Below are 56,661 nucleotides of genomic sequence, written 5' to 3' on the forward strand. Positions count from 1 at the left end.
GTGCAGGCGCCGAGGGTGGGGAGGGTCAGCAGGCCGTCGTGGACCGGGACGTCGGCGGTGAAGCGCAGGCCCGCGCGGGCTGCCGCCGCCGCCGCGAGGGCGCCGAGGTAGGCCAGGGCGGCGGCGGGCCGCCGCGGCGGGCCGGGCGCGCCCAGCGCGCGCAGGGCGCGTTCGGCCCAGGCGCCGGTCATCGGGTAGTGGACGACGCGGCGGGCGGCGGCCGGGTCGGCGCGCTCCGCCGCGGCCAGCAGCCGCCAGTCCGCCAGCACCCGGGCCGCCGCGGCGGGCGGCAGCGCGCCGGGCGGCGCCTCGGCGACGGCGTCGAGCAGCGCGCGCAGCGTGAGCAGCCGGCGGCGGCGCTGCTGAGCGACCAGCAGGTCCAGGGCGTCGGCGTCGCCGCCGCTGCCGCCGAGGGCGCGGAGCACGTCGTCGGGCACGGTCACCGGACCACCTCCCGGGGCGGGTGGCCGCCGGCGCCGGCCGCCGACGCGAGCCGGGACCCGATGTGCCGGATCAGGAACGCCAGGTCGGCGCAGTACACCGAGCGGTTGCGGAAGCCGCTGCCGGCCAGATAGCGGTGGGCGTAGTGGCCGCCGCCGCAGACGGTGACCAGCGGGCAGGCACGGCATGCGGCGCCGAGCGCGGCCAGGCCCGCCTGGCGGGCGGCGACCCCGGGGTGGGCGAGCACGTCGTCGAAGCTGTTGCGGAAGACGTCCATGCCGGTGGCGGCGGCGCCCTCGTACGCGGATTTCAGCGAGTCGACCTGCTCGATGCTGCCGTCGGTCTCGACGACGGCCGCGGTGAACGGCTGGAGGCCGAGACGTTCGGTGGCCGCGGGCACACCGAGCAGCAGCGCGACGCACTCCTCGAACAGCCGCACCCTGGTCTCCCGGCGGTCCGCCCGCCACCAGCGGTCGAAGACGGCGGTCAGCCAGCGGCCGTACGGCGCCGGGTCCGCGGCCGGCGCGGGCAGCCCCGGCGGCGGCGTCGTCCAGTTGCCGTGCGGCAGCAGCAGGTCGATCGCGGGCGGCGCGAAGGCCAGCAGCGAGTCGTAGACCTCGACCGGGTCGTGCCGCAGGTCCACCACGCACAGCACTCCCGCGTACGCCTCGGGCGCGGTCGCCGCGAGCAGCCGCAGCCCGGCCGCGGCGGCGGGCCACCCGGGGCGGCCCGCAAGGTCAACCCGGGCCGCGTTGTGCGCGGGACGGCCGCCGTCGAGGCTGACGCCGACGCGTATACGCGCGTCACGCAGACGGGCGACGCGGTCCGGGGTGAGCAGGGTGGCGTTGGTCTGCACGCTCGCGTGGACCCTGGCCGGCACGGTGCGCCGCAGCCGCTCGACGTCGGCGGCGAGCCGGTCGGCTCCGGCCAGCAGCGGTTCGCCGCCGTGCAGGACGACGGCGACGTCGCGCAGCCGGTGGGTGGCGGCGTGCTCGGCGATGCGGTGCGCCGTGCGCTCGGCGACGCGGGGGGCCACCGCCCGGGGGCGGTGGCGCCAGCCCTGGTCCTGGGCGGCGTAGAGGTAGCAGTACGTGCAGGCGAGGTTGCACCGGCTGTGCGCCTTGATGATGAACTGGCGGATCGGTTCTGCGGGTCGCGCCGCGGGTTGGTGGTGGGTCACGTCGCCTCCCCGTGCTCAGGGCCGCCCCGGTGGCCCCCGCGGTTGTTCCCGCCGGGTAACCCACCGCAAACGCCCGGCCGGCGTTTTGGCCGTAACCCATCTCCCCGCCCGGCCGCGGCCCGGTGGTGGCTGGTCGCGCGGTCGCCCGCTGCGGCAGAGCACGTCCCTGCAGGGGCTCGGGGGACTGCGCGCCCAGCCGCGGTGCAGCCGCAGGCGAATCGCCACCGCAAGTGGCACCCCCCTCAGGGGCGCGGGGAACTGCGCGACCAGCCCCCGCCGGGGAAAGGAGCGACGCCACCGCAAGTGGCACACCCCGGAGCCGCGGGCAAGCGCGCAGCACAAGCGGCACTCGCCCCGGGGCCGGGGCCGGGACTACATCGAGTTGTCGAAGCCCCAGAGCGCTTCGCCGCCCGGCGCGGCAACGCGGTCGCGAAGGTCGCTGACCAACGCGGCCAGCACCGGATGCTCAACCGTCCGCAGCGCTTCAAGGTCGAGTCCGAGGATGTCGGGTGCGGACGCCCCGTCCGCACCCTCCACCCCGCCCCGCGCGGGCTCTTCTTCCATCACGGACCTCCGTGTTCCATACGCGCCGTATTCAGACGTCCCGGTTGAGCGCGGCCAGGCGCTCAACGGTCTGGCGGCCGAAGTCGCCGCCCTCGTCCGGGAGTTGCCGCCAGCCGGCCAGCGCGGCGCGGTACGCGTCGGCCGCGGCCCTGGTGCGGCGGGCGAATTCGTACACCACGCCACGCCAATGATGCGCCTGTGCGGCGAGCCACACCATGGGGCGCGACTGCGAGGGGCGGGCCGCGGCTGCCGCGCCGGCGGCCTCGGCCGCGCGCCGGTAGGCGTCGGCCGCGAGGTCGAGGCGTTCCGCGCGCCGCGTGTGCACGTATCCGAGCCGGTGCACCTCGCCCAGCTCGAAGTTGATCCTGGCCCGCTGGCTCGGGTCGATCGCGGGCTGCACGGCCCGGCTCAGTACGTGCTCGGCCTCGCGCAGGTCGACCAGGTCCCCTTCCGCGGTGTAGCGCAGCACGAGTGCCCGGCCGAGCATCAGCAGCCGCGCGGGCAGCCGCAGGTCGTCCGCGGCGGTCTCCATGCGGCAGTCGCGCAGGACCAGAACGGCCCGGTTGACGAAGAGTTCGCCGCCGGGGAGCGCGGCCCGGTCGAGCAGGGCGGCGCCCCACTCGGCGACGAGGTCGCTGTATTCAGGGCGGTCGCGCGGGGTGAGCCGGCAGGCTTCCGCGAACCGCCCGGCGGCTGCCTCGAGTTCGCCCGGCGGGCCGCCCTCGGTGTGCCGGGCGACCCTGATCCGGCCGGCCCTGGCGAGGATCGCGGCCCGCAGCAGGCGGTCCCGGGTCTCGCCGAGCGCGCGGTCGACCAGCTGCTGTGCGGCGGGCAGCCGGCCGCCGGCCGTCACCAGGGCGTCGACGAGGGCGAGGATGGCGGCGACGAGTTCTTCGGGCGCGGCGTCCTCGCGTTGCAGTGCGTCGAGGCCGGCCTCGAAGGACGCGGCGGCGTGCTCCGCGCAGACCTGTTCGCGTTCCCGGTCGAGGGCGGCGCCGGCCAGCCGGAGCAGGGCGCGGCCGTGGGCGAGGGCGAGTTCGCTGGGGCGGTCGTCCGAGGGCGGCCAGGAGTCCGCGAAGGCTTCGAGCATGCCGACGGTCTCTTCGAGGAGTACGGCGTCACCGCTGATCAGCCACTGGTCCTCCAGCACCTGGACGCGCTCCAGGGTGGCGGCGAGCACTTCGCGGCGGCCGAGCCCGGGGGACGCGCAGACGGCGGTCAGTTCGCGGTCGGCGCGGCGCAGCAGTTCGAGCGCGGCCCGGGTGTCGCCGACGGCGGCCCGGTCGTCGGCGGAGGCACGCAGCACCGCGGCCCTGACCGCGCGGGCCTTGATCGAGCCGGGGTGGGCGGCGGCGGTCTCCGCGGCGTCCTGGGCCTCGCGCAGCAGTCCCGGGCCGCCGCGCAGCCGCCACAACCGGATCAGCTGTTCGGCCAGTTCGCTCCACAGCTCCGGGTCGGTGCCGAGCCGGAACTCCTCGGCGGCGGCCCTGCGCAGCATCTGCACGGCTTCCATCAGGTTCTGCACCATGCCCTCGTCGCGGAATTTCGCGACGAGCTCCCTGGCCCGCAGGACGACACCGGAGGTGCCGCTCGTCCCGGCGACCGGCAGGGCACCCAGGCTGCGGCTGCCGGCCAGCGGCACGAAGCGTTCCAGGACGCGGGCGGCGACCTCGGCGAAGGGCTGCTGGGAGTCGACGCCGACGGCGGCGCCTTCGGCGCGGGCGGTGTCCCGGGCGGCGGAGGCGACCGCGGCGTCGGAGACGGCGTCGCTCGGCCCGTCGGTGAGCTGGGTGATGGCCAGGGCGGGGAAGTTGGGGCCGCTGCGGCCGAAGCGCTGCTCGACGTATTCGGAGCAGTGCTTGAGCACCAGGCGGGCCTCGTCCAGGCCGAGCGGCCCGAGCAGTACGTCGCGGATGCCGGGGGCGAACTCGTACCACCGGTGGTCGTCGTCCTCGGCGCGTACGACGAGTCCGCTGAGCAGCACTTCGGCCAGCTCAGCGGGTCCTGAGTCGGGCAGCATGGTGCGCTGGACGAGCTGCATGACGGGCAGGAAGAGCGGGGCCGCGGACAGGTAGACGGCGAGCTGGGCGGCGGCCGGGGAGGCGGCGGAGCGGAAGCGGCCGACCAGGATGGCGGGCGGCAGGCTCGCGCCGCGCGGCCTGGCCGGGCTCACGGGCTGGTCGGAGCGCACCCAGCCGACGGCAGCCGCCACCTCGCCGGCGCCGGTGCCGGCCAGCAGCCGCGCCCACGCGCCCAGCGCCTGGGCGGTGGGCGGGAGTACGGGCACCGGCAGCGCGTCGCCCGCGGGCGGTGAGGTGAAGCCGCCGGCGCCGGCCGAGAAGCGCAGCGGCGCGGCGGGCAGCGGGCCTTCGGCCCGGTGCAGCACCCCGTAGGAGACCGGCAGCCGGGTGCGCGACCACAGGCGGGCGGGCAGCGGCTGGAGCACGGCCACCGGGCCGTGTCCGGCGAGCCGGTGCAGCAGCCGGTGCGCCTGGCCCGAGCGCCACAGCGGCCCGGCGCAGTCGCTGACCAGCAGGGTGATCCGGCGTCCTGTGGGGTCGCCGAGCTGGTCGGCGGAGCGCAGCGCGGACGGCTCGGGGTCGAAGCGGCCGCTGACGGCGGGGGCGCCCTCCGGGGTGGCGTGCAGATGCCGGACCAGCACCTCGCGGAAGGCGCCGAGGCGTTCGAAGACACCGCCGAGTTCGCGCAGCATCCGCTCCCAGACGTACATCGAGGAGGAGGCGTCCATCAGCAGCTGCATGGAGGCGTTGCCGCGCCTGACCGGGCGGAAGACCGGCAGCAGCAGTCCGCCGGCCCGGGCGGTGCGGTCGGCGGTGGCGGATTCGTCCAGGGTCACCCGCAGCGGCCGGGCGGGGCTGCGGTAGCGCTGCAACGGCCGCAGCGCCGACTGGAGTTCCAGCAGCCGGGGCAGCGCGGTGGCCTCCGGGACGGCCACCGTGGGGCCGCCGGGTCCCGCGTGGCTGCGGCCGGGTTCGGCCACGCCGGGGTAGAGGTCGACCATGCCGGCGTCGTCCCGCTCGGGCGGGACCAGCCGCCTGCCGCCCCCGTCGGTGCCGTCGGCCGGGACCTGCGGCAGGTCGCCGGGCGCGCCGCCCGAGCCGCCCGCGCCGTCGTGGGCGGGGTCCCGCGGCCGGCCGGCCGGGACCGGGGCCGGCTCGGTCGGCGCCGACCAGCGGGCCAGCCAGAGCGCGTCGGCCAGTTCGCCGGTGCCGGGTTCGAGGCCGGCCCGGGTCAGCCTGCCGACGAGTTCGGCCAGCGGGTCGGGCGGGGGCGGTTCGCCGGTGGCGTCCCGCGCGAGTGGTTGCGGCTGCTGGGCTCTCGGGTTCGGCTCGGCGTCCACTGCTGCCTCACCTGGGCCGGTCGAGCCGCTGGATGAGCATGTCCGCGAGCCGGGAGCGGGTGGGCGGCGCCGCGTGGTGGGTGAGGTAGATCGCGTTCAGCAGCTGGTCGGTGGCCAGCAGTTCGCTGCGGGAGCGGTCCAGGAATCGGGTCACCAGGTCCTCGCCCACGGTGGCCGCCTCCTCGCCGAGGTGGGCGCGTACGACGGTGGACAGCCGCTGGTGGTCGGGGCGGTCCAGCTCCAGGTGGATACAGCGGCGCAGCAGCGGCGCGGGGAAGTCCCGCTCGCCGTTGCTGGTGAGGATCACGAAGGGGAAGGCGCGGCAGCGGACCCGGCCCTCGCTGATGGTGACCTTGGCGCCGTCGTCGGTGAGGACGTCGACCTGCGGCTCGCGTTCGGAGAGGCGTTCGAGTTCGGGGATGCCGTACTCGCCCTCCTCCATCACGTTCAGCAGGTCGTTGGGCAGGTCGATATCGCTCTTGTCCAGTTCGTCGATCAGCAGCACCCGCGGTTTGGCGGTGGGCAGCAGCGCGGTGCCGAGCGGGCCGAGCCGGATGTAGCTGCCGATGCCGCCGGGCGGGGCGGTGCCCGTGTTGGCGGCGATCTGGGTGTCCTGCAACCGGGCGATGGCGTCGTAGCGGTAGAGGCCGTCCTGCAAGGCGCTGCGGCTGACGATCGGCCAGTGCAGCACGCGGCCCAGGCCCAGTTCGTACGCGACGGCGTGCGCGAGGGTGCTCTTGCCCGTGCCGGGGCTGCCGGTGACCAGCAGCGGGCGGCGCAGGTACAGCGCCGCGTTGACCATCTCCAGCTCCTCGGGGCTGGGCCGGTGCATCTCGGCCATGTGCCGGTACGCGCCGAGTCTGCGGGCCGACGAGCTGTCGGGGCCCGGACCGGCCGCGACCAGCGGGCCGCCGTCGAAGTCCCGCCAGGGCGGGGGCTCGGGGAGTCCGTCTATCCGGGTGTGGGGCTCGCCCGTACCGCGGTAGATGAGCCAGTCGCCCGACGGGCCGGTCTCGGTCGTCTCACTCACCTCGATACCTCGCAATCCCTCGTCACGGTGTCTCCAACGGCTCGTCGGTCCCGGGCAGCGGCCGGGTCGGATCGTGGTAGAAGATCATCAGATCGGCGGACCAGAACTTCTCCGGCACCCCGTCGTCGGCCCCGGCCCGCAGCTCCGCCAGTACCCGCGGCAGCCGGCCCGCCGACCTCGCGGACCGCACCTCGCGGACCATGCCGCGGTGGAAGTCCCCGCACATGGACTCCTGGGCGAGCGGCTGCCGCCGCCACAGGGCGACGCTGTAGCCGCTGCGGACGATCCGGTGCAGCGACTCGGGCACGGTGGCGGCGCTGCGGCAGAGCACCGGAAGCGTGTCGCGGGGGCGGGCGCGCAGGTCGCTCTCGTCGGGCAGCGGGCTGGGGACGCCCTCATCGCAGTCGAGGATGTCGGGGCGGAGCGGCTGCTCGTGCAGGGCGCGCCAGCGGGCGGCGCGCTCGTCGGCCTCCGGCCGCTCCTCCGCGGGCATGTCGGTGCGGCGGATCACCACCGGGCGGTCGGCGCCGATGCCGAGCAGCCGGATGTCGGCGAAGCGGCCCACCAGGGCGCCGGGGACGGCCAGCTGGATGACAGCGGGGACGCCGGAGGCGTCGCAGCGGCGGAAGGCCTCGCGCAGCGGTTCACGCAGCCGGCCGGCCAGCGCCTCAAGGTCCGTACCGCCGAACTCCTCCTCGACGCAGTCCACCTCGCCGCTCTCCGGCACCGCGCTGACCCGCCAGTCGTAGTGGCCGGGCTCCCAGCCGCGCGGGAAGATCTCCACCAGGGCCTCGGGGCCGTGCCGCAGCGCGGGCAGCAGGTCCAGGACGGCCATGCCCCTGACCCGCAGCCGGCTCTTGCGCTCGTCCACCAGGGTGCGGCGGAACAGCCGGCTGAGCGTGTCGGCGGCGCCCGCGGTCTGCTGGGCCCAGCCCCACAGGGCGCGTTCCGCCGACTCGTCGGTGGCGCCGACCCGGTCGGCGGTGGCGGCGTGCACGGCGTACCGCAGCACCGCCTCCAGTTCCGTGGTGCCGCGCCGCAGGTCGTAGAGCAGTCCGAGGCCGTCGCGCCAGGCGCGGGGGGCGACCGGCAGGCCCTGGACGGGGCCGCCGCGGACCGCGCCGACGATGTCCTGGAGGCTGCGCGCGTCGGCCGGCGGCGGCAGCTGGGCCAGCAGCCCGAGCAGCCAGGTGCGCTGGCCCGGGGTGAGGGCGCGGCCCGCGCAGGCGCCGATCTCGATGTGCGCGTCGGTCCAGGTGCCGCCGTCGTTGCGGACGAAGGCGTGCCGATCGGCGTGGTGCAGGTCGTGCGCGGCCATCACCCGGTGGTAGAGGTCGGACGCCGGGTCGCCCTGGTCGGCGGGCAGCCTGCGTAATTGCTGGATGCCGACCGCGAGGCCGCCGTCCTTGCCCTGCCTGCGGGCCTTGAGCACCCCGATGACCTCGCCGCGCACCAGGTCCACCACGGGCCCGCCGGACACGCCGTGCGGCATCTCGTCCTCATTGCCGAGCTTGAGCACGCCGGTGGTGCCGACCTGGCCGCTGATGGTGCACCTGCCGTTGTACGACTCCACCTCGTCGGTGCCGGGGGTGTAGCCGAAGAAGGCCACCTGGTTGGTGGTGTACGCCTTGGTGGTGCGCTCGGTCAGCCATACGCACGGGTGGTCCACCGGGTCGAGCAGCCGGATCAGCGCGAGGTCGGGTGCTGGCCAGCTGCCGCCGTCGTGGCCGGCGGGCTCGGCCCACTCGACGACGCCGTTGAGCATGCGACCGCCCCAGCCGACCGTGACCTCGCGCGCCGCCGGCTGCCCCACGCCCGCCGCCTCCTCCGCCTGGTCCGCGCTCCGGCATGCCACATGGGCGCAGGTCAGCACCCAGTTCGGCGCGACGAAGAAGCCGCTGCCGAAGAGCGGGTGGCCGGGCTTCGCACCATGGATACGGACGGTCGCCTCACGGACCAGCGGGACGAGGGTCTCGGCCGGGTCGATGGGGTCGAGCTCATCGCTCCGCGGTGTCACCCCGCTCCCCCCATGCCGTTCCTCGCACGTGTCGCACCCGTAGCAGCGGTCAGCGCGTCCATGCCACCCCCCACTGGCCGATCACTCCCGAAAGGCTAGTGCCTGGCGGTGCCCGCGCGAGGCCCTTCGGGCAACTCCTATCCTTGTCCGGTCCGTCCCCGTCCTTCGCTGTTCTTCCCCGTCCGGCGACTGTCCCACCCCTGTTTCAGGAGCAGATCTTGTACTTCACCGACCGCGGCATCGAGGAGCTGGCAGACCGGCGCGGAGAGGAGGAGGTCACGGTCGAGTGGCTCGCGGACCGGCTCCGCGAGTTCGTCGACCTCAATCCCGAGTTCGAGATTCCCGTCGAGCGGTTCGCCACGTGGCTCGCCCGCCTGGACGAGGACGAATAGGTCCCCGGATGCCCCACCCGCCCCGCCGGGCGCGCCGTATCCCGCGCGACCACGACGGCGGCGCGGGCGACTGCGACACCCTCACCCCGGCAGGGGGGATTGCTTGACTTCCCGCGGACGCGATATATCGTGTTGCGGAGGGACGCGATATGTTGCGTCAAGCCCGGCGGTCAAGGAGGGGCACGATGGACCGGACTGTCACAGAACCCGGGAAGTTCGAGTTCGAGGACACCGTAGACACGCTCTGTGTCCGCATCGTCGGCGGCGCCGTCAATGTGGTCGGCGTGGACGAGGGGCCTGCCCGGCTGGAGGTCACCGAGATCGACGGCCCGCCGCTCAAGATCGAGCGGCGCGGCGCGACGCTGACCGTCGCGTACGACGACCTGAGCTGGAAGGGCCTGCTCAAGTGGCACGACCGGCACGGCTGGCGCCGCCGCGCGGTGATCTCCCTCGCCGTGCCGCAAGGCACCTCCGTGGAGGTCGGCGTGATCGGCGCGGGCGCGGTGATCTCCGGGATCAGCGGCTCCACCGTCGTCCAGGGCGTGAACGGCGACACCACGCTCGTCGGCCTGACCGGGCCGGTGAAGGCCAACACGGTCGGGGGCAATGTCGAGGCGCAGTCCGTGTCCGGCGACCTGCGGGTCAACACCGTGTCCGGTGACCTCACCGTCGTGGAGGGCAGCGGCTCCGAGGTCAGGGCGGACTCGGTCAGCGGCAGCATGGTGCTGGACCTGGACCCGTCGGCCGGCGCGCAGATCCAGCTGACCACCGTGTCGGGCGAAATCGCCATCCGCATCCCGGAGCAGGGCGACGCCGACGTCGACGCGAACACCACCAGCGGCCATGTGTCCTGCGCCTTCGAGGAGTTGCGGGTGACCGGCCTGTGGGGGGTCAAGCGCATCAGCGGCCGGTTGGGCTCGGGGGGCGCCAAGCTCAAGGCCACCACCGTCTCGGGCGCGATCGCCCTGCTGCGCAGGCCTCCGCTGGAGGACGCGCCGTCCTTCCGGAAGGACATCTGACATGGCGCCCGTCTTCGCGCACGGCCGGCTGCGGCTGTATCTGCTCAAGCTGCTGGACGAGTCGCCGCGGCACGGCTACGAGGTGATCCGGCTGCTGGAGGAGCGTTTCCAGGGGCTGTACGCGCCCTCGGCCGGCACGGTCTACCCCCGGCTGGCGAAGCTGGAGAAGGAGGGCCTGGTCACCCACTCCACCGAGGGCGGCCGCAAGATCTACGCCCTCACCGAGGAGGGCCGCGCCGAACTGGCCTCCCGGGCCGGCGAGATCGCCGGGCTCGAAGCGGAGATCCGCGAGTCGGTGTCCACGCTGGCCGCCGAGATCCGCGAGGACGTGCGCGGCGCGGCCGGCGACCTGCGCCGGGAGGTGCGGGCCGCGGCCCAGCAGGCACGGGCGGCCCGGCCGGACGACGGGCGGGCGTACAAGGACGCCAGGCAGGAGTGGAAGGAGCAGGCCCAGCGCGCCAAGGAGGAGAGCCGCAGGGCCAAGGAGGAGGCGCGGGCCGCGCGCCGGCAGGCGAAGGCCGCGCGGGACGCGATGGACAGCGCCAGGGACGAGGTGCAGCGGATCGCCCGGCAGGTGCAGGACCAGGTCCAGGCGCATTCGCGCGGCGGCGACTGGCAGGCCGGGCTCCGTGACGGCCTGGCGGAACTGACCAGGGAGCTGGGCCAGTTCGGTGCCGCCGCCGGCCCTCCTGGCGCGGGCGCGCCGGGTCCTGGGCCGATGGACGTCCCGACCACCTCGTGGGCGCAGCCGCCGTATCCGGCCAAGGACGAGGCGGCGGGTGCGGACGACGGCCCGCCGTCCGCCGACCCGGTGCGCGACCTGGAGCGGCTGCTCGACCGCTTCCGTGACGACGTGCGCGACGCGGCCCGTGACCTCGGCGTGGACGACGCCCAGTTGCGCGAGGTCCGGCGCCATCTGTCGGCGGCGGCGGCGTCCATCACCGCCACGCTGCGCGCCGGCGGCCGGCCGTGAGCGCGGTCAGCCGCTGGTGAGCACGATCTTGCCGAACACCTCGCCGCGCTCCAGCTGTTCGAAGCCCTCGCGCGCCCGGTCCATCGGCAGGACCGTGTCGATGACCGGCCGTACGCCGGTGGCCGCGCAGAAGCCGAGCAGGTCCTCCAGCTCGTCCTTGGTGCCCATCGTCGAGCCGATGACCCGCAGTTCGAGGAAGAAGATCCGGTTCAGCCCGGTGGCGGCCGGGTCCACGCCGCTGGTGGCGCCGGAGATGACCAGGGTGCCGCCGGGGCGCAGCGACTTGACCGAGTGCGACCAGGTCGCGGCGCCGACCGTCTCGATGACCGCGTCGACCCGCTCCGGCAGCCGCCCGCCGGGCTCCACGACCGCGTGCGCCCCCAGCTCCAGCGCCCGCTGCCGCTTGCCCGCGTCCCGGCTGGTGGCGTAGACCCGCAGGCCCGCCGCCTTGGCCAGCACGATCGCGGCGGTGGCGACCCCGCCGCCCGCGCCCTGCACCAGGACCGCGTCCCCGGGGCGTACACCGGCCTGGGTGAAGAGCATGCGGTACGCGGTCAGCCAGGCCGTCGGCAGGCAGGCCGCCTCCTCGAAGCTCAGCGCGGCCGGCTTGGGCAGCACGTTCCAGGCCGGCACGCTGACCCGCTCGGCCAGGGTGCCCTGATACCGCTCGGTGAGCAGCGACCGGCGCTCGTCGGGGCCCACCCCGTGGCCGGTCTGCCCGATCACCGAGTGCAGCACCACCTCGTTGCCGTCCTCGTCCACCCCGGCCGCGTCGCAGCCGAGGATCATCGGCAGATTCTCCTGCCCGAGCCCGACCCCGCGCAGCGACCACAGGTCGTGGTGGTTGAGCGACGCGGCCTTCACCGTGATCGTGCTCCAGCCCTCCCGCGTGCCGGGCTCCGGGCGCTCGCCCAGCTCCAACCCGCTCAGCGGCTGCTCTGCGTCGACACGTGCGGCGTATACGGCGAACATCCCCCGACGCTAACGCATCGGCGCCCGCCGCCGGGCCTCATCCGCGGTCCCCGCCGCTGCCGCCGTCGCCGCCTGTCAGCCCGAATCCGGCGCTCACCAGGAGCGGGGCCAGCGAGTCGGCCGTGACCGCGAAGGCGGGCTGCGACGCCCCGCCGGGCACCAGGGTGCCGATCACCTCGCCGAGTTCGTTGAGCAGCGGGCCGCCCGCCGCGGCCGGGGCCAGCCGCAGGTCGGTCCGGTACACCTGGAGGCCGTGCTCGGGAAACGGCTCGAACTTCTCGATGATCCCGGGGCGCAGCACCTCGCCGGGCGCCGCCGCCCAGACCAGGTCGCCGATGTGGGTGAGCCGCGGGAATCCCAGCCGCAGCGGCGGGGTCGGCACCGGCCGGGCCAGCAGCAGCACCGCCGTGTCGATGGCGGAGGCGTCGGGCAGGAAGGCGTGCTGTACGGTCCGCGGCCCGTCCGCCAGGCGCACCACCGTGGCCGTGCGGTCCGCCGCCAGCCATCTGCGGCTGGTCACCACATGGCGGTCGGAGACCAGGAAGCCGCTGCCGTCGCCGACCCGGACGAGCGCTGCGCCGGCCGCCGCCGCGAACCGCTCGGGCCGCGCGGGGTCGCGCACCACGGCCGGCAGCCTGGCGGCGTCTTCGAGCAGGAACCGCCGGTAGCCCTCGGCGTCGCCGACGCCGGCCAGGCAGCGCAGCCGCCGCCGCAGGTCCTCCGGCAGTGCCGGCGGCTCGGCCAGTTCGTCGAGCGCGCGCAGCGCGCGGCCGTGGTCGCCGGCGTCGTGCAGGGAGCGGAAGCGCCGCAGCGGGTCGCGGTCGATCGCGGCGAGCGAGGCGAGCACGTCGTTCCAGCGGGCCATCCGCGCCATGCCCCGGCGCATCCGCCCGAGGCGTTCGCCGAGCTGGTCGGCGAGGTGCCGCCCCGCGGGGATCCGGTCCACGGAGCCGGGCAGCGCGAGGTAGTCCCGCACGGTGGTCAGCAGATCGAGCAGCGGGCCGCGCAGCGAGAGCAGCTCGTTCTCCAGCTCGGCCGACTCGGGGCCGTACATCTCGGCCAGTACGCGCTGGGTGGCGGCGTCCACCGGCTCGTGGGAGGGCCGGTGGGCGCTCAGCCGCTCCCGGAACTCCCGGCACACCCGCTCGCAGTCGTCGTCCGCGCCCTCGGCCAGCTCCCGCAGCTCCCGGTGGATCCGCTCCACCTCGCGCTGGTCCAGGTGCCGTTCCGACATGGCCCTGATCTCCTGCGGCGAGAGCAGCGTCGTGTCGGTGAAGTCGACGGACCGGCTCCTCCCCGTCCCCTTGTCCGTCGCGGTGACCGTCAGGACGCAGCTGGCGTCGAATTCGAAGGTCACCTCGATCTGCGGTTCCCCCATGGCCAGCGGCGGGATGCCGGTGAGCGGGACGACGCCGATCCGCGAGCGCGGGTCGAGCTGTCCGTTGTAGACCTCGATCCGCACCTCCGACTGGTTGTCGGTGACGGTGGTGAAGACGTCGGAGCGCTTGACCGGGATCTTGGTGTTGCGCTCGACCAGGACGGAGAAGCCGTCGCTGCCGTCGTCCTTGAGTACGGCGATGCCCAGCGGGAAGGGCGTGACGTCCAGCAGCAGGCTGTCCTTGAGGTGCCCGGTGAGCGCCGCCCCCTGGAGGGCCGCGCCGCACGCCACGGCGGCCCGCGGGTCGGCCAGCACCGTGCGCTTGAGGTCGAAGACCCGCTCGACGGCCCCGCTGACCAGCGGCGAGAGCATCGGGCCGCCGACCAGGACCAGGTGCTCGGCGGGGACCGCCATGTCGGCCCGCATCTTCTTGCACACGTCCCGCAGGGTGCGCAGCGAGCCGGCCAGCAGCCGGGCCAGCTCGGCGCGGTCGAGGGCGACGCGGACCTCGGAGCGGCCGAGGAAGGCGTTGAGGGTGTATTCCGCCTCGTCCTGCGAGGACAGGGCGATCTTGAGGTGCTCGGCGGCGAGCGCCAGCCGGCGCCGGGTCCGGCCGCCCGAGGGGACGTCCAGGCCCTGTGCCCGCAGCTGTTCCGCGAGTTCGTCGGCGATGAGGGCGTCGAAGTCCTGCCCGCCGTACTGGTTGTCGCCGAGGACCTGCTCGACGTCGTAGACACTGCTGTCGACGTCGAGGGCGCTGACGTCCAGGGTGCCCGCGCCCAGGTCCACCACGACGATCTGCCCGTCGAGCCGCCGCTGCTGGGCCGCCGCCATGCACGCGGCGGTCGGCTCGTGGATCAGCCGTACGGCCGTGACCCCGGCGATCGCGCAGGCGTCGCGGGTGGCGTGCTTGGCGTTGTTCAGGAAGTACGCGGGGATGGTGAGGATGGCGTCCGGCCGCTCCAGCCCGAAGTCGTACCGCTCGGCCGCCCAGACCAGCCACTCGTCCCTGACCTGCCCGATCTCGGCGCGGGCGAGTTCGGCCAGCCGCTCCTTCACGTGGTCGTGCAGCAGCTTCTCCACCAGGGTCCTGGCGTGCCGGATCAGCCGGGCGGCGACTTCCTCGGGGCGGTACTCGCGGTCGCGGATCCGGTAGACGATGCCGTCGCCCATCCGGCGTTTGGCCGCGCTGATGTGGCCGACCACCCAGGGCGCGAGGACCTGGTCGCCGGTCAGCCCGACGATCTCCTCGCCCCGGTCGGTCACGGTCAGCGTCGAGGCGAAGTGCGCCCTGCCGCCGTCCGGGCAGATCACCGGGCGCGCCGCCAGACTGTCGTAGACCGCGGCGACACAGGTGCTGGTACCCAGGTCCAGGCCCCAGGTCGAGGCGAAGCGGCGGTCGACATCGGCCCGGGCGCGCGCCACCCAGTCCGCGACGCGCTCCTCGAACGCCCCGCGGCCGACCGCGCCGACCGCCTCCAGCGCCTCGCGCACCCGGTGCCGCAGCGGCCCGGGGACCGCCGTGCCGTCCCCGGCCGCCAGCTGCCGCAGCACATCGGCCGCGGACGAGGCGCGGCCGCCGCGGCCGAGCGCGTCCAGGCACAGGCCGACGAGCTGCCCGATATCGCCCGCCTTGCGCAGGAATCCGTGCAGCCGCGGGTCCTCGACCGCGTCGTCGCCCTTCGCCGCGATCAGGCAGCGTGCCGCCGCCGCGGGGTCGTCGGCCCTGGCGTAGAGCGCGACGGCCTCCTCGTACCGGCCGGCCTCCTCATGGACGCCGGCCGCGCCCAGCAGGTCGCCGCCGGCTTCGCGGGCCGCGGCGCGCGCGGCCCGCCCGCGCGGCGAGTCGTCGCCCTTGAGGACCCGGTCGGCGTCGCCGTACCGCTCGGCCGCGCGGTAGAGGCGGTGGGCCCGGTAGAGGTCCCCGGCCTCGGCGGCGTGGCGGGCCGCCTCGGCCGGCTCGCCCGCGGCCTCCGCGAAATGGCTCCACTCCTGGTGCACGGCCGCGCGCTCGCCGTCGGGCGCCTGGTGCAGCGCCTGCTCCAGGCGTCGCCTCTCGACCGCCACGAGGGCCGCGCGCACGCTCTGGGCCTCCGCGCGCCGGCGCAGCACGGGCTCGGTGTGTTCCGCGGCCCGCTCCAGGTGCGTCAGGACCACCGACGCGAGCCGTAAGGCCTCGGCGGTGTCCTGCCGCTCGGCGTGCGCCTCGATCTCGGCGGTGCAGGCGGCGGCCAGCGACGCGAGCCGGCCGGTGTCCTCGCCCGCGCAGGTATCGAGCGCGGCGAAGTGGTCGCCGCGCGCCTCGTGGCAGCGGCTCACCCCGTCCTGGCGCCCGGCGCGTTCGTAGTGCGCCAGCGCGTCGTCCGGCCGCCCGGCCGCCAGCAGCAGGTCGCCGGCCCGCTCGGCGAGCAGCCGCAGATCGTCCGCCGCCCCTTCGCTGCCGGCCAGCGCCAGCCCGGCCAGGACGTCGTCCAGCCGCGGCGAGGCCGTACAGCAGGCGAGCGCCTGCCGCCGGCGCGCGGCGGTGTCGGCGAGCCGCACCGCGTCGGCGCCCCGGCCGAGGAAGAGCCGCACCGGGTACAGATCGGGCAGCAGCGGCTCGGCGAGGTGGTCGAAGAACGCCGACCAGAGCGCGGCGTCGCCGGTCAGCGCCGCCCTCGCGGTGTACGCGCGCAGCGCGTCGGTCGTCAGCCCGAGGTCGAGCAGGCCCCTGTCCTGCCAGCGGCCCAGCAGCGCGACGAGGTCGTCGGCGCCGTCCTGCTCGGCGGCCCGCGCTGTCAGCCGGCCCGCCGCCGTACGCTCCAGCGCGCGGTCGCCGAGCCGCCCCGCGACGGCCGCGACCACCGTCAGCGCGGACCGGTCGGGGTGGTCGGCCAGGCCGTGCAGGGCCACCAGTTCCGCCGGGCCGAAGGCCTTCGGGTACGCCTCGGCGGGCAGCCGGGCGTCGAAGCGCTCGTGGAGCCGCAGCGCCGTCCCGGCGTCATGGCCGAGCGCCCGCACCAGCGCGTCGCCGTATGCGAGGGCGGCGCCGTCCAGTTCCCCGACCGTGAGCGCCGTGGATCGGAACCGCCGCTCGACGGTCCTGAGAGCCTTGCGCAGCGCCCTGGGCGCGCCGTCCGACGACCTGCTCAGCACGTGTCCTCATCCCCCGGCGGTCACAAGGCGGGCATCGGAAACTCATGCTAACGGCCGCCGGGGATACGGGAAATGAGAGTGTGTCAGCCGCGGGACGCGAGTCGGGCCGGCGCACGGCCCGAGGAGAGGCGGACGGTGTGAGCAGCAGGCAGGGCCGCGGGCGCTGGGCCGCGGTGGTCGCCAGGGTCACGGGCTTCCTCCGCGGCGGCGGCAGCGGGCAGGGCCGCGGGCGCGGGCAGCGGGAGCGGCCGCCGGTCACCGTGCGCAGCGGCGCGCAGGACACCGAGCTGAGCCTGGACCGGTCCGGGCTCGCCGTCCGCATCGCCTGGGCGCGGGTGGGCGGCGGCTACCGCTGGGAGGTCAGGGCGCGGATGCGGTGGGAGGAGGTCGCCCTGCTGGATTTCGGCTACGGCAGCCACGACACCGTCGTGTCGCTGTACGCGGTGCCGCGCGGCGGCCGGCGCCTGCACCTGGTGGACGCCCGGGTCTTCACGTCCGCCCAGTGGAAGGAGCTGGTGGCCGGCGTCGAGGCCCACAGCGGCGGGCGTCTGACGATCGATCTGAGCCGGCGCGACCGGCCGGGCCCGCTCGGCGACTCCTGAGCGTCGTGGCTCCCGAGCGCGCCGGCGGCTCCGGCCGGCCCTGCGCGCGTCGCGCGCTTTCCGCGCCGGGAACGACCGCGCCCGGCACCTCCCCTGGGGGACATGCCGGGCGCGGTGTTGACCTGTGGGGGACCGAAGGCGTCAGGCCTTCTTGGTCTCCCAGAAGATCTTGTCGATCTCCGAGATCAGGTCGAGGGCCTTCTGGCCGGTGGCCGGGTCGTTCGAGGCCTTGGCGGCGCTGAGGGCCTTGAGCGTGTCGTTCACCAGCTGGTGGAGCTGGGGGTACTTCTCGAAGTGCGGGGGCTTGAAGTAGTCGCTCCACAGCACGGAGACGTGGTGCTTGGCCAGCTCGGCGCGCTGCTCCTTGATGAGCACGGCACGCGTGCGGAAGTCCGCGTCCTCGTTGGCCTGGTACTTCTCCTGGACTGCCTTGACGGACTCGGCCTCGATGCGGGCCTGGGCCGGGTCGTACACGCCGCAGGGCAGGTCGCAGTGTGCGCTTACCTTCACCTTGGGCGCGAACAGGCGAGTGAACATGGCCGTCCTTCCTCGTGATCGTCTTTCAGGTGGGACATTACTCCCTGGAGGAGTCGTTTTCTCGGGTGCCCCTGGTGGCTTGCGACAAAAGTCCGGTGTCACTCTGGGTCCGATGGCGGAACGAACCAGGAGGCGGTAATGCGGGAGCAGGGGGCCAGGCTGTCGTGGCAGCTGGTCGAGGTCACTGGTCCGTCGATGGCGCCCACGCTGCTGCACGGGGACTGGCTGCTGATCCAGAAGATCAGCAGCGGCGCCGAGCTGGTGCGCGAGGGGGACGTCGTGGTGCTGAAACACCCGTTGCAGCAGGACCTGCTGATCGTGAAGCGGGCCGTCGAGCGCCGCGAGGGCGGCTGGTGGGTGCGGGGCGACAACACGTTCGTGCAGAACGACAGCAGGGAGTTCGGCACGGTGCCCGACGACCTGGTGCTCGCGCGTGCCAGGGGACGGTTCAGGCCACCGCGTGAACTTCAGCGGTCGGTGGCCGGCGTGGCGTCGTGGGCGGCGTCCTGCGTACGGCCGCTGCGGCCAGACCGGTCGCTCTCCAGGCGTTTGCGGGCCCGGTAGGCGGCCACGTTGGCGCGGGTCGCACAGCGGTCGGAGCAGTAGCGGCGCGACCTGTTGGTCGATGTGTCGACGTAGGCGTTGCGGCAGGGCGCGGCCTCGCAGATGCCGAGCCGGTCCACGCCCAGGGTGGTCAGCTGGAAGGCCAGGCCCATGCAGGCGGTGGCCGAGTAGCCGGCGGTGGCGTTGGCGGCCTGCTCGGCCAGGTGCATGTGCCAGTCGGGGCGCCCGGTGGCGTCGTCGAGGAGGTCGTGCCCGGAGATCTGCGGGCTGACCGGGAATTCCAGCATGAGTGCGTTGAGCAGGTCGACCGCGCGGACCTCGTCCTCCTCGTCGGCCGCCTCGAACACCCCGCGCAGCCGGGTGCGTACGGCGCGCAGCCGGGCCACATCCGCGTCGACGGCGCGCGACCCGGCGTGCGAGGCAGGCCCGACCAGCTCGCGTATGGCCTCGACCGAGGTCAGCGTGTCGGTGCCGCGCAACGGCTGCTCGCTGTTCACGAGGCGTACGGCGTAGTCCGAGTAGTAGGCCAGATCCACAGATGGTCCTCTTTGGTCCTTTACGGGGTGCGGTCCGGCGCCGGTAACAGCCGGATCCGACTCCAGGCTATTACCGGGCCGGCGGTCGCGGGCACGGCGGCGCGGGACGGCACGCCTTCGGCGCCGCGGGGCGGCGCGGTCGCGGTACCGGCGGGCCGCATGGTCAGAGCACCTTGGACAGGAAGGTCCTGGTGCGCTCGTGCTGCGGGTTGTTCAGCACCTCCCGCGGGTGGCCCGACTCGACCACCACACCGTCGTCCATGAAGACCAGCGCGTCGCCGACCTCACGGGCGAAGCCCATCTCGTGGGTGACCACGATCATGGTCATGCCGTCCTCGGCCAGCCCGCGCATCACGTCCAGGACGTCGCCGACCAGCTCGGGGTCGAGCGCGGAGGTCGGCTCGTCGAAGAGCATCAGCTTGGGCTCCATGGCCAGCGCCCGGGCGATGGCCACCCGCTGCTGCTGGCCGCCGGACAGCTGGGCGGGGTAGCTGGCCGCCTTGTCGGCCAGGCCGACCCGTTCGAGCAGCGCGGCGGCCCGCTCCCGGGCGACCGCCCTGGTCTCCCGTTTGACCTGGACCGGACCCTCCATGACGTTCTCTATCGCGGTCATGTGCGGGAAGAGGTTGAAGCGCTGGAAGACCATGCCGATGTCCCGGCGCTTCGCGGCGACCTCGCGGTCGCGCAGCTCGTACAGCCGGTCGCCGCGCTGCCGGTAGCCGACGAGGTCGCCGTCCACCCACAGCCGCCCGGCGTTGATCTGCTCCAGGTGGTTGATGCAGCGCAGGAAGGTGGACTTGCCCGAGCCCGAGGGGCCGATCAGGCAGCACACCTCCCGCGGTGCGACCTCCAGGTCGATGCCCTTGAGGATGTGCGCGGCGCCGAAGGACTTGTGGACGTTCTGCGCCTTGACCATCGGCTCGACGGGGCTGCCGCCGGCGGCCGGCTTGGTCATGCTGGGAATGCTCATGATCAGGCCACCTTCGGTCGGCGCAGGGTGGTCAGGTTCGTCCTGACCTTCTGCCACGGTGTCAGCGGCAGCGACCGCAGCGAGCCGCGGGCGTAGCGCCGTTCCAGATAGAACTGGCCGACGCTGAACACGCTGGTCAGCACCAGGTACCAGATCGACGCGACGAAGTACATCTCCATGATCGCGTTGGAGCCGACACCGATGTCGGAGGTGGCGCGCAGGACTTCGGAATACTGCACGACCGAGACCAGCGAGGACGTCTTGAGCATGTTGATGAACTCGTTGCCGGTCGGCGGGATGATCACCCGCATCGCCTGCGGCAGCACGATCCTGCTCATGGTCTTCACGCCGGTCATGCCCAGCGCGTGCGACGCCTCGGTCTGGCCCTCGTCCACCGACTGGATGCCGGCCCTGACGATCTCCGCCATGTAGGCGCCCTCGTTGAGGCCGAGGCCCAGCAGGGCGGCCACGAAGGGGGTCATCACGGCGACGGTGTCGTTCTTGTAGATCGGCCCCAGGTTGATCGTGTGGAAGATCAGCGAGAGGTTGAACCACATCAGCAGCTGCACGTAGACCGGGGTGCCGCGGAAGAACCAGATGTACAGCCAGGAGACCGCGCCGGTGACCGGGTTCTTCGACAGCCGCATGACTGCGAACAGCACGCCGAGCACCAGGCCCATGGCCATCGCGCACACCGAGATCAGCACGGTGTGCCACAGGCCGGTCAGCACGGTGTGGTCGAAGACCTTGTCGCCGACCGTGCTCCAGATGATCTTGCCCTGGGAGAAGCCGTACGCCAGCCAGCCCAGCAGCACCACGACCACCACGGCGGCGACCCACCGGCCGTAGTGGCGTACCGGAACGGCCCGGATCGCCTCGTAGGGACTCACGGGGATCTCGTCGGAGGGGCCGGCCGTACCCTCGGGGGCACGGCCGGCCGATGTCCCGCTCACGTCACGAGCCGCCGTTGACCGCGACGGTGGCGATCGCGCCGGAGGCGGCGTTCCACTTCTGCAGGATCTTGGCGTAGGTCCCGTCCGCCACGATCGCGTCCATGGCGGCCTTGAGCGCGTCCCGCAGCTGGGTGTCGTTCTTGTTGACCGCGATGCCGAACGGCCCGGCGTCGGCCGGTGCGCCGGCGACCTCGAAGTCGGCGCCCTTGCCCGAGGTCTGGGCGATGTAGGCGGCGACCGGGGTGTCGTTGAGGTCGGCGACCGCGCCGCCGGCCTTGACCCGGGTCTGGGCCTGGGCATCGGTGTCGAAGGCCTGGATGGTCAGGCCCTTGCTGCCGCAGGCGGTCTTCTGCTTCTTGAAGGCGTCCTCGTAGATCGTGCCGCGCTGCACGGCGACGGTCTGGCCGCACAGGTCGCCGAGCGACTTGACGCCCTTGGGGTTGCCCTTCTGCACCAGCAGCGAGGAGCCGGAGTTGTAGTAATCCACAAAATCGACGCCGGTGCCGATCTTCTTGCCCTTGTCGTCGAGTCCGCCCTGGCGGGCCTTGGTGTCGCTCATAGCGGACATCACGATGTCGGAGCGGCCGGTCTGCAAACTGGTGATGAGCCCGTCGAACGTGCCGTTGGTGAACTTGAACGTCACCCCCAGCTTCGCGCCGAGCGCGGCGCCGATGTCCGGGTCGATACCGACGATCTTGCCGTCCTGGGTCTGCTCCATGGGCGCGTAGGACGCGTCGGTGCCCACCTGGATCACCTTGGAGTCCTGGTACTTCTGCGGCAGCTTGGCGAACAGCGAATCCGCTGCGCCGCTGGTCGTCGCACCGCCGGCACCCGCCGCGCTGGAACTCGGCGGCGTGTCGTCCTTCTTGGTCTGGTCGCCGCACCCGCTGAGCGCCAGGGTGCCGGCGACCGCCACGGCGGCGACCGCGCTGAGCCGGGAGAGGGCGGTGGTACGCCTGGTCGTGCGTACGGTCATCGCTGTGTCCTCCTGAAGAGGTGAAGTGTCCTGCTGGCGGCCTGGCACACGCCTTCGAGTACCGCCACCGTGTGTGATCTGTGCATCTTGCCATCCGGACAGCGCCGACCGGGGGGCCTGTTGTGTCAAAATCGGATAACGGGCGATCCCCGGGCTCCCATCGGGTCGGCACACCAAGGCAGAACCGCGATGGGGCCGCGCCGATCAGGGCTTGATCCATTCCCTTTGGCGCCCTGAAACAGTCATCCGGTAGAACGGATCCTCACCCCTCATCCGGGGCCGGTGCGCGTGCGGCGCACCAGGCGTCCCTGTCCGCCACTTCGCTCACTCGTCTCTGGTGACGCGGACGCCGAGCCCACCTCCCCCGCCCCCGGGGTGAGCAATCTCCCTCATATCAGACAAAGGGGTCACAAGTGGCAACGGAGATCGTTAATCCGCTGACAGACGGCAACGCCGGGCCGGCGGCCGACACCGACGACATCCCCCTCGATCCGGTCTTCGCGCTGCACCGCGGCGGCAAGATGGAGATCGCCTCCACCGTGCCGGTGCGCGACGCCGCCGACCTGTCGCTCGCGTACACCCCGGGGGTGGCCGAGGTCTGCACCGCCATCGCCGAACGCCCTGAGCTGGTGCACGAATACACCTGGAAGTCACAGGTCGTGGCCGTCGTCACGGACGGGACCGCGGTGCTCGGGCTCGGCGACATCGGGCCCGAGGCGTCACTGCCGGTGATGGAGGGCAAGGCGATCCTCTTCAAGCAGTTCGGCGGCGTCGACGCGGTCCCGATCGCCCTGGACTGCACGGACGTCGACGAGATCGTGGAGACCGTGGTCCGGCTCGCGCCGTCGTTCGGCGGGGTCAACCTGGAGGACATCTCCGCGCCGCGCTGCTTCGAGATCGAACGGCGGCTGATCGAGCGCCTCGACATCCCGGTCTTCCACGACGACCAGCACGGCACCGCGGTGGTGACGCTCGCCGCGCTGCGCAATGCCGCGAAGCTGACGGGGCGTGACATCGGCGCGCTGCGGGCGGTCATCTCCGGGGCCGGCGCCGCCGGGGTCGCCATCGCCAGGATCCTGCTGGAGGCGGGTATCGGCGATGTCGCGGTCACCGACCGCAAGGGCGTGGTCCACGAGGGCCGCGACGACCTCAACCCGGTCAAGCGCGAGCTGGCTTCGTATACGAACCGGGCCGGCCTCACCGGCTCGCTGGAGTCGGCGCTCGCCGGCGCCGACGTCTTCATCGGCGTCTCCGGCGGCACGGTGGCCGAGTCCGCGGTCGCGACGATGGCCGAGGGCTGCTTCGTCTTCGCGATGGCCAACCCGACCCCGGAGATCCACCCCGAGGTCGCCCACCGGTATGCCGCGGTGGTCGCCACCGGGCGCAGCGACTTCCCCAACCAGATCAACAACGTGCTGGCCTTCCCCGGCATCTTCGCCGGCGCCCTCCAGGTGCGCGCCTCGGCCATCACCGAGGGCATGAAGCTCGCCGCCGCCGCCGCGCTGGCCGATGTGGTCGCCGGCGAGCTGAGCGCGGACTGCGTGATCCCGTCGCCCTTCGACCCCCGGGTCGCGCCCGCCGTGACCGCCGCGGTCGCGGCCGCCGCCCGCGTGGAGGGCGTCGCCCGCCGCTGATCCGGCCGGCGGGCGCCCCACGCCGCCGATCCGGCCGGCGGGTGTGACACGCCGCCGTCGATCCCGGTCACGGCGTGGCGCGGGCCGATCGTGACCGCACCTGGCTGACCTGCGGAAACGTCCGGTGCTCCGACGGAGGCACCGGACGTTGATCACGATGTGATGAGCGTCACATCAAATGGTGTCACACCGAACCCGCTTGGATTGCTCATACATACGCCTGGTGTGACGCCGGGCACGGAGCACCCCCGTTCACCCGGCCCCCCGTACCGGTGAGCGGGGGTGTTTCCACGCCGCGCTCCGGAGGGGGGAGCGCGGCGACCGCGCTCCCGCGGCTCACACCACGTCGGCCAGCTCCTGGAGCAGCCGGCGCTTCGGGCGGGCGCCCACCATCACCTTGACCGGCTCGCCGGCCCGGAAGAGCAGCAGCGTCGGCATGGACATCACGCCGTACGCGGCCTGGGTGGCAGGGTTGGTGTCCACGTCGAGCTGGACGATCCGCAGCCGGTGCGCCTCCTCCACCGCGATCTCCGCCAGCACCGGGGCGATCATGCGGCAGGGCGGGCACCAGTCGGCGGTGAACTCGACCAGCACCGGCAGGTCGCTGGCCAGCACTTCGGCGTCGAAGGTGGCATCGGTCACGGTCGGTACGGCGCTTGCGGTGGCGGTCATGGCGGAAGGGTCCCCTCGTCGTGCCGCCCGGCAGGAGCGGCGGTCAGTTCGCACAGCGGTTCCGCGGCGGCGCCCGCGGTCACGGCCGCCTCCCGCTCGGCCCGCAGCAGTTGGGCGGCGACCTCGGCGCGTACCGAGGTCAGCCGGTCCACCCACGCGTCGATCTCCGCCAGCTTGCTGCGGTAGACCGCGAGCGAGGCGGCGCACGTGTCCCCGGCCGGGTGCCCGGCCCGCAGGCACTCCACGAACGGCCGGGTCTCCTCCAGGCCGAAGCCGTAGTCCTGGAGGGTGCGGATCTGCTCCAGCATCCGCAGGTGCTCCTCGCCGTAGCTGCGGTAGCCGTTGCCCGCCCGGTCGGCCGGCGGCAGCAGGCCGAGGGATTCGTAGTAGCGGAGGGTTCGCGGCGTGGTGCCGGCGCGTTCCGCGAGTTCGCCGATGCGCATGGTCCCGACGGTAGACCTTGACGTACGCGTCAGGGCCAGCCCGCTCTCCGCGGCGGCGGGACGGGCAGGCGGCACGGGCAAGGGGGACGGCAGAGGGGCGGCAGGGGGACGGGACCAGGGAATGGCAAAAACTTTCAGGATTTACGCACATGGTGTTGCTTACTTCCAGTCCGCCTCGACAGGCTGCGCCCAGCACTTCTGTCCGCGCACGCACAACCCGCAACGCGAGGAGCCTGGATGCACCGCCCGAACGGACCCACCCGCCACCGGCGCGCCCTGTCCCTGGCCGCCGCCCTGTCCCTGCTGGCCGGCCTGTCGGTGACCGCGGTCACCACGACCGCGGCCGGGGCCGCCGGCCCGCAGACTGTCAGGCAGGCGGAATTCACCGCGGCGGCGCAGGAGTTCGGCGTACCGCTGCCCGTGCTCGAAGCGGTCTCCTTCTACGAGACCCGCTGGGAGGCGCACGCCGGGCAGTCCAACGCCGAGGCGGGCCACGGTCCGATGAACCTCACCGACCTGACCGCCGCGGTGCTGGACGCGGACGGGCTGAGCACCCGGTCGCCGCGCTACGCCGAGCTGCTCACCGCCCCCGCCGAGCACACCGCGGCGGCCGCGGCCCACCTGCTGGGCGCCGCCACCGCGGACGTGACGGGCGACGAGGCGCAGAACATCCGCGGCGGCGCGGCCCTGCTCGCCTCGTACGCGAAGGGCTACGGGCACGGCCGGCTGCCGCGCACCACCGACGGCTGGTACGCCGCCGCGGCCCGCTACAGCCAGTCCACCGAGGACAAGGTCGCCCAGGCCTTCGCCGACGGCGTGTGGTCCACCCTGGGCGCCGGGGCCACCCGCACCACCGCCGACGGCCAGCTGATCACCCTGGCGCCGGTCCGCGGGCTGCACCCGGACCGCGGCGATGTGCGCAAGCTCGGGCTGACCGAGGTCACCCCGCCGCGCAGCAGCACGCCCGCCGAATGCCCCAAGTCGCTGCACTGCGACGTCATACCGGGCGCGTACACGCTGCTCGACCCGTCGAATCCCGCCGACTACGGCAGCCACGACCTCGCCGACCGCCCGAACGGCGACCTCGACATCCGCTACATCACCCTGCACAGCACCGACGAGACCTACGACGGCACCCTCGACCTCTTCAACGACCCGACGTACGCGGCCGGCGCCCACTACGTCGTACGGTCCCAGGACGGCCAGGTCACCCAGATGATCCCGACCAAGGACATCGCCTGGGACAGCGCCAACCGGTCCTTCTACCAGCACTCCATCGCCATCGAGCAGGAGGGCTGGGCCACCCACGGCGCCGCCTGGTTCAGCGAGAACCTCTACCGCTCCACCGCCTCGCTGGTGCGCTACCTGGCCGCGGAGTACCACATCCCGCTGGACCGCGCCCACATCCTCGGCCACGACAATGTACCCGGCGGCACCGAGAGCGGCATCGCCACCCAGCACTGGGACCCCGGACCCGGCTGGGACTGGGAGCACTTCTTCGACCTGCTCGGCGCGCCGATCCGGGCGACCGCCCACCAGGGCAGCGACGTCGTGGCGATCAAGCCGGGCTACGCCCGCAACCCGCAGACCACCACCTACTGCGACGACGTCCAGGGCTACAAGCGCTTCCCCGGCCCCTACCGCAGCTTCGACTGCCCGGCGACCTCGCAGAGCGCGCCCGCGTCCTTCGTCCCGCTGCGCACCGCCCCGAGCACCTCGGCCCCGCTGGTCGCCGACCCGTACCTGCACCCGGACGGCTCCGCCGGGACCAGCGCCATGAACGACTGGGGTGACAAGGCCCCGGCGGGCGAGCAGTACGTCGTCGCCGACCGCGTACCCGGCTGGACGGCGATCTGGTGGGGCGGCGCCAAGGCCTGGCTCCAGGACTCCGCCGCCCACCCGGCGACCGTCCCGGTGCGGGCCGCCCGCATCGTCCCCAAGGCCGGCGCCACGTCCGTCCCCGTCTACACCACGGCCTACCCCGAAGCCTCGGTCTATCCGCCGGACTTCATCGCCTTCGAGGGCGGCGCCCCCCGCGCGCAGCTGGCCCGCGCCAGATACTCCATCCCGGCCGGCCAGTCGTACGTCGCGGCGGGTCCGGCCGTGCGCACCGACTCCTACTTCGCCATCTACTACGACGGGTCGGCGCCGTACGACCAGCACGACTTCGTCGGCACGACGAAGGTGTACGAGATCGTCTACAACCACCGGATGGCATTCGTGAACGCCGCCGACGTGGACCTGGTCCCCGCCGCCTCCTGAGGCAGCCGCCGGCCCCGGCACCGCGAGGGCGCTCGCCCTCGCGGCCGGGGCGGACGGGACAGGGGCGGGCCGCGGCCGGTGGCGGACCACACGGCCGCGGCCCGATGGCCCCCGGCGCTCCCCGGGCGGCTCTAGAGAGGGCGGTCGCTCTCCAGAGCCTCGTGGGTGAGCCGCAGCGCGCGGCTGGACCGCTCGAACGTGCGCTGCGCCACGCAGACGAACAGGCAGTCGACCACCACGAGCTGGCTGATCCTGGAGGCCATCGCCCCCGGCCGGAAGGTGGTCTCGCGGCCCGCGGAGACCAGGACGTGGTCGGCCAGCCGGGCGGCCGTCGAGAGCGGGTGGTTGGTGATCACCACGGTCGTGGCCCCCTCGGCCGAGGCCCGGCGCAGCGGTTCGAGCACATCGCGGCTCTCGCCGGAGTGCGAGACCGCGAGGAAGACGTCGCCCGGCCCGAGCAGCACCGCGCTGGTGAGCGCGGACTGCGAGTCGCCGTGCGCGTGGCACGGCCGCCCGATACGGGCCAGCTTCTGCTGGAGGTCCTGGGCGACCAGGCCCGACGCGCCGACTCCTGCGATGTGCAGCTGGCCGCCGCCGCACACGGCTCTGACAGCCTGGTCCAGCTCGACCGGATCGAGCTGGCTCGCGGTCTCCTGGACGGCCTGCGACTCGGTGTGGACGATCTTGCCGATGACGTCCGCAGCCGAGTCCTCGGGGGTGATGCCGGCGCTGAGCGTGGAGCGCGGCGCCTGCCGCGCGGCGGACGCGGCGAGGGCGAGCCGCAGTTCGGGGTATCCGGCGAAACCGAGTGCGCGAGCGGTGCGCACGATCGACGACTCGCTGGTCCCGGCGAGTGCGCTGAGTTCGGAGATGGTACTGCGGGCGACCTGCGCCGGGTCCTCCACGATCAGCGAGGCGATCCGGGCCGCGGCGGGGGTGAGCGAGGGCAGCAGCCCCCGCACCATGGCGGTGAGCGCGTCGGCCGAGTCACTGGACGCAGTGGCGTCCCATGATCGGTCGGTCAATGACTCCTCAACTATTTGGTACACGGCATCAAGGATGCACCGCGAAACGCCCTTCTGGGACCCAGGGGAGCGGAATTCCGCACTCCGGCCGGAACCCGCCGGACGGCCGCCCCCGGGCGTACCTGTCACACGTCCGGGTGACAATGGGCGGGTGAGCGCCGCACCGTCACTCCTGGAACCGCAGCCGCCGTCGCCGCTGACCGAGGTCGCCGACGAGCGGCTCGCCCGGCACGGTGTGCGGCTGCTGCTCAAGCGGGACGACCTGATCCACCCGGAGCTGCCGGGCAACAAATACCGCAAACTGCGGCTCAATCTCGCCGCCGCCGCCGAGGCGGGCCACGGCACCCTGCTGACCTTCGGCGGCGCCTACTCCAACCACCTGCGGGCGGTCGCGGCGGCGGGCCGGCTGCTGGGGCTGCGCACGGTCGGGGTGGTGCGCGGCGAGGAGCTGGCGGACCGCCCGCTGAACCCCTCGCTGGCCAGGGCCGCGGCCGACGGCATGCGGCTGGACTTCGTCGACCGGGCGACGTACCGCCGCAAGACCGAGCCCGCGGTGCTGGCGTCACTGCTGGCCCGGCACGGCCGCGCGTACGTCCTGCCGGAGGGCGGGTCGAACACGGCGGCGGCCGTGGGCTGCGCGGACCTGGGCCGCGAACTGCGGGGCGCCGCCGACGTGGTGGCGGTGGCGTGCGGCACGGGCGGCACGCTCGCGGGGCTGGCCGCGGGCCTCGCGGACGGGCCGGGGCAGGGCGCCGAGGCGATCGGCTTCCCGGTGCTGCGCGGGGGCGCGTTCCTGGCCGCCGACGTGCTGCGGCTCCAGGAGCTGGCCTTCGGGGGGCGCCGGGGGAACTGGCGGCTCGACGACCGCTTCCACCACGGCGGCTTCGCCAGGACCAGCCCAGCCCTGGAGGAGTTCGCCGCCGACTTCGGGCGGCGGCACGGCCTGGACCCGGAAAGGGTCTACGTGGCGAAGATGCTGCACGGCGTGGTGACGCTGGCCGGCGCCGGCGCCTTCCCGGCCGGCACCCGGGTGGCCGCGGTGATCACCGGATGACGTGCCCCTGTGCGCCCCTTACGCCGGTCACACCGTCCGACCGTAACCTGATGGCATGATCCGCGCCGCGACCCCCGCCGACCTGCCGCTCCTGCACGCCCTGATCCGTGAACTCGCCGACTACGAGCGGGCGCTGGCGGACGCGCAGGCCACCGAGGAGCAGCTGCGTACCGCGCTGTTCGGCGCCGATCCGGTGGCGCACGCGCTGATCGCGGCCGACGACACCACCGGCGAGCCGGCCGGTTTCGCCCTGTGGTTCCGCAACTTCTCCACCTGGACCGGCACGCCCGGGCTGTATCTGGAGGATCTGTACGTACGCCCGCAGGCGCGCGGGGCCGGCCACGGCAAGGCCCTGCTGGCCGCGCTCGCGGCGATCTGCGTGGAGCGCGGCTGGTCGCGTTTCGAGTGGTCGGTGCTGGACTGGAACGAGAAGGCGCTGGCCGTCTACCGCTCGATCGGCGCCCTGCCGCAGGACGAGTGGACCGTGCAGCGCCTGACCGGCCCCGCTCTTGAGAAGCTGGCCGGGCAGGCGGGGAAAGGTGCCGGCAGCGCCGCGCCGCGGCCCGGTCGGACAACCTGACGAATTCGCATGCGAATGGAGAACCCGCCGCGCGACCCACGGTCCGTGCCCATGCGCTTACCATGGGTGACAGGACGGAATCGCTTCCGGCCCCTGCAAGGCCCGCGGACCGGTTCGCCCATGGCGGCGACCGTGCTCCGTCCGGGCGACATCAGGGCGCGGATCGCGATAGCGTCGCTGCGAACCAGAGCAATCACTGTGTGCCACCTTGGAGGTGAGGGTGTCCCAGAGCGCAGGCGAGCCCGGGTCGAAGGACTTCGTCGAGGTCCGGCTGCCCGCGGCGGGGGCGTATCTGTCGGTCTTGCGGACGGCCACGGCCGGTCTCGCGGCCCGATTGGACTTCACCCTCGACGAAATCGAGGATCTGCGGATCGCCGTGGACGAGGCATGCGCGATCCTGCTGCAGCAGGCCGTGCCCGGCAGCGTGCTGAGCTGTGTGTTCCGGCTGGTCGGGGATTCGCTGTGGGTGACGGTTGCGGCGCCCACCACCGACGGCCGCGCACCGGAGCGCGACACCTTCGCCTGGACGGTGCTCTCCGCACTGGCCGGCGAGGTGGACTCCACCGTGGCCGAGGACAAGACGGTCAGCATCAGTCTGCACAAGAAGCGCGGCGCTGTTCCAGGGCTGTCGTGAGGATCGCGGACAGGGCGGCGCCGCCGCCGACGTCGTCAGGGTCAGCGCGTCCCGGCCCACCCGCGGGCCGGTGACGGTACAACCGTGCAGGAAGACGGGGAATCGCCATGAGTGCTGAGCTGTCCCGGGGGGAGAACCCCGGCACACCCGCGGAGCACGACGTGCCCGCGGTGCGCGGTCGCGCCTCCGTACCCGCCCAGCAGCCGGACCCCTCGGGTCCGGCCGGGCGGCCGCAAGCGGCAGGCGACGCGGCCAGGCCCCATCCCGAACCCGTGGGCGGGCAGACCCCAGGGGACGCATTGGACGCGGCGGAGCAGGCGAAGACGATGGAGCAGCAGCCGGCACAGCACCCGCAAGAGCAGCCGGGACAGCGGGCGGAGGAGCCACCGGCGGAAGAACCGGAGCAGTCGCCGGAGGACAGGCAGGCCGGGACCGCAGACGCCGCCGAGCCGGCCGAGGAGCGGCCGGCGGTGCACGACCCGCACGACCGGGCCGGCGCGCGGGCGCTCTTCGTCGAGCTGAGCAAGCTGCCCGACGGCTCGCCCGAGCGGGCCGAGCTGCGCAACCAGCTGGTCAGGATGCATCTGCCGCTGGTCGAGCACCTGGCCCGGCGGTTCCGCAACCGCGGCGAGCCGCTGGACGACCTCACCCAGGTCGCCACGATCGGGCTGATCAAGTCCGTGGACCGCTTCGACGTCGACCGCGGGGTGGAATTCTCCACGTACGCCACCCCGACGGTGGTCGGCGAGATCAAACGTCACTTCCGTGACAAGGGCTGGGCGGTACGGGTGCCGCGCCGCCTCCAGGAGCTGCGGCTCGCCCTCACCACCGCGACCGGTGAGCTGTCCCAGCGGCACGGCCGCGCCCCGACCGTCCACGAGCTGGCCGAGCACCTCAAGATCTCCGAGGAGGAGGTCCTCGAAGGCCTGGAGTCCGCGAACGCGTACAGCACGCTGTCGCTGGACGTGCCCGACACCGACGACGAGTCGCCGGCCGTCGCCGACACCCTCGGCTCCGAGGACGAGGCGCTGGAAGGCGTCGAATACCGCGAATCCCTCAAGCCGCTGCTCGAACAGCTGCCGCCCCGGGAGAAGACGATCCTGCTGCTGCGGTTCTTCGGGAACATGACCCAGTCGCAGATCGCGCAGGAGGTCGGCATCTCCCAGATGCACGTCTCCCGCCTTCTCGCCCGCACCCTGGCGCAGCTGCGCGACAAGCTCCTGATCGAGGAGTAACCGCTCCCCGGGGCGGGACAGCCGGGTCGGGGCAGGTCAGGGGGTGGTGGTGCGGCGGATGCCGAGTGCGTCGGTGGTCGACGGGTGGACCAGCAGGACCAGCCCTGCGATCGCGAGGGCGCCGAGGAAGACACCGCCCCCGACCACCGCCCCCGAGGAGTGCAGCATCGTCCAGGCGATCGGCAGCGCAAGCAGCTGCATGATCAGCGCGGGCCCGCGGCTCCAGCGCCGCGCCTTGCGCAGCCCGTGGGCCGCGGCCAGCGGCAGCGCCGCCAGGACCAGCACCGTCAGCCCCGCGAGCACCGCGTTGTGGCTGTCGGTGAAGAACATCGTGACGCCCCACGCGGCGACCGCGAGCCCTTCGAGGCCGGCGATGGCCGCGGCCCCGATCAGCCGCGGGGTCGGCCGCCCGGCCGGTGCGGCGGCGGGCGCCCCGCTGGAGGCCGCGGCGGACGTCGCGGCGGCGGCGGAAGGCTCGGGCGAGGGGTCGCGGGGGCTCTGGCTCACACCACTCAGCGTAGCCCGATGCGAAAAAGCGTAGGTACGCTATCGGGCATGCGTGCTCTTCTCGTCGTCAATCCTGCCGCGACCACCACCAGCGCGCGGGTCCGTGACGTGATCAGCACCGCACTGGCCAGTGATCTGAAGCTGGAGGTCGCGACCACCGAATACCGCGGGCACGCGCGGGACCTGGCGCGCCGGGCGGTGGAGGGCGGCGAGGTCGAACTCGTGGTCTCCCTCGGCGGCGACGGCACCGTCAACGAGATCGTCAACGGCCTGCTGCACCACGGCCCCGACCCCGACCGGCTGCCGCAGCTCGCCGTGGTGCCCGGCGGGTCGACGAACGTCTTCGCCAGGGCCCTGGGGCTGCCCAACGACGCCGTGGAGGCCACCGGCGCCCTGCTGGACGCCCTGCGCGCCGGATCGTCGCGTACGGTCGGCCTGGGCCTGGTGAGCGGCACGCCCGGCACCGAGGACGAGGGGGTGCCCGACCGGTGGTTCACCTTCTGCGCGGGGCTCGGCTTCGACGCCGGGGTGGTCGGGCGGGTGGAGCAGCAGCGGGAGTTGGGCAAACGTTCGACGCATGCGCTGTATCTGCGCCAGGTGGCCCGGCAGTTCGTCGCCGACCAGCACCGCAGGCACGGCACGATCACGCTGGAGCGCCCCGGCGAGGAGCCGGTGGCCGGGCTGATGACGGCGATAGTGTGCAACACCGCGCCATGGACGTATCTGGGCAACCGGCCGGTGTACGCCTCCCCCGACGCGTCCTTCGACACCGCCCTTGACCTGCTGGGTGTCAGTAAGATGTCCACCTTGTCGGGCACGCGTTACGCGGCGCAGCTGCTCCGTTCCACTCCGGAGCGGGGGCCTCGCGGCAAGCACACGGTGGCCCTGCACGATCTGACGGACTTCACCTTGCAATCGCAGGCCGCATTGCCGTTCCAGGTGGACGGTGACCACCTGGGGCTGCGTACGAGCGCGAGCTTCACAGGCGTACGCCGTGCACTGCGTGTGATTGTGTAAGTCGAAGAGCCTAAAGTCCTTTTACTCGAACGTTTAGGCTGCCCTGCACCCCATGGAAGTACGGCTGTGATTGAGGCGACACCGAGGAATCAAAAAAAACTTTCCTGAAGGGGTTGTATCTCCCGCCGAGGTTTGCGAGTCTCTAGGTGGCGATCGGGACGGCCGACCAACCGGCCCCCTTGAGAGCCCGAATCTTCCACCTCACACCTGCGGGACTGCACCAGTGAAGACTGGGTGGCGTCCCGTTCGCTGTGAAGGGATTCGTGAAAGCGTTCACATTCACAAGCAACGTGCTTGTCACACAAGGAGTTGGAGCAGCCATGGACTGGCGTCACCGCGCCGTTTGCCGCGAGGAAGACCCCGAGCTCTTCTTCCCCATCGGCAACACCGGTCCTGCGCTGCTGCAGATCGAGGAAGCAAAGGCCGTCTGCCGCCGCTGCCCCGTCATGGAGCAGTGCTTGCAGTGGGCACTGGAGAGCGGCCAGGACGCCGGTGTCTGGGGTGGCCTCAGCGAGGACGAGCGTCGCGCAATGAAGCGCCGCGCCGCCCGCAACCGGGCCCGCAACGCCAGCGCCTGACAGGCGCCTTCCTACCGAGCCGCAGCGCGCAGCACCTGTCACACGCGCAGCACACAGCATCCGAAGGCCCCCGTACCAATGACGGTACGGGGGCCTTCGCGTATCCGCGTCCGGCGCGAACTCTCAGCTCGCCAGGGGCAGTTCGAGAACCACCCGGGTGCCGCGGACCGGGGCGGGCAGCATGTCGAAGGTGCCGCCCAACTCGCCGACGACCAGGGTGCGGACGATCTGCAGGCCGAGATTGCCGGCCTGCTGGGCGTCGAAGCCGGGCGGCAGGCCGCGGCCGTCGTCCTGGACGGTGATGGTGATCAGCTCCCGGCCGCGGGTCGCGGTGATGTCCACGCTGCCCGACTCGCCGGGACCGAAGCCGTGTTCGAGGGCGTTCTGCAGCAGTTCGGTGAGCACCATCGACAGCGGGGTGGCGATCTCCGCGGTGAGGATGCCGAACCGGCCGCCGCGCCGGGCGGTGACCCGGCCGGGTGAGATCTCGGACACCATCGCCAGCACCCGGTCGGCGATCTCGTCGAACTCGACCCGCTCGTCCAGAGTCTGAGACAGCGTCTCGTGCACGATGGCGATCGAGCCGACCCGGCGTACCGCCTCCTCCAGCGCCTCACGGGCGCTGTCGGAGTCCATCCGGCGGGCCTGGAGCCGCAGCAGGGCCGCGACCGTCTGGAGGTTGTTCTTCACCCGGTGGTGGATCTCCCGGATGGTGGCGTCCTTGGTCATCAACTCCCGTTCGCGCCGCCGCAGTTCGGTGACGTCGCGGAGCAGCACCAGGGAGCCGGTGTGGACGCCCTTGGGCTTGAGCGGGATCGCGCGCAGCTGGATGACGCCGTCGCCGCCCTCGACCTCGAACTCCCGCGGCGCCCAGCCGCTGGCCAGCTTGACCAGCGCCTCGTCCACCGGGCCGCGGGCGGGGGCGAGTTCGGCGGTGGCCTTGCCCAGGTGGTGGCCGACCAGGTCGGCGGCGAGGCCGAGCCGGTGGTAGGCGGACAGCGCGTTGGGGCTGGCGTACTGCACGATTCCGTCGGCGTCGAGCCGGATCAGCCCGTCGCCGGCCCGCGGCGAGGCGTCCATGTCGACCTGCTCGGCAGGGAAGGGGAAGGCGCCGGCCGCGATCATCTGGGCGAGGTCGCTGGCGCTCTGCAGATAGGTGAGCTCCAGCCGGCTCGGCGTGCGGACGGTCAGCAGGTTGGTGTTGCGGGCGATCACCCCGAGCACCCGGCCGTCCCGGCGCACCGGGATGGACTCGACCCGCACCGGCACCTCCTCGCGCCACTCCGGGTCGCCCTCCCGGACGATCCGGCCCTCGTCGAGCGCCGCGTCCAGCAGTGGCCGCCGACCGCGCGGCACCAGGTGCCCCACCATGTCGTCCTGGTACGAGGTCGGCCCGGTGTTGGGGCGCATCTGGGCGACCGAGACATAGCGCGAGCCGTCCCGGGTGGGCACCCACAGCACCAGATCCGCAAAGGACAGGTCGGAGAGCAGTTGCCACTCCGAGACCAGCAGATGGAGCCATTCGAGGTCGGAGGCGTCGAGCGCGGTGTGCTCGCGGACGAGGTCGTTCATGGAGGGCACGTCTGCGAGCGTACCCGTCGGCCCGAGGGGGGTGCGCGACGCGCGGTTTACGGGCACTATTTGTTCGGGCCGGGTACGAACATCCGTGGCCCACCCATGGACAACGACTAATGGTCTAGTCCACAATGGCTCCATACAAGACCTCCGGGCTCCCCGCACAGGAGCGCGGACCGAGGCGAGGCGTTCTCTGCCCTGACTACGCCGCCGCCTCGTGGTCGGCCCCTATCGGGCCTGCGGGGACCGCACACCCCGCCGGCCACGGGCGCCGACATCAGCTCCGGGCTGCGGTGCTGGAGAGGCTGAGGGTCCTCTCCCGGCACCGCGGCCCGAAGTGACAGGCCTCTTTCCGCCGGCAACCCGCCGCCGGGCTCCCCAGGCTTCGTCCGGGGACCCCTGCCCGGCGCGCCCTTCGGCTCCCCGGCCCCGGCGGACCCCAGGGAAAGCGTCGGCGAGCCGCCACGCCCCTGCTTCTGCGGCCTTCGCCATCGCAGGGAAATCCGGTTCGGCCGCCGGCCGCGACGATCCCCCGGTCCATGACCGTTTCTGCCGCCCCTGCCCCGGGGCGGCCCGGGGGCAGGGGTGCCCACCTGGTAGATTGGTCTATACCACACTCACCTCTCCAGAACGGCAGGCCCAGCGTGGAAGTTGTCATCGTCCCGGACGCCGCGGCAGGCGGCGACATCATCGCGGAGGCCATGGCCGCGCTGCTCCGCCGCAAGCCGGACGCGCTGCTCGGCGTGGCCACCGGTTCCACTCCGCTGCCCGTCTACACAGCCCTCGCCGCCAGGGTGCACGACGGTGCGGTGGACGCCTCACGGGCCAGGGTCTGCCAGCTGGACGAGTACGTGGGCCTACCCACCGGCCACCCGGAGTCGTACCGCTCGGTCGTACTGCGCGAAGTCGTCGAACCGCTCGGCCTGTCCCCCGAGTCCTTCATGGGTCCCGACGGTGCCGCCGACGACGTGCAGGCCGCGTGCGAGGCCTACGACGCCGCGCTCGCCGCCGCCGGCGGGGTCGATCTCCAGCTGCTCGGCATCGGCACGGACGGGCACATCGGCTTCAACGAGCCCTGCTCGTCGCTCGCCTCCCGCACCAGGATCAAGACGCTCACGGAGCAGACCCGGATCGACAACGCCCGCTTCTTCGGCGGTGACATCGCGGCGGTGCCGCACCACGTCATCACGCAGGGCATCGGCACGATCCTCGAGGCCCGGCACCTGGTGCTGCTCGCGACCAGTGAGGGCAAGGCGGAGGCGGTCGCGGCGACCGTCGAGGGGCCGGTCTCGGCGGTTGTTCCGGCGTCGGCGCTGCAGTTGCACGCGCATGCGACGGTGATCGTGGACGAGGCGGCTGCCTCGAAGCTGAAGCTTGCGCCGTACTTCCGGGCCACCTACGCCTCCAAGCCCGCCTGGCAGGGGCTCTAGCCCCGACCAGGCGCTCTTGCGGCGGTGCCGCCGCTCCGGGGGTACGTGTCACCATCCGGGGCGGTGGCTGCCCGTCTCCCCACGACGGTTCGCCGCGGCTTGTCGCGCGGTTCCCCGCGCCCCTGGAGGGCTGCCCCTTGCGGAGGCCTGTCGCATGCCGCGCCGTCGTGGCTGCGCGCGCAGTTCCCCGCGCCCCCGGGGTGGTGACCGCCGTGGCCACACGACGGCTTCGTCGTGGCTGCGCGCGCAGTTCCCCGCGCCCCCGGGGGCTGCCCTCCACGGCGGAGGACGAGGACCGTAGGGGCGCGGGGAACCGCGCGACAAGGCGAGGACGGTGGGGCCGACAGGCAGCGCGCCGCACGGGGCGCTCACCCAGCGGCGCCGTCGGCCGCAGGCGGACCGCCGGTGCGCGGGGCAGCCGCCCGCGGCGGCACCGCGGGCCCGGGGCGCACCGTACCCCGGTGGTGACCGTACAGACCTCGTCCGGGGTCAGCGAGCCGTGACGATCGCCTCGGCCGCGGCCTCACCGCAGACGCGCGCGGCGCCGTGCGTGGCGACGTGGAGGGAGCCGCACGGCGGGGCCTGCGGGACGCCCATCTCGACGACGACCGTGTCGGGCCGCGCGGCCACGAGGCCGCTCAGCGCCTCGGCCATCCACCCGTGCCGGTGCACGTCGCGGACCACGGCGACGATCCGCCGACCGCCGGCCGCGCCGAGCACGCCCGCGAGGAAGTCGGGCCCGCCCGCGTCCGCCGCGCGGAACGTCGCCGTCTCGGTGCCGGCCAGCAGCCGTTCCAGCTCGGCTGCCACGCCCCACGGCGTGTCCTCGCCGACCGCGATGTTGGCCACCGGCGTGAACGCGGCCACGTACGGCGCTGAGTCCAGTGCCGCGAAGCCGGGCGCGCGGGTCACCCGCAGCGCCCGCCTGGCGGCTTCGAGGCCGACCTCGGAGGCGGAGCCGAAGCCGTCGGAGGATGCGGGGCCGGGTGCGGTCCCCTCCGCTGCACCCGGCCGCCGGTCGGCCGCCCAGGCGGCCAGCTCGCGGACCCGGGCCGCGGCGTCGGCGAGCCGCTCGCGGGAGAGGTCCCCGGAGCCGACGGCGGCCACGATCGCGTCGCGCAGCGCATGGACGGTCTGCTCGTCGGCGAGGCCGCCGCCGACGCAGATCGCGTCGGCCCCGGCGGCCAGCGCCATGACGGTGCCGCGCTCGATGCCGTACGTGGCGGCGATCGCCTGCATCTCGATGCCGTCGGTGACGATGAGGCCGTCGTAGCCCAGGCCGCCGTTCTCGCGCGGCGCGCGCAGCAGGCCGGTGAGCGCGGCGGCGCTCAGCGTCGCGGGCAGGTCGGGGTCGAGCGCGGGCACCAGGATGTGCGCGCTCATCACGACCTTGGTCCCGGCCGCCAACGCGGCCCGGAAGGGCACGAGTTCGCGGGCGTGCAGCGTCGCGAGGTCCACGTCGATACGCGGCAGCGCGTGGTGCGAGTCGGTGGCGGTGTCGCCGTGGCCCGGGAAGTGCTTGACGCACGCGGCGACCCCGGCGGACTGGAGGCCCTCGACGTAGGCGGCGGTGTTGCGGGCCACGAGGTCGGGGTCGGCGCCGAAGGAGCGGACCCCGATGACCGGGTTGTCCGGGTCGGAGTTGACGTCGGCGGACGGCGCCCAGTTGAGGTTCACCCCGCATTCGGCGAGCCGGCGGCCGAGTTCGGTGGCGACCGCGCGGGTCAGCTTCACGTCGTCGACCGCGCCGAGCGCGAGGTTGCCGGGGAAGGAGGAGCCGCCGCGTGCCTCAAGGCGGGTGACGTCGCCGCCCTCTTCGTCGGCCGCGACCAGCACATCGGACCGTACCGCCCGCAACTGGGCCGTGAGCGCGGCCAGCTGCTCGGGCGATTCGATGTTGCGGGCGAACAGCGCCACCGCGCCGAGGCCTTCGGCGAGCTGCCGCAGCAGCCACTCGGGCGCTGTGGTGCCGACGAAACCGGGCTGCAGGACGGTCAGCGCGTCGCGGACCAGGAGTTCCGCAGGCGTGTCGGTGGAAATGACGGTCATCCCTTCACCGCCCCGGCCGTGAGGCCGGCGGCCATCTTGCGCTGGACGAGCAGGAACAGGATCACCACGGGGATACCCATCATCGTGGACCCGGCCATCATCGGCGCGTACTCGGTTCCGTGCTGGGTGGTGAAGGAGCCCAGCCACACGGTGGCGGTCTGGTGGTCCTGGCTCATCACCAGCAGGGCGTAGAGGAACTCGTTCCACGCCTGGATGAAGCCGTAGATGGAGGTGGCGACCAGGCCGGGGGCCAGCAGCGGGAAGACCACCCGCATGAAGGCGCCGGTGCGGCTGCAGCCGTCCACCATGGCGGCTTCCTCCAGCTCCTTGGGGATGTTGACGATGAAGCCGCGCAACGTCCAGACGGTGAAGGGCAGGATGAAGGTCAGGTACGTCAGGACCAGGCCCGACAGCTTGTCGATCTGGTGGATCTGGTTGAGCAGCAGGAAGACCGGGATGATCATCGCGACCAGCGGCACCATCTGCACGGTCAGGATGCCGACGATGACGACCTTGCGGCCCCGGAAGGCGAAGCGGGAGATGGCCAGCGCCGCGAGCAGCCCGATGACCGCGCCGATCACCACGGTGCTGGCGCTGACGATGAGGCTGCGCTCGACCGGGCCCCAGAAGTCGCTGATGTTCAGCGCCCGGCGGAAGTTCTCCAGCGAGACCGGCAGCGGGAAGAAGTGCGGGTGCGGGTCGATGGCGTCCTTGGCCGGTTTGAACGCCGTGTTGATCATCCAGTAGACCGGGAAGGCGGTCATCGCGAAGACCACCAGGCCCAGCAGGTTCCAGCCCAGTTTGGTGTTGCGGCGGCGGCGGTTCACCGCGTCCAGCCGTGTGGGGGCGGCGGTCGGCCGCGAGGTCAGCGCGCTCATTCCACCTCTCCGATCTTCAGCATCTGCCGCATGTACACCGCGACCACACCGAGCAGCAGCAGCACGGTGAGCAGGGCGATGGCGGATCCGGTGGCGTAGTCGTTGACGCCGAACGCCTTCTCGTACGAGTAGGTGGTGAGCAGCTGGAACTCGGGTTCGGGGTGGCCGCCGCGCATCAGCCACACCTGGGCGAAGACGCCCATGTCCCAGATCACCGACAGGGTCGTCATCATCACGACCAGCGGCTTGATGATCGGGAAGGTCACGTAGCGGAAGACCCCGAAGGCGTCGGCGCCGTCCAGCCTGGCCGCCTCCTCCAGCTCCTTGGGGACCTGGGTGAGGCCGGCGCTGAGGGTGATCACCACGAACGGGATCGCGCCCCAGACCACTTGGAGCATGATCACGCCCAGCCCCTCGGGGCCGGACGCGAACCAGTTGTGGCCGCTGTAGTCGACGCCCGGCAGCTGGCTGAGCGTCCAGTTGACGACGCCGTAGTCACTGTCGAACATCCACTTGAAGACGGTGACGGCGACCACCACCGGCATCGCCCAGCTGGCGACCAGGGCGATGTTGATCAGGGTGCGGACCCAGCCGGAGACCCGCTGGAGCAGCAGGGCGACCAGCATGCCGATCACCATGGTGAGCAGCACCGCGCTCGCCGCGAACAGCACGGTCCTGACCACGACCGACCAGAACTCGTGGTCGGTGAGGATGGCCTGGTAGTTGTCGAAGCCGACCCAGGTGGCCGGTTTGAAGCCCCACAGCTGGGGCTTCTTGTAGTCCTGGAAGGACAGCGTGCCCAGCTTGATCAGCGGGTAGCCGAGGACGAGCACCAGGACGAGGATGCAGGGCGCCAGCAGCAGCCAGGGCGTGAGCGTCCGGCCGAGCTTGACCCTGCGGCCGCGTGACGCGGCGCGGGCTCTCCCGGGGCCGCGCCCGGGAGGTGATGAGTGCCGCGGCGGCGGCACCTTGGTGGTGGTGGTATCAGCGGCACTCATCACGTGCTCCTCAGCGGTCCCGGTCTACGTTGCGAGGCTGGTCAGTTCTTGACGTTGAGGACCTTGTCCATCGCGGCGTCCGCGTCCTTGGCGGCCTGCTCGACGGACTTCTTGCCGGTGGCGATGTCCTGCAGCATGGTCTGCATGGTCTGCGCCTTCTCGACGGTGCCCCAGCCCGGTGCGGTCGGCACGAACCAGCTCACCTCGGCGGCGGTGGCGGTGACCGCGGACGCCGGGTCGGCCTTGAGGGTGGCCAGCTGCGTGTTGTTGTTGGGCAGGTTGCCCTTGCCCATCAGGGTGGTCTGAGCCTGGGTGTTGGTGAAGTCGTTGATCCACTCGGACGCCAGGTCGGCGTTCTTCGACTTGGACGGGACCGCCAGGTCGGAGCCGCCGAGGAAGACCGGGAGGGCCTTGCCGGACGGGCCGGGCATCACGAAGTTGACCAGGTTGTCCTTGATCTTGCCGCCGGTCTTGTCGAACTTCGGGTCGGCCGCGGAGGGGGCCTCCCAGCCGGGGGCGTAGATCATGGCCGACTTGCCCTGGCCGTAGACGATGTAGCGGTCGGACTCGTCCTTGGTGAGGTCGCCGTGCATGTACTTGCCGACGGCGTCCTTCCACGCGGTGAGGCCCTTGATCGCCTCGGGGGACTCCAGGCTGCCCTTCCACTGGCCGCCGTCCTGCTTGGCGATGGCGCCGCCGGCGTCGTAGACGAAGGACAGGCCGGCGTACCAGTCACGCGAGGGCTGGTACCAGGCGTTGAACTTCGGGCCCTCCTTGGCCTGGATCTTGTCCAGGTCGGCGGTCAGCTCGGTCCAGTTCTTCGGGGCGGCGGTGACACCGGCCGCAGCGGCGATGTCCTTGCGCCAGGTGGCGATACGGGCGGCGGCGTAGTACGGCACACCGTAGGTCTTGCCGTCGTAGGACACCGACTGCTTGAGGGCGTCCAGCCACGCGCCGGAGTTGTCGAACTTCGAGGTGTCCAGCTCGGCGAAGGCGCCCTCCGCCATGTAGGGCACCATCTCGCTGTTGCCCATCTCGACGACGTCGGGCGCCTTGTCGGTGGCGAGCACGGCGTCGAGCTTGGCGTTCTTGTCCGGCCACGCGTAGTACTCGTGCTTGACCTTCAGACCCGGGTGCTTGGCGACGATCGCGTCGTCGGCGGCCTTCACCAGTTCCGGCCAGTTGTGCTGCGCGTCCACCGTCAGCCACACAGTGATGGACGAGGCGGTCGCGGCGGACGTCTTGCCGGCGTCACCGGCCTTGTTGTCGTCCTTCTTGTCAGATCCACACGCCGCAATACCGACGATCATTGTCGCGACGCCGATTGCCGCGATGAGCTTGCGCTTCACGCCACCCTCCTCAGGATGCCCGAAACTCCCCCCACCGCCCGAAATGCCGGCCGCCGCGTGAGACACGTACGGCCGAGTCCTGCTCGTGGGTCTGGGATTGGTCGTTAATGGTTTAGACCAGTACCGGGAGCTTGGCCTAGACCTTTAGGGGTGTCAAGGGTGTATAAGAACACCCGTCGGGTCTGTTATCGGACCGACACCTGAGGGGGACCACACCCCCCGCCGCCTCTCTCCCGCAGGGCCGCGCGTGCCACCATGTGAGCCGCGATCAACGGAGGAGCCGGTGACGGCAGCACGACAGCAGTCGGGAGTAAACGTCATGGAGAGCGACGCGGTCACCAGCGCGGAGACGACGGCGGGCGGCGCCGCGGGCCGCACCGCCCGGGTGCCCAAGTACTACCGGCTCAAGCGGCACCTGCTGGACATCACGCAGACGATGCCGCCCGGCACCCCGGTCCCGCCGGAACGCACCCTGGCCACCGAGTTCGACACCTCCCGCACCACCGTCCGGCAGGCGCTGCAGGAACTGGTGGTCGAGGGCCGGCTCGAACGCATCCAGGGCAAGGGCACCTTCGTAGCCAAGCCCAAGGTCTCGCAGGCCCTGCAACTCACCTCGTACACCGAGGACATGCGTGCCCAGGGCCTGGAACCCACGTCCCAGCTGCTGGACATCGGCTACATCACCGCGGACGACCGGCTGGCCGGGCTGCTGGACATGAAGACCGGCGGCCGGGTGCTGCGGATCGAGCGGCTCCGGCTGGCCAATTCCGAGCCGATGGCGATCGAGACCACCCACCTGTCGGCCAAGCGCTTCCCCGCGCTGCGCCGCAGCCTGGCGAAGTACACCTCGCTGTACACCGCGCTGGCCGAGGTCTACGACGTGCGGCTGGCCGAGGCCGAGGAGACCATCGAGACGTCGCTGGCCACCCCGCGCGAGGCGGGCCTGCTGGGCACCGACGTCGGCCTGCCGATGCTGATGCTCTCCCGGCACTCGATCGACACCACCGGCGAACCGGTGGAGTGGGTGCGCTCGGTCTACCGCGGCGACCGCTACAAGTTCGTGGCCAGGCTCAGCCGGCCGATCGACTGAACCGCCGCCCGCGGAAGCGGTGTCGGCGCGTACGGGCCGCCGGGTCACCCGACCGGCTGACCCGGCGGCCGATCCGTGCACGGGTAGTGACGACCGCCGGTAACCTCCCCTAGATTTCCGCATCACACACGTCGCTCTAGGGGACGGGAGCACCACTCATGACGGAAGCACCACCGGACCCGCGGCCACCGGTCGTCACCCCCACCCGGGTGGTGGCCGCGCTGTGCCTGCTCGCCCCGTTCGTCGCCCTGCTGTGGGTGGACTCCTACTCACGCCTGACGCCGGCCTTCATCGGCATCCCGTTCTTCTACTGGTACCAGATCGCCTGGGTGCCGGTCACCGCCGCGCTCACCTCGGTCGCGTACGCGCTCGTACGGCGCGAGGAGCGGGCTCGCAAGGCCGGTGGGGCCAGGTGAAGGACGGCGTCAACGGCGTCGCGCTCGCCGTCTTCATCTTCTTCTTCCTGGCCGTCACGGTGCTCGGCTTCCTCGCCGCCCGCTGGCGCCGCGCCGCCGACCCGCTGCACCTGGACGAATGGGGCCTGGGCGGGCGGAACTTCGGCACCTGGGTGACCTGGTTCCTGCTCGGCGGCGACCTCTACACCGCCTACACCTTCGTCGCCGTGCCCGCCGCGATCTACGGCGCCGGCGCGGCCGGCTTCTTCGCCGTGCCCTACACGATCATCACCTTCCCGCTGGTCTTCCTCTTCCTTCCGCGGCTCTGGTCGGTCTCGCACAAGCACGGCTACGTCACCTCCTCGGACTTCGTCCGCGGGCGCTTCGGCTCCAAGAGCCTGTCGGTGGCCGTCGCGATCACCGGCATCATCGCCACGATGCCGTACATCGCACTGCAACTGGTCGGCATCCAGGCCGTCCTGGACGTGATGGGCGTCGGCGGCAGCGACTCCACGAACTGGTTCGTCAAGGACCTGCCGCTGCTGATCGCCTTCGGCGTGCTCGCCGCCTACACCTACTCCTCGGGGCTGCGGGCGCCGGCGCTGATCGCCTTCGTCAAGGACGCGCTGATCTACATCGTCATCGCGGTCGCCATCATCTACATCCCGTACAAGCTCGGCGGCTTCGACGACATCTTCAGCAAGGCGGGCGCCGCCTACGCGGTCAAGAACCCCGCCACCGGCGCGCCCCGCGGCTCGCTGGTGACCGGGCCGCAGGCCCAGTGGGCGTACGCCACGCTGGCGATGGGCTCGGCGATGGCGCTCTTCCTCTACCCGCACTCCGTGACGGCCGTGCTGTCCAGCAGGAGCCGCGACACGATCCGCCGCAACATGACGATACTGCCGCTGTATTCGCTGATGCTCGGCCTGCTGGCGCTGCTCGGCTTCATGGCACTCGCGGCCGGCGTCGGCGGCGGCATCAAGGGCTACAACGCCCAACTCGCCATCCCGCAGCTGTTCGAGAACATGTTCCCCTCGTGGTTCGCCGGGGTCGCCTTCGCGGCGATCGGCATCGGGGCACTGGTGCCCGCCGCCATCATGTCCATCGCGGCGGCGAACCTCTTCACCCGCAACATCTACAAGGACCTGATCAAACCGGACGCCACGCCCGCGCAGGAGACCGCGGTCTCCAAGATCGTCTCGCTGGTGGTGAAGGTCGGCGCGCTCGTCTTCGTCCTCACCATGGACAAGACGGTGGCGATCAACTTCCAGCTGCTGGGCGGGATCTGGATCCTCCAGACGCTCCCGGCGATCGTCGGCGGGCTGTTCACCCGCTGGTTCCACCGCTGGGCGCTGCTGGCCGGCTGGGCGGCCGGCATGGGCTACGGGACGTGGAAGGCGTACCAGCAGTCCAGCCCGACGCAGTCGCACTTCGGCGGGAGTTCGGACATGATCCCGTGGATCGGGGAGAAGGGCTACATCGGCCTGACCGCCTTCGTCCTCAACATCGGCATCGCGGTCGTCCTCACGCTGGCGCTGCGCGCGCTCAAGGCCCCGGCGGGCGTGGACGAGACCGTCCTGGCGGACTACACGACCGACTCGGACCCGACCCCGCCCGGGCCCGTCGACCCCTCCCCCGGCACCACCCCCGGCCTGCCGGAACCGGCCGGCGCCTAGGGCCTCCTACCCGGAAGGGAGGTCCGGGCTGCGGAAGGTGCGGCGGTAGGCCTGCGGTGTGGTGCCGGTCCACCGGGAGAAGTGGTGCCGCATGGTCGCGGCATTCCCGAATCCGGCCCGCACCGCCACGGAGTCGACCGTCGCGTCGGTGCCTTCGAGGAGTTCGCGGGCCAGCAGCACCCGCTGGCCCAGCAGCCAGCGGTACGGCGTCGTGCCGGTCTCCTGCTGGAAGCGGCGTGCGAAGGTGCGCGGTGACATGTGGGCGCGGGCGGCCAGCTCCTCGACTGTGGCGTCCCGGTCGAGGTGCCGCTCCATCCAGGAGAGCACGCCGGTGACGGTGTCGCTGGTGGCCCGGGGCAGCGGCCGGGCCACATACTGCGCCTGGCCGCCGTCCCGGTGCGGCGGTACGACCATCCGGCGCGCGATGCCGTTGGCGACGGCGGTGCCCTGCTCCTTGCGCACCAGGTGCAGGCACGCGTCGATGCCCGCAGCGGTGCCGGCCGAGGTGACGACCCCGGTGTCGTCCACGTAGAGCACGTCCGGCTCCACCCGGGCCGCGGGGAAGCGGGCGGCCAGCTCGTCCGTGTGCCGCCAGTGCCCCGCGCACCGCCTGCCGTCGAGCAGGCCCGCCGCGCCCAGCACGAAGACCCCGGAGCACACGCTCAGCACCGTCGCCCCGCGCTCCACGGCCCGCTGGAGCGCCCGCAGGACGTCCGGCGGGAACTCCCTCACGAGCAGGGCGTCCGCGGACGGTACGGCGACGAGGTCGGCCTCGTCCAGGCGGTCGAGGTCTTCCGAGGCGACCACGTCGAAGCCGGCGTGGGTGCGGAGCCTGGGGCCCTCCGCCGAGACGACCGCGAAGTCGTAGCCGGGCAGTCCCTCAGCGGTCCTGTCGAGCCCGAAGACCTCGCACACCACACCGAGTTCGAAGGGGTGGACCCCGTCGAACAGCACCACGGCGACGTTCTGCAGCATGCTCCGAGCATCGCACGTGGCAGGATGTTGCGGTAGTACGGCAGTGCTGCCACTGTTCGAAAGACAGCACCATCGCGACCATTGACTCATGACAGTTCTCCTGGACATCTCCGCACTGCTCGCCCTGGCCCTCGCCCTGACCTTCGTGCCCCTCATGGGCCACCGCACCGACGTCCGCATCACCCGCGAGATCCGCGCCGCGGAGCGCGGCGAAGCGCCCCCGAGGCCGCCGCGACAGGCCGTTCCGGCAAGGGAGGACAGGACTGTGCGGTACTGAACGACCCTTACCACGACACAACATGTGGGCGTCACTCAGCGACCCGGCACTAGATGTATGCTCAACTTCGCTGCCCGCAGGGGAAGCCGGTGCGAATCCGGCGCTGCCCCGCAACGGTGAGCGGTGGCGCGCCCGCGCGCCCCGCACAGCCCGATCGCCTGCCGGCAGCCGGCGCCCGCACGGTCGGAAGACCGGCGTGCGCCGACGAGTCCGGGCCTCGCGGATCGGGTCTGCGGACGCGGTCCGGCATGCCCGCACGCATGCCCGCGACCCCCTCCGCCCCTCCCCCGCACGGCCGCCGCCGCGTACGAGGGAGACCGCACCACCGTGACCATCGCGCCCGAAGCCCCCGCCACCACCGGGGATTCACCCGTAGCCGCGCCCGACAGCACCGACAGCGCCGGCGCCGGCCTGCTGCGTACCCTCGTCGCGCTCTGTGCCGACCTGCCCGACACCGACCCGGGCCGGGTCGCCGCCGCCGCGCTGCGCGGACGCAGCGGCGGCGCCGACGGCGCCGAGCTGCGGACGCTGGCCGTGGAGGCCGCCGCCGGGCTGATCTCGGAGGACCCGGCGTACTCGCGGCTGGCGGCCCGGCTGCTGGCGCTCGCCATCACCGAGGAGGCCGCGTCCCAGGGCGCGGTGTCCTTCGCCGCCTCCATCGCGGTGGGCCACCGCGAGGGCCTGGTCGCCGACCGTACGGCCGACTTCGTCGTACGCCACGCGGGCCGGCTCGACGCGCTGGTCGACCGGGCGCTCGCCGACCGTGCCGACGACCGCTTCGGCTACTTCGGCCTGCGCACCGTCTACAGCCGCTACCTGCTGCGGCACCCGCTGACCCGCAAGGTCATCGAGACCCCGCAGCACTTCATGCTGCGGGTCGCCGCCGGGCTCGCCGAGGACGACTCGGCCCCCGCGGTGGACCAGGTCGCCGCGCTCTACCGGCTGATGAGCGCCCTGGAATACCTGCCCAGCTCGCCGACCCTCTTCAACTCCGGTACGCGGCACCCGCAGATGTCGTCCTGCTACCTGCTGGACTCGCCGCTGGACGAACTGGACTCCATCTACGAGCGCTACCAGCAGGTGGCGCGGCTGTCGAAGCACGCCGGCGGCATCGGCCTGCCCTACTCCCGCATCCGCGCCCGCGGTTCGCTGATCCGCGGCACCAACGGGCATTCCAACGGCATCGTCCCGTTCCTGAAGACCCTCGACGCCTCGGTCGCGGCGGTCAACCAGGGCGGCCGGCGCAAGGGCGCCGCCGCGGTCTACCTGGAGACCTGGCACGCCGACATCGAGGAGTTCCTCGAACTGCGGGACAACACCGGCGAGGACGCCCGCCGCACCCACAACCTCAACCTCGCGCACTGGGTCCCCGACGAGTTCATGCGCCGGGTCGACAGCGACGCCGACTGGTCGCTGTTCTCGCCCGCCGACGTGCCGCAGCTGGTGGACCTGTGGGGCGACGACTTCGACACGGCCTACCGCGCGGCCGAGGCGGCCGGCCTGGCGCAGCGCACGATCCCGGCCCGCGAGCTGTACGGGCGGATGATGCGCACCCTGGCGCAGACCGGCAACGGCTGGATGACCTTCAAGGACGCCGCCAACCGCACCGCCAACCAGACCGCGCTGCCCGGCCACACCGTGCACTCCTCCAACCTGTGCACGGAGATCCTGGAGGTCACCGACGACTCCGAGACCGCGGTGTGCAACCTCGGCTCGGTCAACCTGAGTTCCTTCGTGACGCCGGACGGCGACCTCGACTGGCAGCGGCTCGACGAGACCGTGCACACCGCGGTGACCTTCCTGGACCGGGTCGTCGACATCAACTTCTACCCGACGCGGGAGGCGGGCCGCTCCAACGCGAAGTGGCGGCCGGTCGGCCTGGGCGTGATGGGCCTCCAGGACGTCTTCTTCAAGCTGCGGCTGCCGTTCGCCTCCGCCGAGGCCCGCGCGCTGTCCACGAAGATCGCCGAGCGCGTCATGCTCGCCGCCTACGAGGCCTCCTGCGACCTGGCCGAGCGCAACGGCCCGCTGCCCGCCTGGGACCGGACCCGTACGGCCGCGGGTGTGCTGCACCCCGACCACTACGGCGTCGCATTCCACTGGCCCGAGCGCTGGGCAGCGCTGCGCGGGCGGATCGCCGCGACCGGGATGCGCAACGCGCTGCTGCTGGCCATCGCCCCGACCGCGACCATCGCCTCCATCGCCGGGTCGTACGAGTGCATCGAGCCGCAGGTGTCCAACCTCTTCAAGCGCGAGACGCTGTCGGGCGAGTTCCTCCAGGTCAACTCCTACCTGGTGGCCGAGCTCAAGCAGCTCGGGGTGTGGGACGCGCAGAGCCGGGAGGCGCTGCGCGAGGCCAACGGCAGCGTGCAGGGCTTCAGCTGGATCCCGGCCGAGGTGCGCGAGCTGTACCGCACCGCGTGGGAGCTGCCTCAGCGCGCGCTGATCGACATGGCCGCGGCCCGTACCCCGTACCTGGACCAGAGCCAGTCGCTGAACCTGTTCCTGGAGACGCCCACCATCGGCAAGCTCTCCTCGATGTACGCCTACGCCTGGAAGCAGGGCCTCAAGACCACGTACTACCTGCGGTCCCGCCCGGCCACCCGGATCGCCCGCGCCGCCCAGGCCGCCGTACCCGGACCGCTGAACGTCCCCGCGACCGCCGACGCCGACGCGATCGCCTGCTCCCTGGAAAACCCCGAGTCCTGCGAGGCCTGCCAGTAATGACCACCGCCAGCACCCCTGTGGTGAAGAACCTGCTCGACCCGGGCTTCGAACTGACCCTGCGGCCCATGCGCTACCCGGACTTCTACGAGCGCTACCGCGACGCGATCAAGAACACCTGGACGGTGGAGGAGGTCGATCTGCACTCCGACGTCTCGGACCTGGCCAGACTCACCGCGGGCGAGCAGCACATGATCGGCCGCCTGGTGGCCTTCTTCGCCACCGGAGACTCGATCGTCTCCAACAACCTGGTGCTCACCCTCTACAAGCACATCAACTCCCCCGAGGCGCGGCTCTACCTGTCCCGCCAGCTCTTCGAGGAGGCCGTGCACGTCCAGTTCTATCTGACGCTGCTCGACACGTACCTGCCCGATCCCGCCGACCGGGCCGCCGCCTTCGACGCCGTCGAGGAGATCCCGTCGATCCGCGAGAAGGCGCAGTTCTGCTTCCGCTGGATGGCCAACTTCGACGGGCAGGGGGCCGAGAAGATCGACCGTCTCGAATCCCGCGAGGACCGCCGCCGCTTCCTGCTCAACCTGATCTGCTTCGCCGCCTGCATCGAGGGGCTCTTCTTCTACGGAGCCTTCGCCTACGTCTACTGGTTCCGCTCGCGCGGGCTGCTGCACGGGCTGGCCACCGGCACCAACTGGGTGTTCAGGGACGAGACGATGCACATGAGCTTCGCCTTCGACGTGGTCGACACCGTACGCAAGGAGGAGCCCGACCTCTTCGACGACCAGTTGCAGCGGGAGGTCACCGACATGCTGCGTGAAGCGGTCGACGCCGAGCTGCAGTTCGGGCGCGACCTGTGCGGGGACGGGCTGCCCGGCATGAACACCGAGTCCATGCGGGCGTATCTGGAGTGCGTCGCCGACCAGCGGCTCGCCCGGCTGGGCTTCCCGGCCCTCTACGGGTCGCAGAACCCCTTCTCCTTCATGGAGTTGCAGGGCGTGCAGGAGCTGACCAACTTCTTCGAGCGCCGTCCCTCCGCCTACCAGGTGGCGGTGGAGGGCACGGTGGCGCTCGACGAGGACTTCTAGCCGCCCGCTGCGGGCTGGTCGTTGGGGACGGTCGCGAACTTGGGGGTGGCCTCCGCCATCTGGCGGAGGACATCCTTGCGGTCCCGCTTGGAGAGCCGGTCGATGTAGAGCCGGCCGTAGAGGTGGTCGGTCTCGTGCTGGAGGCAGCGCGCGAAGTAGCCGCTGCCCCGCACCACGACCGGGTTGCCGTGCAGGTCCTGGCCGCGGACCACCGCGTAGTCCGGGCGCGGCGTCTCCATGTACGCGCCCGGAACCGACAGGCAGCCCTCGTTCGAGTCGTCCAGCTGCCGCTTGGCCGCGGGCAGGTCCTCCAGCACCGGGTTGCACAGGGTGCCGACGTGGCGGACGCCGTCGTCGTCGGAGCAGTCGTAGACGAACACCTTCAGGTCGACGCCGATCTGGTTCGCCGCGAGGCCGACGCCCTCGGCGGCGCGCTGGCTGGCGAACATGTCGTCCACGAGCGCGAGCAGCTCGTCGCCGAAGTCCGTGACGTCCCGGCACTCCCGGTGCAGCACCGGATTGCCCACGACGGTGATCGGGCGGGCGGTGCCGCGCTCGCGGTGGGCCAGCTCACGGGCCTCCGCGTCCGTCACGTCGTCGAGGAAGAGCTCCTCCGCAGGGGTGGGGGGCTGGTCGGTGTGCTGCTGGGACATCGGTGCCGTACGCCTTCCGGGCGGTGTGAGTGATCCGTCCAGGGTACGGCCCTCCGCCCGGCCACGTCCCCCGGTCGGCCGTCCCCGCGGCCCGCATGTGCTCCCTCGCCCCCCGGCTAGCAGACCTCTTCGAGGTCGCGCCAGGCCCGGGTGGACGGGGAGTCGGCGACCCAGCCGTCGAGCAGGCCGCGGACGAGGCCCGACGGCGCGGCGATCCCGCACTCCCGCTCGGGCGACCAGTGCTGCCCCGAGCCGTGCTCGCTCAGGTGGCTGAGGTGCCCGGGGTGCCCCGGCTCGCCGTGATCGTGCGGGTCCCGCGCCGCGGAGCCGTCGTCCGTGGGCATCCGGCTCTCGGAGCACGTGCGGCACAGCAGGCGCACCGACGAGGACCAGTCCTCGGCGGCGTAGCCGGCCTCGGCGGCGAGGCGTTCGAGGGCGTCCCGGTCGGCGGGGGCGTCCGCTTCGAGCAGGACCAGCCAGGTCGGCACCGGTGACGGCGCCCACAGCTCGATCTCGTCGAAGACCGGGTAGACCGACCCGCCGGAACCGCCCGCGGTGTCCCGCTCGCCGTGCGGCACCCCGTCGTGCAGGACGACCTCGCCCCAGCGCCGCCCCGAGGACGGCAGCGGGATGGAGAGCACCTCGACGCGGGCCGGGTCGAGCCGCCGGCCCCACACCACCTCGGCCTCGCCCTCAGGCGAGAGCCGCACGGCCGCGCTGCCCAGCGGCAGCCTCGCGGACTCCTCACCGCTGCGCGCGGCGGTGCCGGCCGGCATCCGCAGGCCGTACGCCTGCCAGGAGCGGCGGGCCAGCGGCCAGTCCTGGAGCGCGGTGGCGGCGATGCCGAGGTTCCACCAGTCGGGGGCGCCGACCGGCCGGTCCAGCAGCGCCACGGCCCGCAGCCCGGCGATCCTGGCCTGCGCCCAGTCGTGCCGGAACTTGTGCAGCAGCGCCAGGTTGTACCAGGACTCGGAAAGCCACGGCTCCAGATCGGCGGCGCGGGTCAGCAGGGCGCCCGCGTCGTCGTAGCGGCCGTCGTCGATCAGCGAGAACGCCTGGTCGGTGGCCTGCCGCCATGTGGGCGACGGCCGGTGCCGCACTCTGCCGAAGATCTTCAACGTCGTTACCCGCCTGCCCGCTCAGCCGATCACTGCCAGGACGTCGCCTTCCCGCACCACGATCACGTCCCCCGGGGGGACTCGCACCGCTGTGCGCGGGTCCCTTTCTCGTACCCCCCGCACGTCGTCGGACGAGCGGGTACGACTCCAACCTTGCACATTTTGGCCGTTGTCTCAGCCCGGCCCTGACCCCTGTGCGGCGGCGACCCTCACCATGCCTCCTTGCCATCCCCGTGGGCATCCAACCATGCCCAGGTGAGGCACTCCACCGGCACCCGGGCGAGCCGCCCTCACCCGAATGGCCTACGGACGAGCGAACCGGCCCCCGCGCCGGCCGGCTGCGGCACGGGCGGCGGCCACGGGTGCCGGGACAGGGCGCGGCCCAGCGCGGCGACCACGCAGGGGTCGAACTGGCTGCCCGTGCACCGCCGCAGCTCGGCCAGCGCGGCGGCGGCCGGGCGGGCCTGGCGGTAGCTGCGGGTGGAGGTCATGGCGTCCAGCGCGTCGGCCACCGCGACGATCCGGGCCGGCCACGGGATGAGCCGTCCGGCCAGGCCGTGCGGATATCCGGCGCCGTCGAGGCGTTCGTGGTGGTGCAGGACGGCCACCCGGGCCACCGCGGGCACCCCGGTGTCCCGGACCAGCGCGTAGCCGTGCCCGGGGTGCCGCTGCACGGTCCGCCGCTCGGCGGCGGTGAGCGGCCCCGGCTTGCGCAACAGGGCCCCGGGGACGCCGAGTTTGCCGATGTCGTGCAGGGTCCCGGCGAGCCGCAGCGCGGCCACCAGGTCGCCGCTGAGGCGCAGTTCCGCCCCGATCAGGGCGCTGGCCTGCCCGACGCGGTCGCCGTGGCCGCGGGTGTAGGGGTCCTTGAGCTGCATGGCGGCGACCAGCTCCGTGACCGGGCTCACCGCCGGACCCCGGCCCGGCCCGTCGGCGGAAAGGATTCTGCGCGGTCAGGGCCGCTGCGGCCGGCATCGTAGGGATACGGCACGGCGGCCTCCTCCGGCAAGCACACGGCGGGCGCGGCCCCATCGGAGGCCCTGGCCCCGGCGGGAACACCCGCCGGTATTCAGGACGATAGGGCCGCGCCCGCCGTCGCAGTGCGGAAAGCTCGCTTTACGCCCGTACGGGCGACCCTCGCCGTACCCGTGTTGACGCCGAAGCCGGCCGGGCGAGGGCGCGGGCTAGGACGCCGGTTCGGCGGCGGACCCGGTCCGGGAGGCCGTCGCGGACGCGGACGCCGAGGTGGACGCGGGGGGCGACGCGGAAGGGGAACCCGCCGCGGACGCGGAGTCGGTGGTGGACGCGGCGCCCGCGCGGATCATCTCGATCCGCATCATCACCTTCGACCGCAGGTCGGTCGGTACGTCGTCGGAGCCGCAGCACCGCTTCACCAGCTTCTTCACGGCCTGCTCGAGCCCGTACTTCTCCAGGCACGGGTGGCACTCCTCGAAGTGCTGCCTGAATTTGGTGCAGGCGTCGTCGGACATCTCGTTGTCGAGATATTCGTAGAGGTGGCCCAGCACCTCCGAGCAGTCCGTCTCATGCGCGTTGCCGCAACTCATGAATCCGCGCCCTTCTCATTTCCCGCGCCCGCCGGGACCAGCCCGCGGTCACGGGCGTAGTCCTCGAGCAGCTCGCGCAGCTGACGACGCCCGCGGTGCAGCCTGGACATCACCGTGCCGATGGGCGTTCCCATGATGTCCGCGATCTCCTTGTAGGCAAAGCCCTCGACATCCGCGAGATACACCGCGATGCGGAATTCCTCCGGGATCGCCTGGAGGGCCGCCTTCACGTCGGAGTCGGGCAGGTGGTCGAGCGCCTGCGACTCAGCGGAGCGCAGACCCGTCGACATGTGCGACTCGGCGCGGGCGAGCTGCCAGTCCTCGATGTCCTCCGAGCCGCTGCGCAGCGGCTCGCGCTGCTTCTTGCGGTAGGAGTTGATGAAACTGTTGGTGAGGATGCGGTAGAGCCAGGCCTTCAGATTGGTGCCCTCACGGAACTGGTGGAAGGACGCGTACGCCTTCGCGTACGTCTCCTGCACCAGATCCTCCGCGTCGGCCGGATTGCGGGTCATCCGCAGCGCGGCCGAGTACATCTGGTCGAGGAACCCAAGGGCGTCCCGCTCGAAGCGCTCGGTGCGCCGCGCGCTGCTCTCCTGTGCTGCCTGACCGGACGCACCCGCGGTTTCCGCCGTGCTGTCGTCGGTGCCGGTGACCGGACCCACCTCCTCAGAAACGCCAGCGAGTCCCAAAGCGGACACGCTCGTCTCGGAGGATATTGCACTGGCGAGTGATGCGCCCGATCCGCCCTTGCCACGGTCCTTGCCGTCGCCCTTGGCGGGCCATTCCGCCCAGTTCACAAATGGTGCGGCGACCGCCGACTGCGCGGTGGCCTCTGCGCGGGGCCGGCATGCGGCTGAAACCATGCGGATGCCTCTCTCACCGGAGCTTTGTCACAGCTTTTCGCTCTTCCGCATGGCACAACGCCACTGTTGCTGTCGTCATTCCCGCGGTGGAGCCGAAGCGCAACCCGGAGCACGACCGGAGACGTAGGACCAGGGCCGCTTCCCCGGCTCAGCGGTGCCCGCTGCGGCTTCCGGTTCGCCCGCCGGCGTGCGCGGTGGCGTGCCCGAGGTCGGCGAGCCAGTCGGCGACAGCCCCGGTCAGCACGGCGAGTGCCTCCTCCTGGGTGACGCCGGCCCGCTTGGGCACCCCGAAGCCGTGGTCCGCGTACGGCACCTCCACCGGCTCGCGGCCCGGCGGGAATTCGGCGGGGCGGCCGAACGGGTCGTGGCCGCCCTGCACGGTCAGCAGCGGCAGGATGTCGGCGGCGGCGGTCAGTTCTGCGGCCCGCGACGAGCCCGGGCGGCCCGGCGGGTGCAGCGGGAAGGCCAGCGCCAGGACGGCGGCGGCGCCGAGGCGTTCGGCCGTACGGCAGGCGACCCGGGCACCGGCGCTGCGCCCGCCGGCGATCACCGGCAGGCCCGGCGAGGCGAGGGCGGGCCACAGCACGGTCCAGCCGGCGTCCAGGGTGGCCGGCGCGGGGGCGAGTCTGCGGCCCGCGACCCGCCACGGCTGCTCGACCAGCGCGACGACCACGCCTGCGGCGGGCAGCACGGCGGCCAGCGCGGCCAGGTCCCGCGCCTCGATGCCGCCGCCCGCGCCGTGGCCGAGCGCGAGCACGCTGCGCGGCCGGGTGGCGGCGTACCAGCTGATCCGCGCGGGACCTGCCGGGGTGTCGGCCTCTTCGGTGCGGGCGGCTGCGGGGGCGGGCGGTGCGTCCATCAGAAAAGTGTCTCCTCCTCGGGCGCGGGCAGCTCGTCGAGCAGCTCGGGGCCGTTGTTCGCGACATTGCTCACCGCCATGCCCACCGGGTAGGCCCGCATCAGGCCCTCGGGCGGCGGAGCGAGGAGGCCGCGCAGCACATCGGGGTCGGTGGTGGCCGGGTCGAGCCAGGCGTCCCACCGGTCGGGGGTGATCACCAGCGGCATCCGGGGGTGGATGTCGGCCAGCGCGCGCGGGCCCCGGCCCTCGTAGCCGGCCAGCTCGCCGGTCTCGGCCGCGGTGGTGATCACCGTGCAGGTGGTCCACCAGGCGCGCGGGTGGTCGTCGGGCAGGGTGCGGTCGCGCCAGAACTCGTACAGCCCGGCCATCGCCATCACCGAGCCGTCGGCGGGCGTGACGAAATACGGCTGCTTGCGGCCCCGCTTGCGCCTGCCCTGCTCCTCAAGCTGCCGCTCGCCCTCCCCGGTCACCCACTCGTAGTAGCCGTCGGCCGGTATCAGACAGCGCCTGGCGGCCAGGGCGCGGCGGAAGGACGGCTTCTCGGCGGCCGTCTCGGCCCGCGCGTTGATCATCTTCACGCCCACGTCGGGCGTCTTCGCCCAGGACGGGACCAGGCCCCAGCGCAGCACGCGCAGCTGGCGTACCGGCTCGGGGGAACCGGAGTCCCGCACCGGACGGTCCAGTACGACAGGGACGTCCTTCGTCGGCGCCACGTTGTAGTCCGGGGCAAGGGTCTCGGTGGGCTCCCACTTCGTGACGCCGAAGAGGCCCGTGAGATCTTCTGGTTTCCGGCTCGCCGCATATCGACCGCACATGGGTGCCAGACTGCCACGACCGCGGGCCCCGGCGGCGACCGGATCGCAAGGGCGTACGAAGCAAGCGCGGGGCAGGACGCAGGAGGGAATGAGCGCCGAATGAACGTCGCGAGCATCGCCGGGATGTGGGACCGGCTGACCGGGACGCAGGCCGACCCGCCGCGCTGGCTGATCTGGGCGACCGCGGTGCTGGCCCTGGCGGCGGTGCTGTCCGGCGGGGTCTGGCGGATCGTGCGCAACGCGGTGACGATCGCGCACGAGGGCGGGCACGGTCTGGTGGCGCTGCTCACCGGCCGGCGGCTCGACGGCATAAGGCTGCATTCGGACACCTCGGGATTGACGGTCTCCCGCGGCAGAGCGCGCGGCCCCGGCATGGTGCTGACCGCCGCGGCCGGCTACACGGCGCCGCCGCTGCTGGGCCTGGCGGGCGCGGCCCTGCTGGCGGCCGGGCACATAACGGCGCTGCTGTGGGGGGCCACGGCGCTGCTGCTGGCGATGCTGGTGATGATCCGCAACGCGTACGGGGCTCTGACGGTGGTGCTGACCGGGGCGCTCTTCCTGCTGGTGTCCTGGGTCACCAAAGCGCAGGTCCAGGCGGCCTTCGCCTATCTGGTGGTGTGGTTCCTGCTGGCCGGCGGCGCCCGTCCGGTCGCCGAATTGCAGCGCTCCAGGCGCCGGGACCGCAGCGGGAACTCCGACGCCGACCAGCTGGGCCGGCTGACCGGGACGCCGGCCGCGCTGTGGCTGTTCTTCTTCTACGTGATCGCGCTGTGCGCGGTCGTCGGCGGCGGGCAATGGCTGCTGATCCGCTGACCCCGCCGACCGGAAGTGAGCGTTCCGGTCCGGATGACCTTCATGTGACACCTGGTTTCCGGGAGGTTTCGGCTGATTCGCCAACTTATCTCCCCGTACCCGAGCCACTACGCTGGGCCTCATGAGCGACAGCGCCGCGCACTCCCCCCTCCGGTGGGCCGCCCCCACCGCGCCCGGTGCCGTTGACGCGACCGTCACGGTGCCCGGATCGAAGTCGGTGACCAACCGTGCCCTGGTGCTTGCCGCGCACTCCTCGGAACCCGGATGGCTGCGCCGCC

At 72.6% G+C, this 56,661-nt stretch carries 51 protein-coding genes and 1 pseudogene (1 of these 52 only partly in view); 22 read left to right on the forward strand and 30 right to left on the reverse strand.

What is annotated here, in order from left to right; genetic code table 11:
• From V7E46_RS01980 to V7E46_RS02005, 6 genes and pseudogenes are all read right to left on the reverse strand, one after another.
• A pseudogene (locus tag V7E46_RS01980) lies at positions 1–443 on the reverse strand (aKG-HExxH-type peptide beta-hydroxylase); the annotation flags it as partial.
• Positions 440–1,621: an FxsB family cyclophane-forming radical SAM/SPASM peptide maturase gene (locus tag V7E46_RS01985; protein ID WP_333766774.1), complete on the reverse strand. Its 1,182-nt coding sequence runs from the start codon at positions 1,619–1,621 to the stop codon at positions 440–442. The pseudogene V7E46_RS01980 and the gene V7E46_RS01985, both read right to left, overlap by 4 nt.
• 372 nt (positions 1,622–1,993) lie before the next feature.
• Positions 1,994–2,185, reverse strand: a complete 192-nt coding sequence (gene fxsA / locus V7E46_RS01990) for an FxSxx-COOH cyclophane-containing RiPP peptide (protein WP_329174838.1) — start codon at positions 2,183–2,185, stop codon at positions 1,994–1,996.
• Between the two features lie 31 nt (positions 2,186–2,216).
• Entirely contained in the window at positions 2,217–5,546 is a 3,330-nt protein-coding gene (locus tag V7E46_RS01995; protein WP_333766775.1) for an SAV_2336 N-terminal domain-related protein, read from the reverse strand.
• A gap of 7 nt (positions 5,547–5,553) precedes the next feature.
• The gene (locus tag V7E46_RS02000; RefSeq protein WP_329174842.1) at positions 5,554–6,576 is read right to left on the reverse strand and encodes an AAA family ATPase; all 1,023 of its coding nucleotides are present in this window, start codon (positions 6,574–6,576) and stop codon (positions 5,554–5,556) included.
• A 22-nt stretch (positions 6,577–6,598) separates the two neighbouring features.
• Positions 6,599–8,593 carry a VMAP-C domain-containing protein gene (locus V7E46_RS02005; RefSeq protein ID WP_333766776.1) on the reverse strand — a complete coding sequence of 665 codons (1,995 nt, stop codon included), beginning with the start codon at positions 8,591–8,593 and terminating at the stop codon, positions 6,599–6,601.
• Positions 8,594–8,811: 218 nt separating this feature from the next.
• Here V7E46_RS02005 and V7E46_RS02010 point away from each other — a divergent pair, with 218 nt between their 5' ends.
• The 3 genes from V7E46_RS02010 (at position 8,812) to V7E46_RS02020 (ending at position 10,977) form a co-directional block, all read left to right on the forward strand.
• A complete protein-coding gene (locus tag V7E46_RS02010) occupies positions 8,812–8,985 on the forward strand; it encodes a DUF6104 family protein (protein WP_329174844.1) in 174 nt (57 codons plus the stop codon).
• Positions 8,986–9,170: 185 nt separating this feature from the next.
• Positions 9,171–10,004, forward strand: a complete 834-nt coding sequence (locus tag V7E46_RS02015; RefSeq protein WP_333766777.1) for a DUF4097 family beta strand repeat-containing protein — start codon at positions 9,171–9,173, stop codon at positions 10,002–10,004.
• A gap of 1 nt (position 10,005) precedes the next feature.
• Complete coding sequence (locus V7E46_RS02020) at positions 10,006–10,977, forward strand: PadR family transcriptional regulator (RefSeq protein ID WP_333766778.1); 972 nt, start codon at positions 10,006–10,008, stop codon at positions 10,975–10,977.
• A gap of 6 nt (positions 10,978–10,983) precedes the next feature.
• Here V7E46_RS02020 and V7E46_RS02025 read toward each other — a convergent pair whose 3' ends face one another.
• Both V7E46_RS02025 and V7E46_RS02030 read right to left on the reverse strand, forming a co-directional pair.
• Positions 10,984–11,949, reverse strand: coding sequence for a zinc-binding dehydrogenase (locus tag V7E46_RS02025; RefSeq protein ID WP_333766779.1), 966 nt, complete (start codon positions 11,947–11,949; stop codon positions 10,984–10,986).
• A 37-nt stretch (positions 11,950–11,986) separates the two neighbouring features.
• Positions 11,987–16,462 carry an Hsp70 family protein gene (locus V7E46_RS02030; RefSeq protein ID WP_333766780.1) on the reverse strand — a complete coding sequence of 1,492 codons (4,476 nt, stop codon included), beginning with the start codon at positions 16,460–16,462 and terminating at the stop codon, positions 11,987–11,989.
• A gap of 137 nt (positions 16,463–16,599) precedes the next feature.
• Between V7E46_RS02030 and V7E46_RS02035 the strand changes: the two genes are divergently transcribed.
• The gene (locus V7E46_RS02035) at positions 16,600–17,064 is read left to right on the forward strand and encodes a hypothetical protein (RefSeq protein ID WP_333766781.1); all 465 of its coding nucleotides are present in this window, start codon (positions 16,600–16,602) and stop codon (positions 17,062–17,064) included.
• A gap of 141 nt (positions 17,065–17,205) precedes the next feature.
• On the opposite strand, the gene sodN is transcribed toward V7E46_RS02035, so the two are convergent.
• A complete protein-coding gene (gene sodN / locus V7E46_RS02040; RefSeq protein WP_329174854.1) occupies positions 17,206–17,601 on the reverse strand; it encodes a superoxide dismutase, Ni in 396 nt (131 codons plus the stop codon).
• A 138-nt stretch (positions 17,602–17,739) separates the two neighbouring features.
• Here sodN and sodX point away from each other — a divergent pair, with 138 nt between their 5' ends.
• Entirely contained in the window at positions 17,740–18,165 is a 426-nt protein-coding gene (sodX, locus tag V7E46_RS02045) for a nickel-type superoxide dismutase maturation protease (protein WP_329174856.1), read from the forward strand.
• On the opposite strand, the gene V7E46_RS02050 is transcribed toward sodX, so the two are convergent.
• From V7E46_RS02050 to V7E46_RS02065, 4 genes are all read right to left on the reverse strand, one after another.
• Positions 18,069–18,701, reverse strand: coding sequence for a CGNR zinc finger domain-containing protein (locus tag V7E46_RS02050; protein ID WP_333766782.1), 633 nt, complete (start codon positions 18,699–18,701; stop codon positions 18,069–18,071). The genes sodX and V7E46_RS02050 overlap by 97 nt on opposite strands.
• A gap of 163 nt (positions 18,702–18,864) precedes the next feature.
• Complete coding sequence (locus V7E46_RS02055; RefSeq protein ID WP_333766783.1) at positions 18,865–19,671, reverse strand: amino acid ABC transporter ATP-binding protein; 807 nt, start codon at positions 19,669–19,671, stop codon at positions 18,865–18,867.
• A 2-nt stretch (positions 19,672–19,673) separates the two neighbouring features.
• Positions 19,674–20,624, reverse strand: coding sequence for an amino acid ABC transporter permease (locus tag V7E46_RS02060; RefSeq protein WP_443053944.1), 951 nt, complete (start codon positions 20,622–20,624; stop codon positions 19,674–19,676).
• A gap of 1 nt (position 20,625) precedes the next feature.
• Positions 20,626–21,600 carry an ABC transporter substrate-binding protein gene (locus tag V7E46_RS02065; protein WP_329174861.1) on the reverse strand — a complete coding sequence of 325 codons (975 nt, stop codon included), beginning with the start codon at positions 21,598–21,600 and terminating at the stop codon, positions 20,626–20,628.
• Positions 21,601–22,013: 413 nt separating this feature from the next.
• On the opposite strand from V7E46_RS02065, the gene V7E46_RS02070 reads away from it, so the two are divergent.
• Positions 22,014–23,234: an NAD(P)-dependent malic enzyme gene (locus tag V7E46_RS02070; RefSeq protein WP_443053945.1), complete on the forward strand. Its 1,221-nt coding sequence runs from the start codon at positions 22,014–22,016 to the stop codon at positions 23,232–23,234.
• A 336-nt stretch (positions 23,235–23,570) separates the two neighbouring features.
• On the opposite strand, the gene trxA is transcribed toward V7E46_RS02070, so the two are convergent.
• Both trxA and V7E46_RS02080 read right to left on the reverse strand, forming a co-directional pair.
• Complete coding sequence (gene trxA, locus V7E46_RS02075; RefSeq protein WP_333766784.1) at positions 23,571–23,906, reverse strand: thioredoxin; 336 nt, start codon at positions 23,904–23,906, stop codon at positions 23,571–23,573.
• Positions 23,903–24,349 (reverse strand): MerR family transcriptional regulator, encoded by a 447-nt coding sequence (locus V7E46_RS02080; RefSeq protein WP_333766785.1) that lies wholly within the window; start codon positions 24,347–24,349, stop codon positions 23,903–23,905. Before V7E46_RS02080 ends, trxA begins: the two co-directional genes overlap by 4 nt.
• A gap of 237 nt (positions 24,350–24,586) precedes the next feature.
• Between V7E46_RS02080 and V7E46_RS02085 the strand changes: the two genes are divergently transcribed.
• Positions 24,587–26,611: an N-acetylmuramoyl-L-alanine amidase gene (locus tag V7E46_RS02085; RefSeq protein ID WP_333766786.1), complete on the forward strand. Its 2,025-nt coding sequence runs from the start codon at positions 24,587–24,589 to the stop codon at positions 26,609–26,611.
• Between the two features lie 131 nt (positions 26,612–26,742).
• Here the strand turns inward: V7E46_RS02085 and V7E46_RS02090 are convergent, their stop codons facing one another.
• Positions 26,743–27,636, reverse strand: coding sequence for a MurR/RpiR family transcriptional regulator (locus V7E46_RS02090; RefSeq protein ID WP_329174871.1), 894 nt, complete (start codon positions 27,634–27,636; stop codon positions 26,743–26,745).
• A gap of 151 nt (positions 27,637–27,787) precedes the next feature.
• Between V7E46_RS02090 and V7E46_RS02095 the strand changes: the two genes are divergently transcribed.
• The 4 genes from V7E46_RS02095 (at position 27,788) to V7E46_RS02110 (ending at position 31,139) form a co-directional block, all read left to right on the forward strand.
• The gene (locus tag V7E46_RS02095) at positions 27,788–28,690 is read left to right on the forward strand and encodes a 1-aminocyclopropane-1-carboxylate deaminase/D-cysteine desulfhydrase (RefSeq protein ID WP_333766787.1); all 903 of its coding nucleotides are present in this window, start codon (positions 27,788–27,790) and stop codon (positions 28,688–28,690) included.
• A gap of 55 nt (positions 28,691–28,745) precedes the next feature.
• Entirely contained in the window at positions 28,746–29,270 is a 525-nt protein-coding gene (locus V7E46_RS02100; RefSeq protein ID WP_333766788.1) for a GNAT family N-acetyltransferase, read from the forward strand.
• 220 nt (positions 29,271–29,490) lie between these two features.
• Entirely contained in the window at positions 29,491–29,904 is a 414-nt protein-coding gene (locus tag V7E46_RS02105; RefSeq protein ID WP_033171796.1) for an anti-sigma regulatory factor, read from the forward strand.
• Between the two features lie 107 nt (positions 29,905–30,011).
• Positions 30,012–31,139 carry an RNA polymerase sigma factor SigF gene (locus V7E46_RS02110; protein ID WP_333766789.1) on the forward strand — a complete coding sequence of 376 codons (1,128 nt, stop codon included), beginning with the start codon at positions 30,012–30,014 and terminating at the stop codon, positions 31,137–31,139.
• 36 nt (positions 31,140–31,175) lie between these two features.
• On the opposite strand, the gene V7E46_RS02115 is transcribed toward V7E46_RS02110, so the two are convergent.
• Positions 31,176–31,646 carry a hypothetical protein gene (locus V7E46_RS02115; protein ID WP_333766790.1) on the reverse strand — a complete coding sequence of 157 codons (471 nt, stop codon included), beginning with the start codon at positions 31,644–31,646 and terminating at the stop codon, positions 31,176–31,178.
• A gap of 48 nt (positions 31,647–31,694) precedes the next feature.
• On the opposite strand from V7E46_RS02115, the gene V7E46_RS02120 reads away from it, so the two are divergent.
• Both V7E46_RS02120 and V7E46_RS02125 read left to right on the forward strand, forming a co-directional pair.
• Complete coding sequence (locus tag V7E46_RS02120) at positions 31,695–32,663, forward strand: diacylglycerol/lipid kinase family protein (RefSeq protein ID WP_329174884.1); 969 nt, start codon at positions 31,695–31,697, stop codon at positions 32,661–32,663.
• A 320-nt stretch (positions 32,664–32,983) separates the two neighbouring features.
• Positions 32,984–33,241 (forward strand): WhiB family transcriptional regulator, encoded by a 258-nt coding sequence (locus tag V7E46_RS02125; RefSeq protein WP_031520293.1) that lies wholly within the window; start codon positions 32,984–32,986, stop codon positions 33,239–33,241.
• Positions 33,242–33,364: 123 nt separating this feature from the next.
• Here the strand turns inward: V7E46_RS02125 and V7E46_RS02130 are convergent, their stop codons facing one another.
• Positions 33,365–34,813: a sensor histidine kinase gene (locus tag V7E46_RS02130; protein ID WP_333766816.1), complete on the reverse strand. Its 1,449-nt coding sequence runs from the start codon at positions 34,811–34,813 to the stop codon at positions 33,365–33,367.
• A 647-nt stretch (positions 34,814–35,460) separates the two neighbouring features.
• On the opposite strand from V7E46_RS02130, the gene nagB reads away from it, so the two are divergent.
• Entirely contained in the window at positions 35,461–36,246 is a 786-nt protein-coding gene (gene nagB, locus V7E46_RS02135; RefSeq protein ID WP_333766791.1) for a glucosamine-6-phosphate deaminase, read from the forward strand.
• A gap of 489 nt (positions 36,247–36,735) precedes the next feature.
• Here nagB and V7E46_RS02140 read toward each other — a convergent pair whose 3' ends face one another.
• From V7E46_RS02140 to V7E46_RS02155, 4 genes are read right to left on the reverse strand one after another with little or no spacing between them, the layout of a single operon-like run.
• A complete protein-coding gene (locus V7E46_RS02140) occupies positions 36,736–38,295 on the reverse strand; it encodes a glycoside hydrolase family 3 protein (protein ID WP_333766792.1) in 1,560 nt (519 codons plus the stop codon).
• Entirely contained in the window at positions 38,292–39,173 is an 882-nt protein-coding gene (locus V7E46_RS02145) for a carbohydrate ABC transporter permease (RefSeq protein ID WP_333766793.1), read from the reverse strand. Before V7E46_RS02145 ends, V7E46_RS02140 begins: the two co-directional genes overlap by 4 nt.
• Positions 39,170–40,171: a carbohydrate ABC transporter permease gene (locus V7E46_RS02150; protein ID WP_329174892.1), complete on the reverse strand. Its 1,002-nt coding sequence runs from the start codon at positions 40,169–40,171 to the stop codon at positions 39,170–39,172. Before V7E46_RS02150 ends, V7E46_RS02145 begins: the two co-directional genes overlap by 4 nt.
• A 41-nt stretch (positions 40,172–40,212) precedes the next feature.
• On the reverse strand, positions 40,213–41,520 hold the full coding sequence (locus V7E46_RS02155) for an extracellular solute-binding protein (RefSeq protein WP_333766794.1): 1,308 nt from the start codon (positions 41,518–41,520) through the stop codon (positions 40,213–40,215).
• Between the two features lie 319 nt (positions 41,521–41,839).
• Between V7E46_RS02155 and V7E46_RS02160 the strand changes: the two genes are divergently transcribed.
• From V7E46_RS02160 to mctP, 3 genes are all read left to right on the forward strand, one after another.
• A complete protein-coding gene (locus V7E46_RS02160) occupies positions 41,840–42,610 on the forward strand; it encodes a GntR family transcriptional regulator (RefSeq protein WP_329182372.1) in 771 nt (256 codons plus the stop codon).
• Between the two features lie 158 nt (positions 42,611–42,768).
• Positions 42,769–43,026: a DUF3311 domain-containing protein gene (locus tag V7E46_RS02165; RefSeq protein ID WP_333766795.1), complete on the forward strand. Its 258-nt coding sequence runs from the start codon at positions 42,769–42,771 to the stop codon at positions 43,024–43,026.
• Positions 43,023–44,681, forward strand: coding sequence for a monocarboxylate uptake permease MctP (mctP, locus tag V7E46_RS02170; protein WP_333766796.1), 1,659 nt, complete (start codon positions 43,023–43,025; stop codon positions 44,679–44,681). Before V7E46_RS02165 ends, mctP begins: the two co-directional genes overlap by 4 nt.
• 6 nt (positions 44,682–44,687) lie before the next feature.
• Here the strand turns inward: mctP and V7E46_RS02175 are convergent, their stop codons facing one another.
• Complete coding sequence (locus tag V7E46_RS02175) at positions 44,688–45,656, reverse strand: helix-turn-helix domain-containing protein (RefSeq protein ID WP_333766797.1); 969 nt, start codon at positions 45,654–45,656, stop codon at positions 44,688–44,690.
• A gap of 88 nt (positions 45,657–45,744) precedes the next feature.
• Here V7E46_RS02175 and V7E46_RS02180 point away from each other — a divergent pair, with 88 nt between their 5' ends.
• The 3 genes from V7E46_RS02180 to V7E46_RS02190 all read left to right on the forward strand — a co-directional run bounded on the left by V7E46_RS02180 (position 45,745) and on the right by V7E46_RS02190 (position 49,697).
• Entirely contained in the window at positions 45,745–45,933 is a 189-nt protein-coding gene (locus V7E46_RS02180; protein ID WP_333766798.1) for a hypothetical protein, read from the forward strand.
• Positions 45,934–46,260: 327 nt separating this feature from the next.
• Positions 46,261–48,657 carry a ribonucleoside-diphosphate reductase subunit alpha gene (locus V7E46_RS02185; protein ID WP_333766799.1) on the forward strand — a complete coding sequence of 799 codons (2,397 nt, stop codon included), beginning with the start codon at positions 46,261–46,263 and terminating at the stop codon, positions 48,655–48,657.
• The gene (locus tag V7E46_RS02190) at positions 48,657–49,697 is read left to right on the forward strand and encodes a ribonucleotide-diphosphate reductase subunit beta (RefSeq protein ID WP_333766800.1); all 1,041 of its coding nucleotides are present in this window, start codon (positions 48,657–48,659) and stop codon (positions 49,695–49,697) included. Before V7E46_RS02185 ends, V7E46_RS02190 begins: the two co-directional genes overlap by 1 nt.
• Here the strand turns inward: V7E46_RS02190 and def are convergent.
• The 7 genes from def to V7E46_RS02225 all read right to left on the reverse strand — a co-directional run bounded on the left by def (position 49,694) and on the right by V7E46_RS02225 (position 55,570).
• Positions 49,694–50,350, reverse strand: a complete 657-nt coding sequence (gene def, locus V7E46_RS02195; protein WP_333766801.1) for a peptide deformylase — start codon at positions 50,348–50,350, stop codon at positions 49,694–49,696. The two genes, V7E46_RS02190 and def, sit on opposite strands and share 4 nt — an antisense overlap.
• A gap of 116 nt (positions 50,351–50,466) precedes the next feature.
• On the reverse strand, positions 50,467–51,468 hold the full coding sequence (locus V7E46_RS02200; RefSeq protein ID WP_329174907.1) for a tetratricopeptide repeat protein: 1,002 nt from the start codon (positions 51,466–51,468) through the stop codon (positions 50,467–50,469).
• A 290-nt stretch (positions 51,469–51,758) separates the two neighbouring features.
• Positions 51,759–52,376: an HD-GYP domain-containing protein gene (locus tag V7E46_RS02205; RefSeq protein WP_333766802.1), complete on the reverse strand. Its 618-nt coding sequence runs from the start codon at positions 52,374–52,376 to the stop codon at positions 51,759–51,761.
• Between the two features lie 276 nt (positions 52,377–52,652).
• On the reverse strand, positions 52,653–53,033 hold the full coding sequence (gene rsrA, locus V7E46_RS02210) for a mycothiol system anti-sigma-R factor (RefSeq protein ID WP_333766803.1): 381 nt from the start codon (positions 53,031–53,033) through the stop codon (positions 52,653–52,655).
• Positions 53,030–53,695, reverse strand: a complete 666-nt coding sequence (locus V7E46_RS02215) for a sigma-70 family RNA polymerase sigma factor (protein ID WP_443053947.1) — start codon at positions 53,693–53,695, stop codon at positions 53,030–53,032. Before V7E46_RS02215 ends, rsrA begins: the two co-directional genes overlap by 4 nt.
• A 349-nt stretch (positions 53,696–54,044) precedes the next feature.
• The gene (locus V7E46_RS02220) at positions 54,045–54,755 is read right to left on the reverse strand and encodes an alpha/beta hydrolase family protein (RefSeq protein ID WP_333766804.1); all 711 of its coding nucleotides are present in this window, start codon (positions 54,753–54,755) and stop codon (positions 54,045–54,047) included.
• Positions 54,755–55,570 carry an SOS response-associated peptidase gene (locus V7E46_RS02225; protein ID WP_333766805.1) on the reverse strand — a complete coding sequence of 272 codons (816 nt, stop codon included), beginning with the start codon at positions 55,568–55,570 and terminating at the stop codon, positions 54,755–54,757. The genes V7E46_RS02220 and V7E46_RS02225 overlap by 1 nt, the downstream gene beginning before the upstream one ends.
• Positions 55,571–55,669: 99 nt before the next feature.
• On the opposite strand from V7E46_RS02225, the gene V7E46_RS02230 reads away from it, so the two are divergent.
• Positions 55,670–56,383 carry a M50 family metallopeptidase gene (locus tag V7E46_RS02230; RefSeq protein ID WP_333766806.1) on the forward strand — a complete coding sequence of 238 codons (714 nt, stop codon included), beginning with the start codon at positions 55,670–55,672 and terminating at the stop codon, positions 56,381–56,383.
• A 121-nt stretch (positions 56,384–56,504) separates the two neighbouring features.
• Positions 56,505–56,661 carry the 5' end (the start) of a 3-phosphoshikimate 1-carboxyvinyltransferase gene (gene aroA / locus V7E46_RS02235; protein WP_333766808.1) on the forward strand. 1,175 nt of this gene lie beyond the right edge of the window, so the window shows 157 of its 1,332 coding nt (coding positions 1–157); the start codon lies at positions 56,505–56,507; its stop codon lies off the right edge, out of view.

Origin of the sequence: Streptomyces sp. IBSBF 2435, from assembly GCF_036815005.1 — a bacterium.
Classification (GTDB): Bacteria; Actinomycetota; Actinomycetes; order Streptomycetales; family Streptomycetaceae; genus Actinacidiphila.

Excerpts from the sequence above, each read along its gene's own strand:
- fxsA (WP_329174838.1), bottom strand. The coding sequence starts at position 2,185 with ATGGAAGAAGAGCCCGCGCGGGGCGGGGTGGAGGGTGCGGACGGGGCG.
- V7E46_RS02015 (WP_333766777.1), top strand. The coding sequence starts at position 9,171 with ATGGACCGGACTGTCACAGAACCCGGGAAGTTCGAGTTCGAGGACACC.
- V7E46_RS02020 (WP_333766778.1), top strand. The coding sequence starts at position 10,006 with ATGGCGCCCGTCTTCGCGCACGGCCGGCTGCGGCTGTATCTGCTCAAG.
- V7E46_RS02025 (WP_333766779.1), bottom strand. The coding sequence starts at position 11,949 with ATGTTCGCCGTATACGCCGCACGTGTCGACGCAGAGCAGCCGCTGAGC.
- sodN (WP_329174854.1), bottom strand. The coding sequence starts at position 17,601 with ATGTTCACTCGCCTGTTCGCGCCCAAGGTGAAGGTAAGCGCACACTGC.
- sodX (WP_329174856.1), top strand. The coding sequence starts at position 17,740 with ATGCGGGAGCAGGGGGCCAGGCTGTCGTGGCAGCTGGTCGAGGTCACT.
- V7E46_RS02055 (WP_333766783.1), bottom strand. The coding sequence starts at position 19,671 with ATGAGCATTCCCAGCATGACCAAGCCGGCCGCCGGCGGCAGCCCCGTC.
- V7E46_RS02065 (WP_329174861.1), bottom strand. The coding sequence starts at position 21,600 with ATGACCGTACGCACGACCAGGCGTACCACCGCCCTCTCCCGGCTCAGC.
- trxA (WP_333766784.1), bottom strand. The coding sequence starts at position 23,906 with ATGACCGCCACCGCAAGCGCCGTACCGACCGTGACCGATGCCACCTTC.
- V7E46_RS02080 (WP_333766785.1), bottom strand. The coding sequence starts at position 24,349 with ATGCGCATCGGCGAACTCGCGGAACGCGCCGGCACCACGCCGCGAACC.
- V7E46_RS02085 (WP_333766786.1), top strand. The coding sequence starts at position 24,587 with ATGCACCGCCCGAACGGACCCACCCGCCACCGGCGCGCCCTGTCCCTG.
- V7E46_RS02100 (WP_333766788.1), top strand. The coding sequence starts at position 28,746 with ATGATCCGCGCCGCGACCCCCGCCGACCTGCCGCTCCTGCACGCCCTG.
- V7E46_RS02110 (WP_333766789.1), top strand. The coding sequence starts at position 30,012 with ATGAGTGCTGAGCTGTCCCGGGGGGAGAACCCCGGCACACCCGCGGAG.
- V7E46_RS02120 (WP_329174884.1), top strand. The coding sequence starts at position 31,695 with ATGCGTGCTCTTCTCGTCGTCAATCCTGCCGCGACCACCACCAGCGCG.
- V7E46_RS02125 (WP_031520293.1), top strand. The coding sequence starts at position 32,984 with ATGGACTGGCGTCACCGCGCCGTTTGCCGCGAGGAAGACCCCGAGCTC.
- V7E46_RS02130 (WP_333766816.1), bottom strand. The coding sequence starts at position 34,813 with ATGAACGACCTCGTCCGCGAGCACACCGCGCTCGACGCCTCCGACCTC.
- V7E46_RS02140 (WP_333766792.1), bottom strand. The coding sequence starts at position 38,295 with ATGACCGTCATTTCCACCGACACGCCTGCGGAACTCCTGGTCCGCGAC.
- V7E46_RS02145 (WP_333766793.1), bottom strand. The coding sequence starts at position 39,173 with ATGAGCGCGCTGACCTCGCGGCCGACCGCCGCCCCCACACGGCTGGAC.
- V7E46_RS02150 (WP_329174892.1), bottom strand. The coding sequence starts at position 40,171 with ATGAGTGCCGCTGATACCACCACCACCAAGGTGCCGCCGCCGCGGCAC.
- V7E46_RS02160 (WP_329182372.1), top strand. The coding sequence starts at position 41,840 with ATGGAGAGCGACGCGGTCACCAGCGCGGAGACGACGGCGGGCGGCGCC.
- V7E46_RS02165 (WP_333766795.1), top strand. The coding sequence starts at position 42,769 with ATGACGGAAGCACCACCGGACCCGCGGCCACCGGTCGTCACCCCCACC.
- V7E46_RS02175 (WP_333766797.1), bottom strand. The coding sequence starts at position 45,656 with ATGCTGCAGAACGTCGCCGTGGTGCTGTTCGACGGGGTCCACCCCTTC.
- V7E46_RS02180 (WP_333766798.1), top strand. The coding sequence starts at position 45,745 with ATGACAGTTCTCCTGGACATCTCCGCACTGCTCGCCCTGGCCCTCGCC.
- V7E46_RS02190 (WP_333766800.1), top strand. The coding sequence starts at position 48,657 with ATGACCACCGCCAGCACCCCTGTGGTGAAGAACCTGCTCGACCCGGGC.
- def (WP_333766801.1), bottom strand. The coding sequence starts at position 50,350 with ATGTCCCAGCAGCACACCGACCAGCCCCCCACCCCTGCGGAGGAGCTC.
- rsrA (WP_333766803.1), bottom strand. The coding sequence starts at position 53,033 with ATGAGTTGCGGCAACGCGCATGAGACGGACTGCTCGGAGGTGCTGGGC.
- V7E46_RS02220 (WP_333766804.1), bottom strand. The coding sequence starts at position 54,755 with ATGGACGCACCGCCCGCCCCCGCAGCCGCCCGCACCGAAGAGGCCGAC.
- V7E46_RS02225 (WP_333766805.1), bottom strand. The coding sequence starts at position 55,570 with ATGTGCGGTCGATATGCGGCGAGCCGGAAACCAGAAGATCTCACGGGC.
- V7E46_RS02230 (WP_333766806.1), top strand. The coding sequence starts at position 55,670 with ATGAACGTCGCGAGCATCGCCGGGATGTGGGACCGGCTGACCGGGACG.